Source organism: Pseudomonas sp. UBA6310 (assembly GCF_002438225.1).
Lineage (GTDB): Bacteria > Pseudomonadota > Gammaproteobacteria > Pseudomonadales > Pseudomonadaceae > Pseudomonas_O > Pseudomonas_O kuykendallii.
Genome location: NZ_DJTK01000007.1, coordinates 1 through 56325 on the forward strand (window position 1 = coordinate 1; position 56325 = coordinate 56325).

The window sequence follows — 56325 nt, forward strand, 5'->3', positions numbered from 1 at the left end:
CCGCTGCCGGAGGTCATGGTCAGGAAGGCGTTACGGAAACCGATCAGGCCACGTGCCGGCACGGTGTATTCCAGGCGAATACGACCCTTGCCATCCGGAACCATGTTGGTCAGGTCAGCCTTGCGCAAACCCATCTGCTCCATGATCGGACCCTGGTGCTGCTCTTCGATGTCGATGATGACGTTCTCGTAGGGCTCCTGCTTCTCGCCATTCACTTCCTTGATCACCACTTCCGGGCGGCCGACGGCCAGCTCGAAGCCTTCACGGCGCATGGTTTCGATCAGTACGGAAAGGTGCAGCTCGCCACGGCCGGAGACCTTGAACTTGTCGGCCGAATCGCCTTCCTCGACGCGCAGGGCGACGTTGTGCAGCAGCTCCTTCTCCAGACGCTCCTTGATGTTGCGGCTGGTGACGAACTTGCCTTCCTTGCCGCAGAACGGCGAGTCGTTGACCTGGAAGGTCATGGAAACGGTCGGCTCGTCGACGGACAGCGGCGGCAGGGCTTCGACGGCCTGCAGGTCGCAAAGGGTGTCGGAGATGTACAGCTCGTCCATGCCGCTGACGCAGACGATGTCGCCGGCCTGGGCTTCGGCGACTTCGACACGGTGCAGGCCCGAGTGACCCATGATCTTCAGGATGCGGCCCTGACGTTTCTTGCCGTCGGCGCCGATGGCGACGACCGGAGTGTTGGTCTTGACCTTGCCGCGAGCGATACGGCCGATGCCGATGACGCCGAGGAAGCTGTTGTAGTCCAGCTGCGAGATCTGCATCTGGAACGGGCCGTCGATATCGACCTTCGGCGGCGGAACGTGGTCGACGATGGCCTGGAACAGGGCATCCATGTGGTCGTCCATCTTCTCGTGATCGAGACCGGCGATGCCGTTCAGGGCGCTGGCGTAGACGATCGGGAAGTCGAGCTGCTCGTCGGTGGCGCCGAGGTTGTCGAAGAGGTCGAAGATCTGGTCGATGACCCAGTCCGGACGCGCGCCCGGACGGTCGATCTTGTTCACCACGAGGATCGGACGCAGGCCGGCCTTGAACGCCTTCTGGGTCACGAAACGGGTTTGCGGCATCGGGCCGTCCTGGGCGTCGACCACCAGCAGCACGGAGTCGACCATCGACATCACGCGCTCGACTTCACCACCGAAGTCGGCGTGGCCGGGGGTGTCGACGATGTTGATGTCGTAGCCGTTCCACTTCAGCGCGGTGTTCTTCGCGAGAATGGTGATGCCACGCTCTTTTTCCTGGTCGTTGGAGTCCATCACGCGCTCGCTTTCGAGCTCTTTGCGGTCCAGGGTGCCGGACAGGCGCAGGAGTTTGTCCACCAGGGTGGTTTTGCCATGGTCGACGTGGGCGATGATGGCGATGTTGCGGAGATTCTCGATCACAGTTCTATATCTCGTTTGTGGCACCGGGCTGAAGGTCCGGGCTGGAAGCGTGCTTTCCCCGTCGCCGATCAAGGAAACGGGGACTGAAACGGTAGGGCTCAGGCGTCGGGAGGGCGGTGGCGGATACTGCCGCCGAACAGCCCGGGCTGCTTAAGACGGGCGATAAACACGTACATTCGCATGCCCCTCGCTGAGCAGATGGTGAGCGTGCAAGCGGCTCATCACGCCTTTGTCGCAGTACAGCAGGTACTGGCGATTTTCATCCAGTTCCTTGAACTTGCTGTTGACGGCATAGAACGGCAGGTTGCGCACTTCGATGCCGGACAGTTCTAGCGGCGCCTCTTCCTGGTCGTCGGGGTGACGGATGTCGATCACCACCTGCCCCGGCAGCGCCTGGGCGATCTCCTCGACCTGGACGTCCTGCCCCAGCTCGTCGATCACCCGGTCCACGGTCATCCGCCGCGAACGCTGCAGCGCCCGCTCGAGAATCGCCATGTCGAACTGCTTTTCTTCGTATTCGATACGCGCCCGCTTGGCGCGGGTGGTCGGGTTTACCGAGATCACTCCGCAGTATTCCGGCATGTGCTTGGCGAACTCGGCGGTGCCGATTTCGTAGGCGGTATCGATGATGTCCTGCTTGTGCGCCGCGACCAGAGGGCGCAGCACCAGCATGTCGGTCGCCGAATCGATCACCGAGAGATTCGGCAGGGTCTGGCTGGACACCTGGGAAATCGCCTCGCCGGTCACCAGCGCATCGATTTGCAAATCTTCGGCCAGGCGCGTGGCGGCGCGCAGCATCATGCGCTTCAACACCACGCCCATCTGGCTGTTGTCGACCTTCTCCAGAATCTCGCCGAGCACTTCCTCAAACGGCACGCTGATGAACAGCACTCGGTGCGATTTGCCGAACTTGTCCCACAGGTAATGAGCGACTTCCATCACCCCCAGCTCGTGGGCACGACCGCCAAGATTGAAGAAGCAGAAGTGCGTGAGCAGGCCGCGACGCATCATCTGGTAGGCCGCCACCGTGGAGTCGAATCCGCCGGACATCAGTACCAGCGTCTGCTCCAGCGAGCCCAGCGGGTAACCGCCGATGCCATTGTGCTGGTGATGGATGACGAACAGGCGTTCGTGGCGAATCTCCATGCGCACTTCGACTTCCGGCTGCTTCAGCGAGATGCCGGCGGCGCCGCACTGCTGACGCAGCTGGCTGCCGACGTAGCGCTCGATCTCCATCGAGGTGAAGCTGTGCTTGCCGGCTCGCTTGCAGCGCACGGCGAAGACCTTGCCAGCCAGTTGGTCACCGAAATGCAGCTTGCACTTCTCCAGCACGTCGTCGAAATCGCCCAGCGGGTATTCGTGCACTTCGAGGAAATGGGTGATGCCCGGAACGCAGGTCAGCCGCTCGATGATCTGGCGCAGGACCTTCGGGTCCTCTACACGGGTCAGCAGCTCGAGGTTGTCCCACACGCCTTCCACACTCACGTCGGCATCCAGGTCGCGCAGAACCGTGCGCACATTCTTCGCCAGCTGGCGGATGAACTGCTTGCGCACCGGCCGGCTTTTGATGGTGATTTCCGGGAAGACCTTGACGATGAGTTTCATGGAAACAGCGCGTGCACGAAGCAGCCGAAAAAGAGGGGGGCGGATTATAGCGGAAAATTGCTCAAGGTTTAATCAGTGATTATCAGCCTACTTAGATACGCACCAATACAATGCAAACAAAAAACATCACGCACCAATTAAAGGCGCACACCCTCCTTAGATTGCCTTTGACCCCCTGAAAAATCACGTGTTTCGGGGTCGTTACCATTTCGGGGCGCTGGCATGCTAATTGCTCCCTTGTGAGGCAGGTTGCCCTGGCGGAGTATCCCTGCCCCGGCATCAACTGATACTGGGGGTATGCCAACCGCTCCCAGCCTTTCACCTGGAGGACAACATGTCGAAGTCGCTTCAACTGATCAAAGATAACGATGTGAAGTGGATTGATCTGCGCTTCACCGACACCAAGGGCAAGCAGCAACACGTCACCATGCCGGCACGCGATGCGGACGACGATTTCTTCGAGTACGGCAAGATGTTCGATGGCTCCTCCATCGCCGGCTGGAAAGGCATCGAAGCCTCCGACATGATCCTGATGCCCGATGACAGCACTGCCGTGCTTGATCCGTTCACCGAAGAGCCGACCCTGATCCTGGTCTGCGACATCATCGAGCCAAGCACCATGCAAGGCTACGATCGCGACCCGCGCGCCATCGCCCGCCGCGCCGAGGAATACCTCAAGTCCACCGGTATCGGCGACAAGGTGTTCGTCGGTCCGGAGCCGGAATTCTTCGTATTCGACGAAGTGAAGTTCAAGTCGGACATCTCCGGCTCGATGTTCAAGATCTTCTCCGAGCAGGCTTCCTGGAACACCGACGGTGATTTCGAAAGCGGCAACAAAGGTCACCGTCCGGGCGTCAAGGGCGGCTACTTCCCGGTACCGCCGGTCGACCACGACCACGAAATCCGTACCGCCATGTGCAACGCACTGGAAGAGATGGGCCTGAAGGTCGAAGTTCACCACCACGAAGTGGCGACTGCCGGCCAGAACGAAATCGGCGTGCTGTTCAACACCCTGGTCGCCAAGGCCGACGAAGTGCAGACCCTGAAGTACTGCGTGCACAACGTCGCCGACGCCTACGGCAAGACCGCTACCTTCATGCCGAAGCCGCTGTACGGCGACAACGGTTCGGGTATGCACGTCCACCTGTCGATCTCCAAAGAAGGCAAGAACACCTTCGCTGGCGAAGGCTATGCCGGCCTGTCCGACACCGCCCTGTTCTTCATCGGCGGCATCATCAAGCACGGCAAGGCACTGAACGGCTTCACCAACCCGTCGACCAACTCCTACAAGCGTCTGGTCCCGGGCTTCGAAGCACCGGTTATGCTGGCCTACTCGGCCCGTAACCGTTCCGCCTCGATCCGTATCCCGTACGTCAACAGCCCGAAAGCCCGCCGCATCGAAGCGCGCTTCCCGGATCCGGCTGCCAACCCGTACCTGGCCTTCGCTGCACTGCTGATGGCCGGTCTGGACGGTATCCAGAACAAGATCCACCCCGGCGATGCCGCCGACAAAAACCTGTACGACCTGCCGCCGGAAGAGGCGAGCCAGATCCCGCAGGTCTGCGGCAGCCTGAAGGAAGCCCTGGAAGAGCTGGACAAGGGCCGCGCGTTCCTGACCAAGGGCGGTGTGTTCTCCGACGACTTCATCGATGCCTACATCGAGCTGAAATCGGAAGAAGAAATCAAGGTGCGCACCTTCGTGCACCCGCTGGAATACGACCTGTACTACAGCGTCTAAGCCAGTAGCGTCAGCGAAAGGCCTCCCTCGGGAGGCCTTTTTCATATGCGTTCGAAAAGTCTCTGCACAACGTGCCGGGGCTTTCAGGCTCATCCGCCTTGCAAGCCGGGCGCCGGGGTGCAAGGCTTAAGGCATCCACTCACGGAGCCGCACCGATGCGCCTGTTGATTGCCTGCCTTCTCTGCCTGCTGACCCTGCCGGCAACCGCGCAGATCTACAAATACATCGATGCCAACGGCAAGACGGTGTTCACCAACCAACCGCCGGACGGCACCCAGGCGGAAACCATTCAGCTGCCGCCGACCAACACCGTGGATATCCAGACACCCAATCCGCCCCCCAGCCAGGGCTCCGACCAGCAGCAGGCGGATCAGCCGCCGTATGCGGTACTGCAGCTGAACGTGCCCACCACCGAGGCCATCCGCGCCAACAATGGCAGCTTCAGCGTGGATGTGATCCTGCAGCCCGAACTGAGTGCGGGTCATACGCTGCGCCTGCTGCTGGATGGCAACCCGTATGGCGTTCCCTATTCCTCGCTGCGCCTGCCACTGAGCAACATCGATCGCGGCGAGCACAGCCTGGCCGTCCAGGTCCTCAGTGGCGGCCAGTCGATCCAGCAGAGCGCGCCCATCACCTTCAGCGTGCAACGGGTCAACACCCAGAGCCCGGCGCTGCGTCCACCGCCATCCCCACCGCCACCACCGAGGCCCAGCAACTAGTGCCGAACGTTCGCCTGCTTTTTGTCCTGCTGCTGGTCGCGCTGCCTGCGGCCGCCGAGGTGTACACCTACGTCGATGCCGCCGGGAACCGTGTGTTCACCGACCAGCCACGGGCGGGCGACAACGCCAAGCGCGTCGAGCTGGCGCCGCCCAACGCGATGACCTCGGCGCCAGCGACGATCCACATGCGACCGCCCGCGACTGCGCCGGTGGCCGCGCCGCGCTACGACCTGCTGCGCATTCTGGTTCCCGAACCGGATGCGACCCTTCGCGATGGCGATGGCAAGCTGATCGTCACCGTGACCAGCGAGCCGAACCTGCTGCCCGGGCACAGTTTCCGGCTGTATCTGGATGGCAAGGTGGTCGGCGAACCGACGCGCAGCCCCGTGTTCCCACTCGCCGCGCAGGACCGCGGAACGCATCAGCTGTCGGTGGAAATCGTCGACGCCGCCGGCGTCGTTCTGGAGCGGACGCCGAGCCAGCCCTTCCACGTACAGCGTCCGAGCCTCGCGCAGAAACGCAACGTCAACCCCTGCAAGAAGGACGACTGGGGCGTGCGACCGGAATGCCCGCTGAAGGACAAACCTCCGGAAAAACGCGACATCCCCTTCATCCCGTTCATCTAAAGCAAAGCCGCGCACCAATAAAGAGCACGATAGTGCACTAATTTTTATACTCTCCCCAAATAAGCCCACTATCCGGCTGTTTTTTGCGCCGAAAAACAGCTTGCCGGAGGATTTCGGCCACAAAAGCGCGTCTTTTCAGGGCTTGGTTTGCTTTTTGCATTTTTCCAGCATCCTTTGAGACCTGCGCACTCATGACCAACGATTCTCCCCTGCACCGGCTGTTGCTCGACAATCTCACCACCGCGACCTTGCTGCTCAACGCCGAACTGCGGCTCGAGTACATGAACCCGGCGGCGGAGATGCTGCTGGCCGTCAGCGGGCAGCGCAGCCACGGGCAGTTCATCAGCGAACTGTTCACCGAGTCGCCCGAGGCGCTGCATTCGCTGCGCCAGGCGGTCGAGCAGGCCCATCCCTTCACCAAGCGCGAAGCCACCCTCACCTCGCTCACCGGCCAGATGCAGACGGTCGACTACGCGGTGACGCCGATCATCACCCGCAACGAGACCCTGCTGCTTCTGGAAGTGCACCCGCGCGATCGCCTGCTGCGGATCACCAAGGAAGAGGCGCAGCTGTCCAAGCAGGAAACCACCAAACTGCTGGTGCGCGGCCTCGCCCACGAGATCAAGAACCCGCTGGGCGGCATTCGCGGCGCGGCCCAGTTGCTCGCCCGCGAGCTGCCGGAAGAACACCTCAAGGACTACACCAACGTCATCATCGAGGAGGCCGACCGCCTGCGGAATCTGGTCGACCGCATGCTCGGCTCGAACAAGCTGCCGTCGCTGTCGATGACCAACGTCCACGAAGTGCTGGAGCGCGTCAGCAGCCTGGTCGAGGCGGAAAGCCAGGGGCGCATCACCCTGGTTCGCGACTACGACCCGAGCATTCCCGAGGTGCTGATCGACCGCGAGCAGATGATCCAGGCGGTGCTCAACATCGTGCGCAACGCGATGCAGGCGCTGTCGGCACAGAACGACCTGCACCTGGGACGGATTTCGCTGCGTACCCGCACCCTGCGCCAGTTCACCATCGGCTACATCCGCCATCGCCTGGTGGCGAAGCTGGAAATCATCGACAACGGGCCCGGCATCCCCGCCGACATGCAGGACACCATCTTCTACCCCATGGTCAGTGGCCGCCCGGACGGTACCGGGCTCGGCCTCGCGATCACCCAGAACATCATCAGTCAGCACCAGGGACTGATCGAATGCGAAAGCCATCCCGGCCACACCGTGTTCTCGATCTTCCTGCCGCTGGAACAAGGAGCAGCGTCACATGAGCCGTAGCGAAACCGTCTGGATCGTCGATGACGACCGTTCCATCCGCTGGGTCCTGGAAAAGGCGTTGCAACAGGAGGGGATGAACGTCCAGAGCTTCGACAACGCCGACAGCGTGCTCAATCGGCTGACTCGCCAGCAGCCGGACGTGATCATTTCCGACATCCGCATGCCCGGCTCCAGCGGCCTTGATCTGCTGGCGCAGATACGCGAGCTGTACCCACGCCTGCCGGTGATCATCATGACCGCGCATTCCGACCTGGACAGCGCGGTGGCCTCCTACCAGGGCGGCGCCTTCGAGTACCTGCCCAAGCCGTTCGACGTGGACGAGGCGGTTTCGCTTGTCAAGCGCGCCTTCCTGCATGCCCAGGAACAGCAGGGTCTGGAAGCGCCGGCGAGCATCGCCCGGACGCCGGAGATCATCGGCGAGGCGCCGGCGATGCAGGAGGTGTTCCGCGCCATCGGTCGCCTGTCCCACTCCAACATCACCGTCCTGATCAACGGCGAGTCCGGCACCGGCAAGGAGCTGGTCGCCCACGCCCTGCACCGCCACAGCCCGCGCGCCGCGGCGCCTTTCATCGCGCTGAACATGGCAGCGATTCCCAAGGACCTGATGGAGTCCGAGCTGTTCGGCCACGAGAAAGGCGCGTTCACCGGCGCGGCCAACCAGCGTCGCGGGCGTTTCGAGCAGGCCGACGGCGGCACGCTGTTCCTCGACGAGATCGGCGACATGCCAGCCGACACCCAGACCCGCCTGCTGCGCGTGCTGGCCGACGGCGAGTTCTACCGGGTCGGCGGGCATACGCCGGTCAAGGTCGACGTGCGGATCATCGCCGCGACCCACCAGAACCTGGAAAACCTGGTGCAGGCGGGGAAATTCCGCGAAGACCTTTTCCACCGCCTCAACGTCATCCGCATCCACATCCCGCGGATGTCCGATCGCCGCGAGGACATTCCCGCGCTGGCCCGCCACTTCCTAGCCCGCGCCGCGCTGGAGCTGGCGGTCGAGCCGAAGCTGCTGAAGCCGGAAACCGAGGATTACCTGCAGAACCTGCACTGGCCGGGCAACGTGCGCCAGCTGGAGAACACCTGCCGCTGGATCACGGTGATGGCGTCGGGTCGCGAAGTGCACATCGACGACCTGCCCCCGGAACTGCTCACCCAGCCGCAGGACGCCGCGCCGGTGACCAACTGGGAGCAGGCCCTGCGCCAGTGGGCCGATCAGGCCCTGGCGCGCGGCCAGTCGAGCCTGCTCGACAGCGCCGTGCCGACCTTCGAGCGGATCATGATCGAGACCGCGCTCAAGCACACCGCCGGCCGCCGCCGCGATGCCGCGGTTCTGCTCGGCTGGGGTCGCAACACCCTGACGCGCAAGATCAAGGAACTGGGCATGAAGATCGACGGCGGCGACGACGACGACAGCGAAGAAAGCTGAGCCGCGTCGCGCTGGAACAAAAGCAGACTTCGGTCTGCTTTTTTATTGCCTCGCGGCTCCTGCCAATCCGCCAGCGGTAACAGGCCGACAGGAAGTGCGCCCTGCTCTGCCCCGGCGGCGCAAACCGGTTACCCGGTCCAACCTGCCGATGACCTTGTCATGCACAACCTGAATGCACGGTGCACAGATGTTGAACACGCACCGTGCCGCGCATTCGCCTCGCAACAACGGCGGAGAAGCGTCCAACCGGCTCAATTTGTACAACCATGCAAGCACAAACAATTGATTTTAAAGGACTTAAAAACGAAGACGTGCAGATTTCGAGCATCCGTACGGAACTGGCACAGCAGATGCAATAAGCCAGATACCACCGTTTTTCGGGGGCCTTGGTACAGGCAGGCCGGGGATTCCCCTCTTTTATTCCGCTCGCAGGCTGATCTCCAGCCGCCATCCTCCCTCCTCTGCCGCGCCCTTCAGGGCGCCGTGCAGAGGCAGGGCAGCGACGAGATTGAGCAACAACCCACGCTCCACACGCACAATCCTCCAGTTCACCGGACGCCCGTCGAGCAGCAACTGGCCGCCCGCCTCCTTGCCCCGGGTCTCGATGAGCATCGCCAGTGTGCCTTCGATACGCTCGACGAAGACCTTCGGCTCGCGGTCGAACCACAGCACCAGCGCACCGGGCAAGACTTCGACCCGCTGCAGGAGCGCGGGCTGGGGCGCATTCAGGCGACCGATCATCATCCCCAGCAGCAGACCGAACAGCGCCAGGGCCAGGAGAAAGCGCGGCCACATGCGCGGTCGCGGGTCATCCTCAAGGGTAGAATGGAGCCCGTCTTCAGGCTCGGAGCCGTGCATGTTTCGCGTGATCCTTTTTCAACCGGAAATTCCACCCAACACCGGCAACATTATCAGGCTATGCGCCAACGCTGGCTGCAGCCTGCACCTGATCGAGCCGCTGGGGTTCGAGCTGGACGACAAGCGCCTGCGCCGCGCCGGCCTCGATTACCACGAGTACGCCACCCTGCAGCGTCATGCCGACTTGCCCAGCTGCCTGGAAAGCCTGGGCCAGCCGCGGGTCTTCGCCTTCACCACCAAGGGCTCGCACCCGCACCACGAGGTCGAGTACCGCGAGGGCGATGCCTTTCTCTTCGGCCCCGAGAGCCGCGGCCTGCCGGAAGACATCCGCAATTCCCTGCCGGTGGAACAGCGTCTGCGCCTGCCGATGCGGCCCGACTGCCGCAGCCTGAACCTCTCCAACACGGTGGCCGTCGCGGTCTACGAAGCCTGGCGTCAGCTCGGTTTCCGCGGCGGCGCCTAGCCTCACCGGGCCGCAGCGGTCGCCCACGCTTGCTCATCCGCCACCCTGAACCATCCTCTGCGGCGCTGCGTCGTAACTCAGAGGCCTGCGCGAACCGCGTCGGCCGCCGAGGAGAACCGCATGCGCAAAGCGCGCTTCAAGCCTTACAAGGGTCCGGCCGGTGGCTGGGGTTCGGCGCAGTCGGTGGGCGAGATACTGCTGCGCGAACGCGCGCCCTTCGCCGCCGGCAAGGCGCTGCTCAAGCAGAACAAGCCGATCGACGGCTTCGCCTGCGTCAGCTGCGCCTGGGCCAAGCCGCACCCGAGCCTGCCGCTGGCCTTCTGCGAGAACGGCGCCAAGGCCACCGCCTGGGAAGGCACTGCCTTGCGCTGCGGGCCGGAGTTCTTTGCCCGGCATACGCTGCGCGAACTGCGCAACTGGAGCGACTACGAACTCGAGCAGCAGGGGCGCCTGACCGAGCCGCTGCGCTGGGACGCCGCCAGCGACCGCTATCTGCCGATCAGCTGGGCTCAGGCCTTCGCCGAGATCGGCGCCGAACTCAAGGGCTACACCGATCCCAATGAGGTGGTGTTCTACGCCTCCGGCCGCGCCTCGCTGGAGGCCTCCTACATGTGGGCGCTGTATGCGCGCCTGTATGGCACCAACAACCTGCCGGACAGCTCGAACATGTGCCACGAGAGCACCTCGATCGCGTTGCCGGAGAGCATCGGCGTGCCGGTCGGCACGGTCACGCTGAACGACTTCGCGAAGACCGACGGCCTGCTGTTCTTCGGCCACAACACCGGCAGCAACGCCCCGCGAATGCTCCATGAGCTGGAGGCCGCGCGTAAACGCAATGCACCGATCATCACCTTCAACCCGCTGCGCGAACGCGGGCTGGAGCGCTTCACCAACCCGCAGTCGCCGGTGCAGATGGCCACCGGCGAATCCGTCGTGGTCAGCACCCAGTATCACCAGCTTGAGATCGGCGGCGACATCGCCGCCATCGCCGGAATCTGCAAGGCACTCTTCGAAATGGACGACGCCGCCCGCGAGCGCGGGGCCGCGCGGGTGCTCGACGTTGCATTCATCGAGGAGCACACCGCCGGCTTCGAAGTCTTCGAGCGGCGCATCCGCGGCTACGCCTGGCCGCTGCTGGAGCGCCGCAGCGGCCTGACCCGCGGCGCCATGGAGGCCGCCGCCACCGTCTATGCGGGCTGCGAACGGGTGATCGCGGTATACGGCATGGGCCTGACCCAGCACCGCCACGGCGTGCTGAACGTGCAGATGCTGGTCAACCTGCTGCTGCTGCGCGGCAACATGGGCAAGGAAGGTGCCGGCATCTGCCCGGTGCGCGGCCATTCCAACGTGCAGGGCCAGCGCAGCGTGGGGATCACCGAGAAGGCCGCCCAGGTGCCAGCGGACAAGCTGCGCGAGCGCTTCGGCTTCGAGCCGCCAAGCGAGGACGGGATGAACACCGTGGAGGCCTGCGAAGCGATAGTCGCGGGCAAGGTGAAGGCCTTCGTCGCCCTCGGCGGCAACTTCATCCGCGCGATTCCCGACAGCGGCCGCCTCGAGCCGGCCTGGTCGTCGCTCAAGCTGAGCGTGCAGATCGCCACCAAGCTCAACCGCAGCCACCTGGTCCACGGCGAGAAGGCCTACCTGCTGCCGTGCCTGGGGCGCACCGAGGTCGACGTCCAGGCCAGCGGCGAGCAACGCCACACCACCGAGGACAGCACCGCCTGCATCCGTGCCTGGCGCGGCGTGGCGGCACCGGCCGGCGAGCACCTGCTGTCCGAGCCAGCGATCATCGCGGCGCTGGCCAAGGCCACCCTGGCGCCGAACCCGGCCGTCGACTGGGATGCCTGGGTGGCCGACTACGGGCTGGTGCGCGAGGCGATTGCCGCGACCTACCCGGAGACCTTCCATGACCTCAACGTCAGGATGATGGAGCCCGGCGGCTTTCACCGTCCGCTCGGCGCCAGCCAGCGCCAGTGGAAGACGAGCAACGGCAAGGCCAACTTCATCGAGCCGCACACCCTGTCGGTGGACGACGATGTCGAGCAGCACGCGGAGCGCCGCGACGTGCTGAACCTGATGACGATCCGCAGCAACGACCAGTTCAACACCACCGTCTACGGCTATAACGACCGCTTCCGCGGTATCCACGGCACCCGCGCGGTACTGCTGATGCACCGCAACGACATCGCCCGACTCAACCTGGCCGAAGGCGACAAGGTGCAGGTCAGCACCGCGGTGGACGATGGCGTGCACCGCGAGGTCGGGCCGCTGCGGGTGACGCCGTATGACATTCCCGAAGGCTGCTGCGCCGGCTACTACCCCGAATGCAACGCGCTGATCCCGCTCTGGCACCACGCGGAAAAGGCCAAGGTGCCGGCGGCGAAATCGATTCCCGTCACCTTGCGCCGGGTGATCGCGGTGGACCAGGACGCCAGCGTACCGGTGGAGCCCGCGCCGCTGCCCGGCTAGTCCGGCGGCCTGCTCAGCCGAAGCAGAGCACGGTCATCAGCAGCCCTCCGCCGGTAAGCATGACGAACAGGCACAGGGCCAGGATGAACGGCCGCACGCCCAGCGCGGCCAGCTTCTCCAGACGCGTCTCGTAGCCCAGCGCGGCCATCGCCATCGCCAGGGCGATTTGGCCGATCAGGATCAGCCCGCGGTGCAGTTCGGCGGGCAGCTGGACGTAGCTGTTGAACAGCACCATCGCCAGGAAGCCGAAGGCGAACCACGGAATCACCAGGCGGCCTTTTCCCTCGATGCCCATCGCCGCCGGATGGCCGCGCCGCAGCCACCACTGGCCGACGATCAGCAGGAAGGGAATCAGCAGCAGCACCCGCAGCAACTTTACGATCACCGCATTCGCCAGCGCATCCGGCCCGACGGCGTCGGCAGCGGCCACCACCTGGGCGACCTCGTGCACGGTGGCGCCGATGTAGATGCCGAAGCGCGCCTCGTCCAGCCCCACCAGCGGGTAGAGCAGCGGATAGACCAGCATCGACAGCGAGCCGAAGAGCACCACGGTGGCCACCGCCATCGAGGTCGCCGCCGGCCGCGAGCGGATCGTCGCCTCGGTGGCCAGCACCGCCGCGGCCCCGCAGATCGCACTGCCGGCACAGGTCAGCAGGGTGGTTTCCGCATCCAGCTTCAGCAGCCGGGTGCCGATCAGGTAACCCAGCGTCAGCACGCAGCCGATCACCAGCACGTCGAGCACCAGCACCCAGGGCCCGAGGGCGAAGATCTGCTGCAGGGTCAACGACAGACCGAACAGCACGATGCCGCCGCGCAGCAGCCAGCGCGTGCAGAAGGACAATCCCGGACGCGCGCCGGGCAGCGAACGGATCACGCCGAGGTTGCCCGCCAGCAGGCCGAGCAACAGCGAGAACACCAACGGGCTGAAGCCGCTGTGGGCGAGCAGCGGCACCTGCGAAAGACCATAGCCGAGCGCCGTCAGTACGCTGCAAAGGAGCAGACCCTGCCACATGAAAACCACCTCCAGGCTTGCGAATGTGGTCAGGCTATGGGCGAATAGGTGCTGCTGCGAAACGGTTATAACGATATGACTGATCGGAAAAAGTGAAATGAACCCGAGCGTCACCTTCCGCCAGCTGCAGGTCTTCGTAGCCGTCGCCAAGGGCACCAGCCTCGGCAACGCCGCGGAAAAACTCAGTCTCTCGCAGTCGGCCACCAGCCAGTCGCTCGCCGACCTCGAGCACCAGCTGGGCGTCATCCTCTTCGATCGCCAGGGGCGTCGCCTGCAGCTCAACGATGTCGGCAGGCGCCTGCTGCCCCAGGCCGAGAGCCTGCTGCACGAGCTCGGCCAATTCGTCGAATCGGCGCGCGAGCCGCAGGGATCGCTGCAGGGCACGCTCAACATCGCCGCCAGCGCGACCATCGGCAACTACCTGCTGCCCTCGCTCGCCGGACGCTTCAGCGAGGCGCACCCCGAAGCCAACCTGCAATTGCGCCTGCGCAACACCGGCGAAGTGATCGGCGACATCCTCCGCTTCGAGGCCGACCTCGGCCTGGTGGAAGGCCAGTGCAGCGAGTCGCGGCTGGCCTGGGAAGTCTGGCGCCAGGACGAAATGCTCGTGGTCTGCGCCCCCGCGTATCCCCTGGCCCGCGGCGGACGGCTGAGCGACGAGGACATTCAGAACGAGCCGTGGATTCTGCGCGAGCCCGGCTCAGGCACCCGCAGCATCTTCGAGTCGGCGGTGCTGCACCACACCGAACGGCTACGGGTGCGCATGGAGCTGAGCCAGCACGAGGCGATCAAGCAGGCGGTGCGCGCCGGTTTCGGCCTGAGCTGCATGTCGCGCCTGAGCATCTCCGGCGAGCTGGAGCGCGGCGAACTGGTCGCCCTGCAGAACGACCTGCAACTGACCCGCACCTTTTCCCTGGTGTGGCACCCGGAACGCTATCGCAGCGCGCTCTGGCAGGCCTTCAAGGTGTTCCTTCACGAAGCGCGCTGAGTGCCTTCACGAGCGCCCGGGCCGAGGCCGGCGCCATTTCCGGCGACCGGGCCGCAGGTTAGGATCGCCGCCAGACACCCTTCACAGGAGCCGCCCCATGTCCGTCTTGCCGCACCGCCCGGTCGATGTCCGCGACCTCGACCTGATCTGCCGGCACCGCCATGCGATGTTCCAGGAGGCCGGCCGTGATGCGGGCACCCTGGAGGTGATGACCGAGCATTTTCGTCCCTGGCTGGCCACGCGCCTGGACGACGGACGCTACTTCGGCTTCGTCCTGCTGGACGGCGAAACGCCGATCGCCGGCATCGGCCTGATGGCCATCGACTGGCCGCCGCACCCGTCGCACCCGCGCCACGACCAGCGCGGCTACGTGCTCAACGTCTATGTCGAACACAGCCATCGGCGGCGCGGCCTGGGGCGTCAATTGATGAAACTGGCGGAAGCGGAATTCGCCCGCCGAGACCTGCCGTTCGCCATCCTCCATGCCACCGAAATGGGCAAGCCGATGTACGCCGAACTGGGCTGGAAAGGCACCACGGAGATGGCCAAGGCGCTCTAGGCCGCGCGCACAAAAAAGCCGCCTCTGAAGGCGGCTGATGCGGTTGCTCGAACGCTTGGCGGAAGGCAAAGGCCGACGTTTCGCGGCCCACGCCCCGCGCTCCGTGAACGGGAGCGCGGAGCACCCGCGACGCGTTCAGCGGCCCTGCTTGGCCTTGAACTCGCGACGACGGCGGTGCAGCACCGGCTCGGTATAGCCGTTGGGCTGCTTGGTGCCTTCCAGGACCAGCTCCAACGCGGCCTGGAACGCCACGCTGTTGGCGAAGTCCGGTGCCATCGGCCGGTAGGCCGGATCGCCGGCATTCTGCCGATCCACCACCGGTGCCATGCGCTCCAGGCTGGCGCGCACCTGCTCCTCGCTGACCACGCCGTGGCGAAGCCAGTTGGCCATGTGCTGGCTGGAGATGCGCAGGGTGGCGCGGTCTTCCATCAGGCCGATGTCATGGATGTCCGGCACCTTGGAGCAGCCGACGCCCTGCTCGACCCAGCGCACAACGTAGCCGAGGATGCCCTGGGCGTTGTTGTCCAGCTCGCTCTGGATGTCCGCCGCCGACCAGTCGCGGTTCGGCGCCAGCGGGATCGTGAGGATGTCGTCCACCGAGGCCGCCGCGCGCTGCGCCAGTTCGGCCTGCACGGCGAACACGTCGACCTGGTGGTAGTGCAGCGCGTGCAGCGCGGCGGCGGTCGGCGACGGCACCCAGGCGGTGTTGGCGCCGGATTTCGGATGGCCGATCTTCTGTTCCAGCATGGCCGCCATCAGGTCCGGCATCGCCCACATGCCCTTGCCGATCTGCGCGCGCCCGGCGAGGCCGCAGGCCAGGCCGACGTCGACGTTGTTGTTCTCGTAGGCGCCGATCCACTTCTCGCCCTTCATCGCCGCCTTGCGCACCATCGGCCCGGCTTCCATGGAAGTGTGGATTTCGTCGCCGGTGCGGTCGAGGAAGCCGGTGTTGATGAACACCACGCGCTCGCGGGCGGCCTTGATGCAGGCCTTGAGGTTGACCGTGGTGCGGCGCTCCTCGTCCATGATGCCGACCTTGAGGGTGTTGCGCGGCAGGCCGAGGATGTCCTCGACGCGACCGAACAGTTCGTTGGTGAACGCCACTTCCTCGGGACCGTGCATCTTCGGCTTGACGATGTACACCGAGCCGCGGCGGCTGTTGCTGCGGGTGGTGTTGCCGTTGAGGTTGTGGATCGCCGCGAGGCTGGTGAACAGCGCGTCGAGGATGCCTTCCGGCGCCTCGTTGCCGGCACCGTCGAGGATCGCGTCGTTGGTCATCAGGTGGCCGACGTTGCGCACGAACAGCAGCGAGCGGCCGTGCAGGGTCAGCGCGCTGCCGTCGGCCGCGGTGTAGTTGCGATCGGCGTACATGACGCGGGTGAAGACCTTGCCGCCCTTGTTGATGCCTTCGGCGAGGTCGCCTCTCATCAGGCCCAGCCAGTTGCGGTAGATCAGCACCTTGTCTTCGGCATCGACCGCGGCGACGGAGTCCTCGCAGTCCATGATGGTGGTCAGCGCGGCCTCCATCAGCACGTCCTTGACCCCGGCGGCGTCGGTCTGGCCGACCGGGCTGGAAGGATCGATCTGGATCTCGAAGTGCAGGCCGTTGTGCTTGAGCAGCACGGCCTTGGGCTGCGCGGCGTCGCCCTGGAAGCCGATGAACTGCGACTCGTCCTGCAGGCCGGTTTCATCGCCGCCCTTGAGGTTGACCACCAGCTTGTCGCCGTAGATCACGTAGGCCGTGGCGTCGACGTGGGAGCCGTTGGCCAGCGGAGCGGCCTGGTCGAGAAAGGCACGGGCGAAGGCGATCACCTTGGCGCCGCGCACTTCGTTGTAGCCCGGGCCCTTGCTCGCGCCACCCTCTTCGCTGATCGCGTCGGTGCCGTAGAGCGCGTCGTACAGCGAGCCCCAGCGAGCGTTGGAAGCGTTCAGGGCGAAGCGCGCGTTCATCACCGGCACCACCAGCTGCGGGCCGGCCATGCGGGCGATCTCGTCGTCGACGTTTTCGGTGGCGATGTGGAAATCCTCCGCCGCCGGCAGCAGGTAGCCGATCTCGCCGAGGAAGGCCTTGTAGGCCGCGGCGTCGTGAGCCTGGCCGGCACGCGCCTGGTGCCAGGCATCGATCTGCGCCTGCAGTTCGTCGCGCTTGGCCAGCAGCGCGCGGTTCTTCGGCGCCAGTTCGTCGATGAGTTTTCCGGCGCCGGCCCAGAAGGCGTCGGCATCGATGCCGGTGCCGGGAATCGCCTCGTCATTGACGAAGTCGAAGAGGATCTTGGCGACCTGCAGGCCGCCGGCTTGAACACGTTCCGTCATTATCTTCCTCTCTCTTTGCGGGGCCAGCACTGCCTGGCTGGACGATCTTGTAGTGCAGATCGGCGGATACTACATGATGCCTGCGGAAAAATCAGGGGGCCGCCGGGAGCCGCCGAAACCGCCCTGGCATCGGCCCGCGCCGGCCTATACTCAGGCCTCGCCCACGGAGACCTGACGCATGCCGGTAAGCCCCGCACACCCTGCCGATCTGGATGATCTGACCCGCCTCTTCGGCGGCTATCTGAAGTTCTATGAGGTGCCACAGGCAGAGGAGCCGATCCGCGCGTTCCTCGCCGCGCGCCTGGAGCGGGGCGACTCGCGGCTGCTGATCGCCCGGGATGACGAGGGCCAGGCGCAGGGCTTCGTCCAGCTCTACCCGCTGTTCGCCTCGCTGGCGCTGCGCCCGTCCTGGCTGCTCAGCGACCTCTACGTCGCCGAGAGCGCCCGCCGCCAGGGCGTCGCCCGCGCGCTGATGGATGCCGCCCGGCAACTCGCGCAACTCGGCGGCGCCTGCGGCATCCAACTGGAGACCGCGAAGACCAACCTCGCCGGCCAGGCGCTCTACGAAAGCCTTGGCTACGTGCGCGACGAGGTCTATCTCACCTATTGGCTGGCCCTGCCCGACGCCTGATCCGCGGCCGCCGCCTTCGACCCAAAGGAACCTCCGCATGGACAATCTGGTAATCACCGTCATCGCCCCGGACCAGCCCGGCCTGGTGGAACGCCTCGCCGCCTGCGTCGCCGATCATGGCGGCAACTGGCTGGAAAGCCGCATGTCGCGCATGGCCGGGCAGTTCGCCGGGATTCTTCGCGTGTCGGTGCCGGCGGCCGGCCATCGCGGCCTGAGCGACGCCCTGCAGGCACTGCAGACCCATGGCATCCGCGTCCAGCTGGCCGAGGGCGGCGAGCCGCAACGCAGCGGCAAGCCGATCCTTCTCGACCTGGTCGGCAACGACCGGCCGGGCATCGTCCGCGACATCACCCGGCTGCTGGCCGAACACGAGGTCAACCTCGAAAGCCTGATCACCGAAGTGCTGCCGGCGCCGATGAGCAGCGAGCCGCTGTTCCACGCCGAGGCGATGCTGGCGGTGCCGCTGGAGCTGTCCCTCGACCTCTTGCAGGAGCGCCTGGAGACCCTGGCGGACGACCTGATGGTGGAGCTGAACCTGCGGACCGACGTCTGACGTGCGCTCAGCTCGCCGCGCGGGCGCGGCGCAGGCCGCGCCAGATGTCCACGCTGTAAACCAGCAGGCCCAGCCAGATACAGGCGAAGGAAAGCAGGCGCACCGGGTCGAAGTGCTCGCCGTAGACCACCACTGCGAGGAGCAGCACCAGCGTCGGCGAGAGGTATTGCAGGAACGCCAGCGAGGTGAACGGCAGGTGTCGCGTGGCCGAGTTGAAGCAGATCAGCGGGAACAGCGTGATCAGCCCGGCGAGCGCCAGCCAGAACGCATCTGCCGTGGTCCAGAAGCCCGTCTGCGTGCTCACACCGGACGGGCCGAGGATCAGCCAGAGCAGCGCCAGCGGCAGCAGCATCCAGGTTTCCACCACCAGCCCGGGCAACGCCGCCACCGGCGCCTGCTTGCGAATCAGCCCATAGAAACCGAAGGTCAGCGCCAGCACCAGCGATACCCACGGCAGGCTGCCCAGCTGCCAGACCTGCTGCGCCACGCCGAGCGCCGCCAGGCCCAGCGCCACCCATTGCAGCGGGCGCAGGCGCTCGCCGAGCAGGAGCAGGCCGAGCAGCACGTTGACCAGCGGGTTGATGTAGTAGCCCAGGCTGGCTTCGATCATCCGCCCGTTGTTCACCGCCCAGACGTAGACCAGCCAGTTGCAGGCGATCAGCGAGCCGCTGACGGCCAGCACCCCCAGGCGCCGGGGATTCTCGCGCAGCTCGCGCCACCAGCCGGGATGCTTCCAGACCGTCAGCAGCAGCGCGCCGAACAGCGCCGACCAGAGCACCCGGTGGACGATGATCTCGATCGCCGGAATCGCCTGCAGCATCTTGAAGTACAGCGGAAACAGACCCCAGGCGGTGTAGGCGGCGATACCCAGCAGATAACCGCGGCGCGGGTTGGCGGTGGACATGCAGGAGTCCTGAAGGCGGGAGGGCCGATGATTCTAGAGGGCCGACCGGGGTTTGTCTGGTCGATCAGCTTTGCTGCGGTGCGCATGGCGCACCCTACGGCACCACGCGTAGGGTGCGCCGCGCGCACCGGGGGAATCTCGGCCGCAGGGTGGCTTCGGGCCACGCGACAGGGATGCCCGGTCGACCCGCTTTCGCCGCCTGCCGCGGTGCGCATGGCGCACCCTACGGCACCGCGCCCGCGTAGGGTGCGCCGCGCGCACCGGGGAATCCCGGCTGCAGGGTGGCTTCGGCCACGCGACAGGGATGCCCGGTCGACCCGCTTTCGCCGCAGCCCGCCTCGGTGCGCATGGCGCACCCTACGGCACCGCGCCCGCGTAGGGTGCGCCGCGCGCACCGGGGAATCCCGGCTGCAGGGTGGCTTCGGCCACGCGACAGGGATGCCCGGTCGACCCGCTTTCGCCGCAGTCTGCCTCGGTGCGCATGGCGCACCCTACGGCACCGCGCCCGCGTAGGGTGCGCCGCGCGCACCGGGGGATTTCAGAACAGCTTCAGCGGTTCCTCGTCCAGCGCCGAGACCTGCTCGCGCAGTACCAGCACCTGGTCGCCCCAGTAGCGCTCGCTGCCGAACCAGGAAAAGCTCATGGGGAACGCCGGGTCGTCCCAGCGCCGCGCCAGCCAGGCGCTGTAGTGCATCAGCCGGAGCGAACGCAGGCCTTCGATCAGCGGCAATTCGCGCGCGTCGAAGTCGTGGAATTCCTGGTAGCCGTCGATCAGTTCGGCGATCTGCCCGAGGCGCTCGTGACGGTCGCCGGCGAGCATCATCCACAAATCCTGCACCGCCGGCCCCATGCGGCAGTCGTCGAGATCGACCATGTGATAGGTCTCGTCGCGGCACAGCAGGTTGCCCGGATGGCAGTCGCCGTGCAGGCGGATCGGCGTGAAGTGCACCCGCGCGAACAGCTCGTCGAGGCGCTTGAGCAGGTCGCGCGCTACCGACTCGTAGGCCGGCAGCAGGCTGCGCGGAACGAAGCCGCCTTCGAGGAGGAAATTCAGCGAGTCGTGGCCGAAGTTCTGCACGCCGAGACTTTCACGGTGCTCGAACGGGCGCATCGCCGACACCCCGTGCAAACGCCCGAGCAGTTGGCCGAGGCGATACAGCTGGTCCAGGTTGCCCGGCTCCGGCGCGCGCCCGCCACGGCGCGGGAACAGCGCGAAGCGAAAGCCGGCGTGCTCGAACAGGGTCTCGCCGTCGCGCACCAGCGGCGCCACGACCGGCACTTCGCGCTCGGCCAGTTCGAGGGTGAAGGCATGCTCCTCGCGGATCGCCGCCTCGCTCCAGCGCTCGGGCCGGTAGAACTTGGCGATGATCGGCGTCTCGTCCTCGATGCCCACCTGGTAGACGCGGTTCTCGTAGCTGTTGAGCGCCAGCACGCGGGCATCGCTGAGGTAGCCGATGCTTTCGACGGCATCCAGCACGAGGTCGGGACTGAGGGAGACGAACGGGTGGGTCATGGCGATCTCCTGCGGCGGGCCGGCATGGTAGCGCAGGCCTGCCACGCGCAGGGCAACCGATTGCGCCTGCCATTGAGCATAGATCGCGGGGTATGGGTGCAGGCCGCTCAGGCGGCGCCGATCACCCCGCCGTCGTCGCGGCGGATCGCCAGCACCGAGGAGCGCGGCTTGGCGCCGGGCTGCCCGGACGGGAAGGTCGAGCCACCGCTCTCGCCGGGATGCTGGATGCCGATGAACAGCGTGCGGTAGTCCGGGGCGAAGGCCACGCCGGTCACCTCGCAGCCCACTGGGCCGGTCATGAAGCGGCGGATCTCGCCGCTGCGGGGGTCGGCGCAGAGCATCTGGTTGTTGCCCATGCCGGCGAAGTCGCCGCGGTTGCTGGTGTCGCCGTCGGTCTGGATCCACAACCGGCCACCGCCGTCGAAGGCCAGGCCATCCGGGCTGTTGAACATGTTCTGCGCGGTGATGTTCGGCGAGCCGCCCTTGGCGGTGCCGGGATGCGCGGCCGGGTTGCCGGCGACGGCGAACAGGTCCCACTCGAAGCTCGACGCCGCGGCATCGTCGCCGTGCTCGCGCCAGCGCAGGATCTGCCCGTAGACGTTGTTCGCCCGCGGGTTCGGCCCACCTACCGGCTGGCCGTCGCCACCGCGTTTCACGTTGTTGGTCAGGGTGCAATAGACCTGGCCGTCCTCCGGGCTGACGACGATCCACTCCGGGCGGTCCATCCGCGTGGCGCCGACCACGCTGGCCGCCAGCCGGGTGTGAATGAGGATTTCCGCCTGGCCGGGGAAGCCGGCGGTCGCGTCCAGCCCGCCGCGTCCGTGCACCAGCTCCAGCCACTGGCCGCGCCCCTTGGGATGCTGCGGGTCGCCGTCGCCGTCATCGAAGCGCGCGACGTACAGGGTGCCGTGGTCGAGCAGGTCGGGGCTTGGCTGCGCCGGGTCGAAATGGGCGAAGCTGACGAACTTGTAGATGAACTCGCCGCGCTCGTCGTCGCCCATGTAGACCACCACGCGGCCGTCGGCGGCCTGGGTCAGCGCCGCGTTCTCATGCTTGAAGCGGCCCAGCGCGGTGCGTTTGACCGGCTGCGAGCGCGGATCGAAGGGGTCGATCTCCACCACCCAGCCGTGGCGGTTGTACTCGTTGGGCGTCTGGCTCACGTCGAAGCGCGCATCGTAGGGGTGCCAGTGCACGTCCTTGCTGTCGGCCAGCACGCCGTAGCGCTTCAGCGCGCCTTCCGCCCTGTAGGCCGGATCGCTGCTGCCGAAGCAGTCGGTGAAGTTCTCCTCACAGGTCAGGTAGGTGCCCCACGGCGTCCTGCCCGAGGAGCAGTTCTGGAAGGTGCCGAGCACTTCACGCCCGCTCGGATCGGCGGCGGTGCGCAGCCATTCATGGCCGGCCGCCGGGCCGCCGAGGCGGATTGGCGTGTTGCCGTGGATGCGTCGGTTGTAGGCGGAGCCGCGGACGAAGCGCCAGCCGTCGGCGTCGCGGCGGATTTCCACCACCGAGACGCCCTCGCAGGCGAGCGCCTTGTGCACCTCGGCCGCCGACCGCGGCGCGCTGCCGTGGGCATAGAGGTAGCGGTAGTTGGTGTACTCGTTGTTGATCGCCAGCAGCGCGCGGTCGGCCTCGCCGGGGAAGGCGAACAGGCACATGCCGTCGTTGTTGTCGCCGAACTGCAGTTCCTGGTCCGCAGCGCTGCCGTTGCCGGACGGATCGAACGCCGGTGCATCCGCGTGCAGCGGCTCGCCCCAGCTGATCAGCACTTCGTAGCGGTAGCCGGGCGGCAGCAGCACGGCGTCGGCGCCGGACGCGGCGATCCCGTCGAAGCCGATCAGCGCGCGGTTGCCGGTCTGCACACTGGCGGCCAGCGCACCGAGGGGGCTGCCGCCGAAGAACAGTGCGGCGCCGCAAAGGGTTCCGGCGCCGAGAAAGCGCCGGCGCGAGAGGCCGGCGAGGCGTTCGAGGTCAGTGGGCTGGTCGTCTGGATACATGGTCGGCTCCTTCACTGGGATGCGGCCGACGTTAATTCGCGCGGATGACAGTCCTGTTTCAGTCGCCGGGCCGTGGCGTGCGCGCCAGGCAATAGACATCGACGCGACCCGCGCCGGCCTTGATCAGCAGCCGTGCAAGGGCATCGGCGGTACTGCCGGTGGTCAGCACGTCATCCACCAGCGCCAGGTGGCGCCCGCGCACCACGGCGTCGGCCGACAGCGCAAAGGCCCGGCGCAGGTTGCGCCGCCGCTCGACGGCGGTCAGCCCCTGCTGCGCCGGCGTATCGAGCACCCGCAGCAGCGCGCCCTCCTCGACCGGCAGCCCGAGGTCGCGGCCCAGCCAGTGGGCGAGCATCGCCGCCTGATTGAAGCCGCGCTCGCGCAGCCGCCGCGTGGCCAGCGGCACCGGCAGCAGGGCGTCCGGCCGCGGCAGGCCCTCGGCGAAGGATTGTTGCAGATGGTGTGACAGCAGGCCGCCGAGCAGACGTCCCATGGGCCAGCGTGACTGATGCTTGAAGCGGGTGATCAAGCTGTCGACCGGAAAGGCGTAGCGCCAGGGCGCTTCGACCCGGCTGAACGCCGGCGGTCGCTTGAGGCAGGCGCCGCAGACCAGCCCTTCGGTGGGCAACGGCAACGCGCAGACTGCGCAATGCCCCTGCAGCCAGGGCAACTCGAGCTCGCAGGCATTGCACAGGGGCAGTCCGTCGCGCTCGGCCGGCTCATCGCAGAGCAGGCATGACTGACCACTATTTAACCACTTGTAAACCCGCCGCAAGGCCCTTGGTTGACAGCGCATCCAGCTTCCCTAATATGCGTGACATCCGTGTCGCGTCTGACTGTAGCAGGCGCCAGCCCCCGATAAGGAACACCCATGAGCGCCACCTCTCCCTTCGCTCCGCGTAACGACTGGTCCCTCGCCGAAGTCCGCGCGCTCTTCGAGCTGCCGTTCAACGACCTGCTGTTCCAGGCGCAGACCGTGCACCGCGCGCATTTCGACGCCAACCGCGTGCAGGTCTCGACGCTGCTTTCGATCAAGACCGGCGCCTGCCCGGAAGACTGCAAGTACTGCCCGCAGTCCGGCCACTACAACACCGGGCTGGACAAGGAAAAGCTGATGGAAGTGCAGAAGGTGCTCGACGCCGCGGCCGAGGCCAAGGCGATCGGCTCGACGCGCTTCTGCATGGGTGCCGCCTGGAAGCATCCGTCGGCCAAGGACATGCCCTATGTGCTGAAGATGGTCGAAGGGGTCAAGGCGCTCGGCATGGAAACCTGCATGACGCTCGGCAAGCTGAGCCGCGAGCAGACCGTCGCGCTGGCCGAGGCCGGCCTCGACTACTACAACCACAACCTGGACACCTCGCCGGAGTTCTACGGCAACATCATCACCACGCGCACCTACGCCGAGCGCCTGGAAACCCTCGCCCACGTGCGCGAGGCGGGGATGAAGATCTGCTCCGGCGGCATCCTCGGCATGGGCGAGTCGGTGGACGACCGCGCCGGCCTGCTGATCCAGCTGGCCAACCTGCCCGAGCAGCCGGAATCGGTGCCGATCAACATGCTGGTCAAGGTCAAGGGCACGCCGCTGGCTGAAGAGAAGGATGTCGACCCGTTCGACTTCATCCGCACCCTCGCGGTGGCGCGGATCATGATGCCGAAATCCCATGTGCGCCTGTCCGCCGGCCGCGAGCAGATGAACGACCAGATGCAGGCGCTGGCCTTCTTCGCCGGGGCCAACTCGATCTTCTACGGCGAGAAGCTGCTGACCACCGCCAACCCGCAGGCCGGCAAGGACATGCAACTGTTCGCCCGCCTCGGCATCAAGCCCGAAGAGCGCCAGGAACACGCCGACGAAGTGCACCAGGCCGCTATCGAGCAGGCCCTGGTCGAACAGCGCGACTCCAAGCTGTTCTACAACGCCGTCTCGGCCTGAATGCCACTGGCCCCCTCTCCGCTTCATGGGAGAGGGTCGGGGAGAGGGCAATCCCGCACCGCGGCCTGACCCTGTCCTCCGCTCCAGCAATCGGATCACCATGACCTTCGATCTCTCCGCCCGCCTCGCCGAGCGCCGCGCCGCCCATCTCTATCGCCAACGGCCCCTGCTGGAGAGCCCGCAAGGCCCGCTGGCGCAGGTCGATGGCCGCGAGCTGCTGGCGTTCTGCTCCAACGACTACCTCGGTCTGGCCAATCACCCCGAAGTGATCCGCGCGATGCAGGACGGCGCCGCGCGCTGGGGCGTCGGCGGCGGCGCCTCGCACCTGGTGATCGGCCACAGCGGCCCGCATCACGAACTGGAACTGGCCCTCGCCGAATTCACCGGCCGCCCGCGTGCGTTGCTGTTTTCCACCGGCTACATGGCCAACCTGGCCGCCGTCACCGCGCTGGTCGGCCAGGGCGACACGGTGCTGGAAGACCGCATCAACCACGCCTCCCTGCTCGACGCCGGCCTGCTCAGCGGCGCGCGCTTCTCGCGCTACCTGCACAACGACGCCGAGAGCCTGGGCAAGCGCCTGGAGAAGGCCAGCGGCAACACCCTGGTGGTCACCGACGGCGTGTTCAGCATGGACGGCGACCTCGCCGACCTGCCGGCGCTCTGCGCCACCGCCCGCAGCAAGGGCGCCTGGGTGATGGTCGACGACGCCCACGGCTTCGGCCCGCTGGGCGCCGGCGGCGGTGGCATTGTCGAGCATTTCGGCCTGGGCAGCGATGACGTGCAGGTACTGGTCGGCACCCTCGGCAAGGCGTTCGGCACCGCCGGCGCGTTCGTCGCCGGCAGCGAGGAACTGATCGAAACCCTGATCCAGTTCGCCCGCCCCTACATCTACACCACCAGCCAGCCGCCGGCCGTGGCCTGCGCGACGCTGAAGAGCCTCGAACTGCTGCGCGGCGAGCGCTGGCGGCGCGAGCACCTGGAACGGCTGATCGCGCAATTTCGCGACGGCGCCGCGCGCATCGGCCTGCAGCTGATGGACAGCCCGACGCCGATCCAGCCGATCCTGATCGGCGACAGCGCGCGCGCCCTGCGCCTGTCCAGTCTGCTGCGCGAGCGCGGCCTGCTGGTCGGCGCGATCCGTCCGCCGACGGTGCCCGCCGGCAGCGCGCGGCTGCGCGTGACCCTCAGCGCCGCCCACAGCGAGGCGCAGGTCGACCGTCTGCTCGACGCCCTCGCCAACGCCTGGCACCAACTGAATACGGAGACCGGCGCCGATGCGTGACCGCCTGATCCTGCTGCCCGGCTGGAGCTTCGGCGCCGCCGCGCTGCAACCGCTGCAGGAAGCCCTCGAACAACGCGCGCCCAACTTGCGCGTGGAGATCGCCGAGCTGCCCGAGAACGCCGCGCCCGGCGCCTGGCTTGACGAGCTCGACGCACGCCTGCCGGCCGAAGCCTGGCTGGCCGGCTGGTCGCTCGGCGGCATGCTCGCCACCCAGCTCGCCGCCCGCCGCGGCGAGGCCTGTCCGGGGCTGATCACCTTCGCCAGCAACGCCTGCTTCGCCAACCGCGAGGACTGGCCCACGGCGATGCCCGCGGAGATTTTCGCCACCTTCCGCCAGGCGTTCGGCCTGGACGCCGAGCAGACCCTGAAGCGCTTCAGCCTGCTCGCCAGCCGCGGCGCCTTCGACCCGCGCACGCTCGCCCGACAACTCCAGGTGACCCAGCCGCGCACGCCCATCGAGGCGCTGGATGCCGGCCTCAGCCTGCTCGCCGAGCTGGACGGACGTGCCGCCCTGCGCGCCTATTCCGGCCCGCAGTTGCACCTGTTCGCCCGCCACGACGCACTGGTGCCGGTGGCCGCCGCCGACGCCCTGCTGGCCTGGCTGCCGGACCTGGAAGTGGAACTGTTCGACGCCAGCCACGGCCTGCCGCTGGAATGCCCGGACCAGGTCGCGCGGGCGCTGCTGGGCTTCATCGGCGACGCCGTAGATGACTGAGCCCGCCGCCTCGACGCGCCCCGACAAGCGCAGTGTCGCCGCCTCGTTCTCCCGCGCCGCGGCCAGCTACGACGGCGTCGCCGGCCTGCAGCGCACGGTGGGCGACGCCCTGCTCGCGCGCCTGCCGGCTGACCTGGCGCCCGCGCGCTGGCTCGACCTGGGCTGCGGCACCGGGCATTTCTCCCGCGTGCTGGCGGCCCGCTTCCCACGCACCGAAGGGCTGGCGCTGGACATCGCCGAGGGCATGCTCCGTCACGCCCGGCCGCTGGGCGGCGCGGCCCACTTCGTCGCCGGCGACGCCGAACACCTGCCGCTGCGCGACGCCAGCGTCGACCTGCTGTTCAGCAGCCTGGCGCTGCAATGGTGCGGCAACTTCGCCGGCGTGCTCGACGAAGCCCAACGGGTACTGCGCAGCGGTGGCTGCCTGGCCTTCAGCAGCCTCTGCGTCGGCACCCTGCAGGAACTGCGCGACAGCTGGCAGGCCGTCGACGGCCTGGTCCACGTCAACGCCTTCCGCCGCTTCGAGGATTACCAGCAATTGTGCGCCGCCAGCGGCCTGCGCCTGGTCGGCCTGGAGCGATGCGCCGAGGTCCTGCATTTCCCCGACCTGCGCCAGCTGACCCACGAACTCAAGGCGCTCGGCGCGCACAACCTCAACCCTGGCCGTCCCGGCGGGCTGACCGGTCGCGCGCGGGTGCGGGCGCTGGTCGAGGCCTACGAGCGCCAGCGCCAGCCGCTCGGCCTGCCGGCGACCTACCAGGTGGTCTACGGTATCTTGCGCAAGGCTTGAACGAACCTGCGCCCCGCCATCGAGTGAAAACCAACGCATGAACCACGCCTACTTCGTCACCGGCACCGACACCGAAATCGGCAAGACCACCATCGCCGCCGGCCTGCTCCACGCCGCCCGCCGCGCCGGCCTCTCGACGGCGGCGGCCAAGCCGGTCGCCTCCGGCTGCCAGTTGACCGACGCCGGCCTGCGCAACGACGACGCCCTCACCCTGCTCGCCGAATGCAGCGTCGCGCTGCGCTACGAGGAAGTGAACCCGCTGGCCTTCGCGCCGCCGATCGCGCCGCATCTCGCCGCCCGCGAGGCCGGCGTGCGGCTGGACGTGCCGGCGCTGGTCGATGCGGTACGGCCGATCCTCGCCCGCCAAGCCGACTTCACCCTGGTCGAAGGTGCCGGCGGATGGCGCGTTCCCCTGGCCGGCACGGCCAGCCTGTCCGACCTGCCGATCGTTCTCGGCCTGCCGGTGATTCTCGTGGTGGGCGTGCGTCTGGGCTGCATCAACCACGCGCTGCTCAGCGCCGAAGCCATCCAGCGCGACGGCCTGCGATTGGCCGGCTGGGTCGCCAATCTGGTTGACGCGCAGACCTCGCGTCTGGAGGAAAACCTCGCCACGCTGAACGAGCGCCTGCCGGCACCCTGCCTCGGCCGCGTGCCGCGCCTGGATCGCGCCGATGCTGCAAGCGTCGCCGCGCATCTGGACCTGGCAGCGCTCGGGTTCTAAGCACGGCGGTTTACATAGCCCATTGCCAGTACGCTAGCTACGACGACTCTGTTTCAATAACCACTCAAACGTTTTCCCCGAGCCTTCGCCATGCAAATTTCAGGAAGTGCCTTCAGCAGCGGTTTCAGCGGCATCCAGGCCGGCCAGCAGCGCGTCGACCGCGCCGCCGGCGAGATCGCCAGCCAGTCGGCTGCGCGCGGCGACGGCATCGAGGAAACCTCGTCGCAGGTGCGTGAGAACGACGACCTGGCGCGCAGCCTGGTCGATTTGCAGGCCGGCAAGCAGGACGTGCAGGTCAACGCAAAAGTCGTCAAAACCGCCGACGACGCGCTCGGCACCCTGATCGACATCCGCGCCTGATACCTCGCCAGCGCCCGCTGGCAACAGACCTTCCCGGTTTCCTTCGAGCACCCTCGCTCGGGCGCACGCCTGCGCGTTTGCCGGGCAACACCTAGACTAAAGTCACTGTCCAAAGCGCCGAATGGTGTCCCCGCGTCTTTGGCCCAGGGTTGACAAGCCCAGAACGCGAACGTATGTTTCAAACGCCTGTTTGATGCCTGGCGGCCCTGTCGGCCGCCAGCGATTTGATGCGATGCCAAGACCGGCGCACCGGTCGCCCCAGAGAGCCCGTGAGTGGCTCTTACACTACGAACCCACCGCAGAGGTTTACCGTTATGCCTGACTACAAGGCCCCCTTGCGCGATATCCGTTTCGTACGCGACGAACTGCTCGGTTACGAAGCGCATTACCAGAGCCTGCCCGGCTGCGAAGACGCCACTCCGGACATGGTCAACGCCATCCTCGAAGAAGGCGCGAAGTTCTGCGAGCAAGTCATCGCTCCGCTGAACCGCGTCGGTGACCAGGAAGGTTGCACCTGGAGCCCGGAAGGCGTGAAGACGCCAACCGGCTTCAAGGAAGCCTACAAGCAGTTCGTCGAAGGCGGCTGGCCGAGCCTGGCGCATGACGTCGAGCACGGCGGCCAGGGCCTGCCGGAATCCCTCGGCCTGGCGGTCAGCGAAATGGTCGGCTCGGCCAACTGGTCGTGGGGCATGTACCCCGGCCTGTCGCATGGCGCGATGAACACCATCTCCGCCCACGGCACCGCCGAACAGCAGCAGACCTACCTGACCAAGCTGGTCTCCGGTGAATGGACCGGCACCATGTGCCTGACCGAGCCGCATTGCGGCACCGACCTGGGCATGCTGCGCACCAAGGCCGAACCGCAGGCCGACGGCTCCTACAAGGTTTCCGGTACCAAGATCTTCATCTCCGCCGGCGAACACGACATGGCCGAGAACATCGTCCATATCGTGCTGGCGCGCCTGCCCGACGCACCGGCCGGCACCAAAGGCATCTCGCTGTTCATAGTGCCGAAGTTCCTGCCCAACGCCGAAGGCGGTGTCGGCGAGCGCAACGGCGTTTCCTGCGGCTCGCTGGAACACAAGATGGGCATCCACGGCAACGCCACCTGCGTGATGAACTTCGACGGTGCCACCGGCTTCCTGATCGGCCCGGCGAACAAGGGTCTGAACTGCATGTTCACCTTCATGAACACCGCTCGCCTGGGCACCGCGCTGCAAGGCCTGGCGCATGCGGAAGTCGGTTTCCAGGGCGGTATCAAGTACGCCCGCGAACGTCTGCAGATGCGTTCGCTGACCGGCCCGAAAGCGCCCGACAAGGCTGCCGACCCGATCATCGTGCACCCGGACGTGCGCCGCATGCTGCTGACCATGAAGGCCTTCGCCGAGGGCAACCGCGCGATGGTGTACTTCACCGCCAAGCAGGTCGACATCACCCAGCACAGCCAGGACGAGGAAGCGCGCAAGGCGGCCGACGGCCTGCTGGCGTTCCTGACGCCGATCGCCAAGGCCTTCATGACGGAAGTCGGTTTCGAGTCCGCTTCCCATGGCATGCAAATCTATGGCGGCCACGGCTTCATCGCCGAGTGGGGCATGGAGCAGAACCTGCGCGACTGCCGCATCTCGATGATGTACGAAGGCACCACCGGCATTCAGGCCCTGGACCTGCTGGGTCGCAAGGTGCTGATGACCCAGGGCGAAGCGCTGAAAGGCTTCACCAAGATCGTCCACAAGTTCTGCCAGGCCAACGAAGGCAATGACGCGGTGAAGGAATTCGTCGCACCGCTGGCCAAGCTGAACAAGGAATGGGGCGAGCTGACCATGAAGGTCGGCATGGCCGCGATGAAGAACCGCGAAGAAGTCGGCGCCGCTTCGGTGGACTACCTGATGTATTCGGGCTACGTCTGCCTGGCCTACTTCTGGGCCGACATGGCCCGCCTGGCAGCCGAGAAGCTCGCCGCCGGCACCGGCGACGAAGCCTTCTACAAGGCCAAGCTGCAGACCGCGCGCTTCTACTACGCACGCATCCTGCCGCGCACCCGCACCCATGTGGAAACCATGCTGTCCGGCGCCGACAACCTGATGGACATGGCCGAAGAGGACTTCGCTCTGGGCTACTAAGCCGAGGGCCGGTTCTCACGATGCCGCTCACCGCGAGGTGAGCGGCATTTTTGTTGCTGCCGACCGACGCCTCGTCGGTCGACGAAAAGCCGTGGCATCGCGATCTCCCGCCGCCGGGGCGAAAATGCCACTATAGGTGCCCCTGATCGATCCAACGCCATCGACCGGTATCCCGCGTGCGGAATCTCGCCTCCTTTCGTCCGAGTCATTTCTTCGTACCGCTGCTGCTGGTCGGCGGCGGTGCGGTGGCCGGCTCCCTGGCGCAGATGACCGAGTTCTTCACCTCGCTGTTCAACGTGCTGCCCACCCTGCTGCTGCTGCTCGGCGGGGCGTTCTGCCTGGTCTACGGGCGTGTCCGCCAGCTGTTCCTGCTGCTGGTGGTGTACCTGCTGTATTTCTTCCTCGACAACGAGGTCGACCATTTCCGCCTTACCGGCGCGGCCAGCGCCGACGCCGCGCTGGTGTTCCACCTCGGCAGCCTGCTGCTGCCACTGCTCTATGGGTTGTATGGCGGATGGCAGGAGCGCGCCCACCTGCTGCAGGACCTGATCGCCCGCACCGCCGTGCTGCTGGCCACGCTGGGCGTCGTCGTGGCCCTCGCCCGCCGCTTTCCCGAGGGCCTGCTGAGCGTGACCACCCAGGTCTACTGGCCGTTGCTGCACGGCCAGTGGATGAGCCTGGTGCAGCTCGCCTACTTCGCGTTCGCCGGCGCCCTGCTGCTGCTCGCCATCCAGTACCTGCGCCAGCCGCGCCCCTCGCACGCCGCGCAACTGATCGGTCTGGCCGGGCTGCTGTGGATGCTGCCCAAGGTGTTCATCCTGCCGCACGCGCTGGGAGTGATGAGCAGCCTGGTGATGCTCGCGCAGACCGCCGCGCTGGCCCACGAGGCGTACCAGATGGCCTATCGCGACGAACTCACCGGGCTGCCCGGCCGACGTGCGCTGAACGAGCGCCTGCAGCGCCTGCCCCGCAGCTACGTGATCGCCATGGGCGATGTCGATCACTTCAAGAAATTCAACGACACCCACGGCCACGACGTCGGCGACCAGGTGCTGCGCATGGTCGCCGCGCAGCTGCGCAAGGTGGGCGGCGGTGGCAAGGCCTACCGCTACGGCGGCGAGGAATTCACCCTGCTGTTCACCGGCAAGGACGCCGACGATTGCCTGCCGCACCTGGAAGCGGTGCGCCAGGCCATCGAGTCCTACAGCCTGCAACTGCGCGACCGGCAGCAGCGCCCGGCCGACAATCTGCAAGGCCGCAACCTGCGCAGCAACACCCAGGTCGAGGCCGTGTCGGTGACGATGAGCCTCGGCGTAGCGGCGCGCAGCGACGAGCTGCGCAGCGCCGACGCGGTGCTGAAAGCCGCCGACCAGGCGCTCTACAGCGCCAAGAGCGCCGGGCGCAACCGGGTCTTCGTGCAGGGCCAGAACCGCCGCGGCGCGGTGCGCCTGAAGCCGCAGCGCGGCGCCTGAAAGCGGCGTGATCAAGGGATCGAAAGCTGTCCGCCCGGTCACAACATGAACCTACGTCTCTGAAAAGGTCTTCGGTTAGACTCGTGGAATCAAGCACCGGTCACCGAGGCCGGCCGATCTCGAGGTATGCACCATGGCTGACTACAAAGCGCCCCTGCGCGATATGCGTTTCGTCCTCAACGAAGTCTTCGACGTGGCCCGTCTGTGGGCCGAGATGCCGGCGCTGGCCGAAGTCGTGGACGCCGACACCGCCGAAGCCATCCTCGAGGAGGCCGGCAAGGTCAACGCACGCAGCATCGCGCCGCTGAATCGCAGCGGCGACGAGGAAGGCTGCCAGTGGAAGGACGGCGTGGTCAGCACCCCGGCCGGCTTCGTCGAGGCCTACCGCACCTATGCCGAGGGTGGCTGGGTCGGCGTCGGCGGCAACCCGGCCTACGGCGGCATGGGCATGCCCAAGGTGATCGGCGCGCAGGTCGAAGAGATGGTCAACTCGGCCAACCTGTCGTTCGGCCTGTACCCGATGCTCACCGCCGGCGCCTGCCTGGCGATCAACGCCCACGCCAGCGACGAGCTGAAGGACGCCTACCTGCCGAACATGTACGCCGGCCTCTGGGCCGGCTCCATGTGCCTGACCGAGCCGCACGCCGGCACCGACCTAGGCATCATCCGCACCAAGGCCGAGCCGCAGGCCGACGGCAGCTACAAGATCTCCGGCACCAAGATCTTCATCACCGGCGGCGAACACGACCTCACCGAGAACATCATCCACCTGGTGCTGGCCAAACTGCCCGACGCACCGGCCGGGCCGAAGGGCATCTCGCTGTTCCTGGTGCCGAAGTTCATGATCGGCGCCGACGGTTCGCTGGGCGAGCGCAACGCGGTCAGCTGCGGCTCGATCGAACACAAGATGGGCATCAAGGCCTCAGCCACCTGCGTGATGAACTTCGACGGCGCCACCGGCTGGCTGGTCGGCGACGTCAACAAGGGCCTCGCGGCGATGTTCACCATGATGAACTATGAGCGCCTGGGCGTTGGCATCCAAGGCCTCGCGTCGGGCGAACGCTCCTACCAGAGCGCCGTCGAGTACGCCCGGGAGCGTATCCAGAGCCGCGCGCCGACCGGTCCGCAGGACAAGACCAAGGCCGCCGACCCGATCATCGTGCACCCCGACGTGCGACGCATGCTGCTGACCATGAAGGCCAGCAACGAGGGTGGCCGCGCCTTCTCCACCTACGTCGCGATGCAGCTGGACACCGCCAAGTTCAGCGAGGACCCGGCCCAGCGCAAACGCGCCGAGGACCTGGTCGCCCTGCTCACTCCGGTAGCCAAGGCGTTCCTCACCGACCTCGGCCTGGAAACAACGGTGCACGGCCAGCAGGTGTTCGGCGGCCACGGCTTCATTCGCGAATGGGGCCAGGAGCAACTGGTGCGCGACGTGCGCATCACGCAGATCTACGAAGGCACCAACGGCATCCAGGCGCTGGACCTGGTCGGGCGCAAGATCGTCGGCAGCGGCGGCGCGTTCTACAAGCATTTCTCCGACGAGATCAAGGCGTTCACCACGTCCGCCGGCAGCGAACTCGCCGAATTCACCGTACCGCTGGACGCGGCGGTGAAGAACCTCGACGAGCTCAGCGCCTGGCTGCTCGACCGCTCGCAGAGCAACCCCAACGAAATCGGCGCTGCATCGGTGGAATACCTGCACGTGTTCGGCTACACCGCCTACGCCTACATGTGGGCGCTGATGGCGCGCGCCGCGCTGGGCAAGGAAACCCAGGATGCGTTCTACGCCAGCAAGCTCGGCACCGCGCGCTTCTATTTCGCCCGCCTGCTGCCGCGTATCCATTCGCTTACGGCGTCGGTCAAGGCCGGTAGCGAGTCGCTGTACCTGCTGGACGCCGCGCAGTTCTGACCGCTCGCGATGCACTGAAAAGCCCCGCCAGCGCGGGGCTTTTTTATGGGTGAAGAAAAAGGAAGGCGCTACTGGCGAATGGCCTACCGTGTAAGCCAAAGCTTACAAAGCGTGATGGCTTTCCGCCTCTACCCAGCCATGTGACGCCTGCGTATTCTCCTGCTCCAAGGACGTCGCGCAGGAAGCGCCAAGGTCGAACACGGATACGTCGGAACCCGCTACGGATTGGCGGCGGATCAAGGAAGTCGAAATCAATCAACCCCGCTTCGGCGGGGTTTTTTATTGCCCGGAAAAAGCCGCAAAAGCCGAAATCGGATTGCCAGAGGACGCGTGGATGGCAACACTCGGCACCCACTCCCGCGGAATCGACCCATGCGCGCTGCCGATTACCTTCGCCTGATCAGCCTCGCCGCCATCTGGGGGGCCAGCTTCCTCTTCGTGCGGATGCTGGTGCCGCAGATCGGCACCCTACCCACGGCCTTCGGGCGCGTATCGATGGCCTGCCTGGGCCTGGCGCTGATCGTCCTCGTGCTGCGCATCCGATGGGACTTCCGTGGCCTGCTCGGCCGCGTACTGTTGCTCGGGGTGATCAGCGCCGGGCTGCCCTTCGCCATGTACGCGGTCGCCGCGCAGCACCTGCCGGCCGGTTACCTGGCGATCTTCAACGCCACCACGCCCTTGATGGGCGTCCTCATCGGCGCGCTGTTCTTCGGTGAATCGCTCACCGCGAGCAAGGGCGCCGGCGTGCTGCTCGGCCTGGCCGGTGTCGCCGTGCTCAGCCGCACCGGGCCGGTGGCGTTCGACCTCAACCTGGCCTGGGGCGCCGCGGCCTGCCTGGTGGCGACCTCCTGCTACGGGCTATCCGGCTTCCTCACGCGACGTTGGGTGAGCGAGCGCGGCGGACTGGACAGCCGCCTGCTGGCCCTGGCCAGCCAGGTCGGCGCCACCCTCAGCCTGTTGCCGCTGATGCTCTGGGCGTTGCCCGGCCAGTCGCAGGCGCACTGGGGCGATCCACTCACCTGGGCGGCGCTGGTGGGGCTGGGCGTGGTCTGCACGGCGTTCGCCTTCATCCTGTATTTCCGCCTGATCGCCGACATCGGCCCGGTCAAGTCGATGACCGTGGCCTTTCTGGTCCCGGCGTTCGGCGTGTTCTGGGGCGTGCTGCTGCTCGACGAAGAGCTGTCCTGGGCCTACCTGTATGGCGGCGTGCTGATCGCCCTGGCCCTTTGGCTGGTGCTGCGTCCGCCGCGCGACGAGGCGAAGTAGCCTCAGTTCAGCCCGTCGCGCGGCGGGTTGATCCCTTCCAGCAGCGAGCGCAACAGCTCCAGCGTCGCCTGCTGGCGCTGCGCGTCGCGGAACACCAGGCCGACCTGCAGCAGCACGCGCGGCTCGCTGAGCGGCTTCCACAACAGGCGGTCGGTGGCGTTGACCTGGCGCGCGCGGCCGGGCAGCACGGTGGCCAGGTTGGATTGCGCCAGGCTGTCGAGAATCCCGCCCATCTGGTTCAGCTCGGCCTGCACGCGCGGGCGTCGACCGAGCGCAGCGAGTTGCTCCTGCCAGATCTGCCGCACGCGGAATTCCTCGCCCAACAGCAGCATCGGCAGCTCCGCGGCCTGGGTCAGGGAGACCTTCTTGAATTCCTTCAGCGGGTGCTCGGCCGGAATCACCAGCTGCAGCTCGTCCTCGTACAGCGGCAGCGAATGCAGCCCCGGCTGGCGCGGCGGCAGGAAGCCGATGCCGACATCCAGGGTGCCGGTGAGCAGGCGCCGCTCGATGTCGATACCAGACAACTCGTAGATCTGCACCACCAGCTGCGGCTGCGCCTCGCGCAGACGCTCCAGCAGCATCGGCACCAGGCTGGCGTTGACCGTTTGCAGCACGCCGATGGCGAGGCTGCGCGGCGCCTGGCCGCGGAAACTGCGCAACGCTTCGCGCGCACGCTCCATGCCGTCGAGAAGCGCGACCGCATGGTTGTACAGGGTGTGGGCGGCAAGGGTCGGCAGCAGTCGCTTGCCGCTGCGCTGGAACAGGCTGACGTCGAGACCCTGCTCGAGCCCGCGGATCTGCTGGGACAGCGCCGGCTGCGAAAGGCTCAGGCGCTCGGCGGCGCGACCGACATGGCCTTCCTCGTAGAGCGCGACGAAGTAACGGAGCTGACGAAAATCCATAAGCAGAGCTTATCAATGAATCTGAAAAATCGAAATATCCGCATCCCCCTGCCGCTCTTAATCTAGCCCCACAGAGCGAGGGCTCGGTGCGGAGAACGGCGATGAAAGCCATCAAGGTCAACGGTTTATTCATAGGCAAAGCAAAAGAGATCGGTGTCGGGCTGATCAGCGCGACCGACAAGCAGCCGATCAACCATCGGCTCTGGCTGTGGCCGCAAGGCCTGGGCAGCGACGAACAGGGCGACATCCGCTTCCACGGCGGCCCCGAGCGCGTCCTGCACCATTATCCCGCCGAGCACTATGCCCACTGGAAACGCGTGCTTCCGCAGATCGACTGGAAGGCGCCGGACTTCGGCGAAAACCTGTCCACCTACGGCCTGCTGGAAAACCGCGTGTGCATCGGCGACGTGTTCCGCTGGGGCGACGCGCTGCTGCAGGTCAGCCAGCCGCGCTCCCCGTGCTACCGCCTGAGCCACCGCAGCGGGATCGCCGAAATGCCGCAATGGGCGCAGGAGAGCGGCCGCTTCGGCTGGTACTACCGCGTACTCAAGGCCGGTTTCGTCAGCCCGGAAAACAGCCTGCAACTGGTTCAGCGCAACTACCCGGGGCTGACCGTGGCCCAGGCGATCCGCAGCTTCTACCAGGCACCGCTGGAGCGCGCCGGCCTGCAGCAGCTGGTCTCCTGCCACGACCTCAGCGTGCGCTGGCGCGACACCGCCGCGCGGCGCCTGGCCACCGGCCGCATCGAAGACTGGAGCGCCCGCCTGTATGGCCAGGCGCCGGAGGGGCTGCGCGCATGAGCGACTATCGGATCACCCTGCTCGACGGCGACATGCAGTTGGCCGAGCTGACCGTCCGCAGCGCGCAGTACCGCCAGGTACGCCGCCTGCTGGCGGAGCGTTTTCCGCCGGAGCAGGGCTTCGTGCTGGTCGTCGAGGGAGGTCGCGAACTGCGCCGCGTGCTCGGTCTGAACCACCACGGTCGCCGGCAGATCCGTGTCGAGTACCTGCAACAGGGCGGCGGCGAACATGCGTGACATACAGGCCCGCCTGCGCCTGATGCATACGATCGAGCGTCCGGAGCAGGTTTTCGTCCGCGGCCAGGGTTCCTGGCTGTGGGACAGCGGCGGCCGCGCGTACCTGGACTTCCACCAGGGCGGCGCCGCCAACAGCCTCGGCCATAGCCCCAGCGCGCTGGTCGAAGCACTGCAGCGTCAGGCCGAGAACCTGCTCAACCCCGGCCCGAGCTTCTACAGCCGCAGCCTGCTCAAGCTCGCCGCGCGGCTGTGCCAGGCCACCGGCAGCGAACAGGCGTACTTCCTCAACAGCGGCGCCGAGGCCAACGAAGCCGCGGTGCAACTGGCGCGCAAATGGGGCCGCCTGCATCGCGGCGGCGCGCGCAAGGTGATCAGCGCCAGCCAGAGCGGCCACGGCCTGACCTTCGGCGCGCTGTCCGAACAGGGCGAGGCGCGCAACGGCTTCGGCTCGGTGCCGTTCAACGACCTCGCCGCGCTGCAGGCCGCGGTCGACGACGATACCGTGGCGATCCTGCTCGAACCGGTGCAGGGCGATGCCGGCGTGATCCCGGCGACCCTGGAATACCTGCAGGGCGCGGAGCGGCTGTGCCGCGAGCGCGGCCTGCTGCTGATCCTCGACGAAGTGCAGACCGGCATCGGCCGCTGCGGCTCGCTGCTCGCCGAGGAGCTGTACGGCGTGCGCGCCGACATCGTCACCCTCGGCAAGGGCCTCGGCGGCGGCGTTCCGCTGGCCGCCTTGCTGGCGCGCGGCAACGCCGGGTGTTTTGAGCCCGGTGATCTGGGCGGCACGCTGCATGGCAACCCGCTGATGACCAGTGCCGGGCTCGCGGTGCTGCAGGCGACCCTGGAGCCGGGCTTCCTCGAACACATCCGCGAGGTCGGCGAGCGCATGCGCGAGGGCCTGGCACGGCTGTCACGGCGCAGCGGCCACGGCCCGCTGCGCGGACACGGCCTGCTGATCGGCCTGCCGCTGCTCGGTTTGGACGCCCCGGCGGTGGTCCGCGCGGCGCTGGCCGAAGGCCTGCTGATCAGCGCGCCGCATGCGCACTGCCTGCGCTTCTCGCCGGCGCTGACGGTCAGCGGGGCCAATGTCGAAGAAATGCTCAAACGACTCGCCGCCGCCCTGGCGCGAGCGAAGACCGCTACGGCGGAGGTGGCCTGATGCGCGTCTCGATCCTGCAACATGCGTCCTTCGAAGGCCTCGGCCGCATCGGCCCATGGCTGGAATCGCGCGCCCTCTGGGCTCGCGTGCATGCACTGTACGAAAACGCGGCCCTGCCCGAGATCGATGATTTCGACCTGCTGATCGTTCTCGGCGGCCCGATGGATGTCGACGACGAAGCCGACTACCCCTGGCTGAGCGCCGAGAAACGGCTGATCCGCGAAACGCTGAAGACGCAGAAGCGCCTGCTGGGCATCGGCTTCGGTGGTCAGCTGATCGCCGACGCGCTCGGCGCGCGGGTACGCGACGTCGGCCAGGCCGAGGTCGGCTGGTGGCCGGTGGAGAAATATGCCCAGGCACAAAGCTCGCCGCTCGGCCGCATGCTGCCGCAGCGGCTGATGGCGCTGCACTGGCACGAACGCAACTTCGAGCTGCCTTCAGGGGCGATTCCCCTGTACGGCTCGGCGGCGTGCGAATGCCAGGGGTTCATCTGGAAGGAGCGTGTGATCGCCCTGCAATACCACCTGGAGAGCACGCCGGACAGCATCGAGGCGCTGCTCGGCGCCTGCGCCGAAGACCTTCAGGGCCGCGGCGCGGTGCAGGATGCCGCGGCCATCCGCCAGGGCCTGAGCCTGTGCAGCACGTTGAAGATCAGCCTGTTCCGCCTGCTCGACTACCTTTCCGGGCCGCACGCCGCGATGCGCTAGTGCCCACACGAACCTCGTTCCGCGGATTTCGCGTCACCCCGCACCGGCCAGCCTGGGTGCGGGGTTTTCTTTTTCAGGGCTCGACTGCCGCAGGGTGCGCCGCGCGCACCAGTGGGCATGCAGTGCGGTTGGTGCGCATGGCGCACCCTACGGGCGAGGGATGGGTCCATTCCGGAGCTCCGCCGTAGGGTGCGCCGCGCGCACCAGCGGGGCATGGGTGCGGTTGGTGCGCATGGCGCACCCTACGGGCGAAGGGCGGGTCCATTCCGGAGATCCGTCGCAGGGTGCGCCGCGCGCACCAGTGGGCATGCTGTGCGGTTGGTGTGCATGGCGCACCCTACGGGCGATGGGCGGGTCCACTCCGGGGTTCCGCCGCAGAGTGCGCCGCGCGCACCAGCGGGGCATGCGGTGCGGTTGGTGCGCATGGCGCACCCTACGGGCGAGGGGCGGGTCCACTCCGGGGTTCCGCCGTAGGGTGCGCCGCGCGCACCAGTGGGAGCATGCGGTGCGGTTGGTGCGCATGGCGCACCCTACGGGCGAAGGGCGGGTCCATTCCGGAGATCCGTCGCAGGGTGCGCCGCGCGCACCAGTGGGCATGCGGTGCGGTTGGTGCGCATGGCGCACCCTACGGGCGAAGGGCGGGTCCATTCCGGAGCTCCGCCGTAGGGTGCGCCGCGCGCACCAGCGGGGCATGCGGTGCAGTTGGTGCGCATGGCGCACCCTACGGGCGAGGGATGGGTCCATTCCGGGGTTCCGCCGCAGGGTGCGTCTCAAGCTGGCGGATCAGCCGCGCCGGGTTGCCGCCGACCAGCGTGAACGCCGGCACATCGCGGGTTACCACCGCGCCCGAGGCGATGATGGCGCCGTCGCCGATGCTGACACCGGGATTGATCACCGCGCGCCCGCCGATCCAGACGCCGTTGCCGATGGTCACCGGCCGCGCGCTTTCAAGGGTGGAGACGCGTTCGCCCATGTCCAGCGGATGGGTGCTGGTGTAGATGTGCACACCCGGTCCGATCAGGCAGTCGTCGCCGATGCGCACCGGCGCGGCGTCGAGGATCAGCAGGTCGAAATTGGCGTAGAAGCTCCGCCCGACATGGATGTTGAAGCCGTAGTCGAAGCGGAAGGTCGATTCGATGTAGGGCTCGCCCTGCGCTGAGCCGAGGATCCTGCCGAGCAGCTCGTGGCGCTCGGCGGAGTTTTCCGCGCTGGCGTTGAACGCGTGCATCAACACCCGCGCCGCGGCACGTGCGGCGACCAGCTCTGGGTCCCAGGGTTGGTAAAGCTCGCCAGCGAGCATTTTCTCGCGATTGCTGTTCATCGGTCCGCCTCGCTGCCTGTCGTCGATGCTCCCTTCGACTCCCGCGAGAGCGAGGATGCGCAGCGCTCCGATGAAATGCTCGGCGGACCTCAGATCAGCGCGAAGTGCACCGCCGCCTGCCAGCCCAGCGCGGCGAGCGCCAGTACGCTGGCACCCGTCAACGCCAGGCGTTGCTGGCCGAAACGCCGGTCATGGCCCGCCTGCAGGGCAAGCAACCGCTGCGAAAGGTCCAGCTCGAGCGCCTGCCGCGACTGGTCGAAGGACTCGCGCAATGACGCGGCCTGTTGCAGGGTCGCCGCTTCATGGGCACCGAGCTGTTCCTGCAGCGCCTGGGCGTGCGCCTGCTGACGCTGCTCCAGCGCCGCCTGCACGCGCGTCGCCTCGGCGGCCTGGCCGGCGAGCGTCCTGTCCTGCTCCTGCAGGCGGCGGTCGATATCGTCGCGCAGGCGCTGGCCGTCTTCGGCGAAGCGGGCGAACTCGTCCTTGTTGCGCTCGGCCTGCGCCTGCAAGGCATCGCTCAGCTGTCGCGCGTTTTCCGTCTGCCGTTGTTCGAGGTTGGCGAAGCCGACGCCCAGCTGGCTGACGCACTGCGCGCTGGCGACGCCCAGGTCGCGGGTCACCTCGTCGCGCAGCGCCCGATTGGCGGCGTCGATGCGCTGCTCGGCTTCCCTGACCTGCTTCACGCAGCCCACCAGTTGCTGCGCCTGCTCCTGGGTCAGCCCCTTGGCCTCCAGCAACCCCTGGTTGGCGGCGTTGATCGCTTGCTGCTGCTCGCCCAGTTGAACCTGCTGGTCGAGAATCCGCTGGTTCTGCGCTACCAGCTCGTCGGCCTGCTGCTTCAGCAGGTTCTGCTGTTGCAGGAGAAGTTTCTGCTGATCGCTGAGCACCTTGGAGATGGCCGTGTTGACCACCAGCAGTTGCGAGGATTTCTGCGTCAGTTGGCCGATCGAGGCGTTGAGGTCGAGCTGGGCTTCCTGAATCTTGTCGCTGCGGCCGTGGAACCAGTTGCCGACGAAGTTCCCGTCCTTCTTTTCCCCGCGCAGCCTGTTCAGGCGGTCGGCCTCGGACAGGACCTTTTCCTGATCGGCGCTCAGACCCTGGAGCAGCTCCTTGATGTTGCTCTCGCGGATGATCCGCTCGGGCACCTCGAGGCTGGAGAACGCCTGGACGATCTGCAGTTCCTGGGAGCCTTTCGTCGAGGTGCGGGTCTGGCTGGGCATGGTCTGGCGTCCTGCTACGGCATTGAGTGCGGAAAGAGAGTGGGGCTCAGAGGGTCTTGAGGAAGTCGTCAATGTCGGCCTGGCTCTCGTCGATGCGGCCGATCATCTGCCAGCTCCTTTCGACCTGGCCGCGGGTGCTCTCCAGCGCCTGCTCCAGACTGGCCAGGGTGGCGGCCGAGGCCAACCCGGCGGCGCCCAGGGCCGCGCCGGTCTGGCGGTTCAGCTCGATGGATTGCGTATAGAGCGCGACATTGCCCAGCGCGGCCTCGGACAGGCTCACCAGCTCGCCGGCGACGGCCTCGTGGCGGCCGGCGTTGGCGATCAGCTCGTCGAGCAGCTTCTCCTCGCGCGCATGACGGTCGAACCAGCAGTCGATCTGGTAGGCGAGGAAGGCCGAGAGCAGGCCGCTGAGGGTGCCGATCAGCACTGGCGTGAGCAGGTCGGCGAACGGTTTGAGGAAGGGCACGCTGGCCATGAACACCGCCACCGTCTCGCCGAGCAGGATGCCCACCGAACTGATGACCAGGGTGCCGAGCAGCTTGAGGCCTTCCTGCATCGCCTGCTCGCGGGTCATGTGCGCGGGCGGGAAGAGCATCATCTTCGCCGCCTTGAACAGGCCGAGCAGGCCCTCGCGGATCACCGTGACGAAGCGCTTGGCGGTGGACAGGAAGTTGTTCAGCAGGAAGGTCAGCAGGTTGCTGACGAAACCGCTGACGCCGCCCTCGATCATCTGCGAGAGCGCGGCGGGGACCTTCTTCACCACCTGCTCGGCGATGCGCAGCAGGCGCTGGCCGATCTCCTCCAGCAGGCTCTTGCCCACCTCGACGCCCTGCCGGATGAGCAGCTTGACCTCGTTGAACAGGCCGTTGACCAGTTCGGTCAGCAGCACGCCCAGCGCCTGGCGCGCGCCCATCAGCGCGGCCTGCTTGCCCCCGGTGGTGAACAGCTCGGTGGCCTGTTTCTTCAGCAACGCGTGGTTGGCGGTGCGGTCGACATGCTCGCGCGCGGTGGCGTACTTCTCATCCACCCGATCCTGTTCGGCACCGAACTTCTCGGCGTTGGTCTGGCCGTCCTTGCGTTCTGTGGCCGCCCATTCGGCGAGGTCCTCGTCGCCCTTGGAGCCGTTCAGCGGCTGGTTGGTGAGGGCCAGGTTATCGTCGGCGTTAACCATCTCGCGGATGCGGCTGACGTCGACACGGCCGTCCTCGCTCACCTGGCCCAGCGCCAGGTGCATCTTCGGGTCGTTGTGCACCTCGGAGATCGACACCACGTGATCCAGCTCGGCGCGGGCCTGGCTGCCGTTCTTCAGGTCCACCGTGCCGTCGGCGTGCACCGCCTCGCCGGTGTATTCGTCCTGACCGCGCTCGATCCGCTCGGTGCGCTTGTCATCCCAGGTCTTGCCGCCGGCGGTATCCGCCTTGGCCTGGGTGTCGACCTCGTATTCGGCACGCACCGACCTGTCGTATTCCTTGCGCGACTGGCCGTGCAGCGCCTTGTCCGAGTCGGTCGCCACGTAGTCGTCGTCTTCACGCGAGAAGTTGTGCAGCGTGGTGACGTTGCCGCCGTTGCGGTCGACGTCCTTGAACATCGCGGTGGACAGCCCGAAAGGCCCGATCACCTGCGACAGCACGTGTTGCTGGCAGTCATCGAAGAGCTTCTGCAGGCGTTGCTCGCGGGTCATGGTGGTGGGTTGCATGGCGTTTCCCTGCCTCGCTCAGACGGTCTTGCGGTGAATGAAGTCGCCGAACCAGGCGGCGAACGAAGGCGCCACCAGCACGCGCTGCGGCACGTCATGGAGCACCTCGATGACCTGCCCGACGCGGCCCTGCGCGGCCGGCACCATGTCCAGGCACAGGTAGTCGCCGCCGCCGTTGGAGGCGAACGGCACCCAGCCGCGTCGCCACCAGCCTTCGCGGATGCCGGCGTCCGGGCGGGCGACGCGGCCGTCGAAATCGCCGTCGTCGAGCAGCTCGGTCCAGGATGACCAGCTCATCGCGATGTGGCGGATCGGCAGGAACAGGTTGCCGTCGAACAACGCGCCCGCCTGGCCGCGCTGGCCGTCGTGGACCTTCAGGCAGTCGCTGAAGTCAGCAGGCAGGGCCACGCCCAGCACGCGCTCCAGTTCGCGCACGGCGGACTCGGAGGCCGGCGGGTTTAGGTCGGCCAGGCGCGCGGGATCATGGCCCGCCAGCCAGGTTTCGAGGCGTTTCCAGAGAACCCGCGTATCCATCGCTTCCGACATGGTTGCCGCTCGTGATCCGATGAGAGTCATTATTCAGGCGCCAGCTTTCCGGCGACTCTACGGGAACTCGATCCGTTCGCCAACCGCCCGGGCTCGCGCGCCTTTATGAATTCTTTACGCCGCGCCAGGCCTGCGCATCTCGTTCCTTTACGCCGCCGCTGCCGAGAATGGCGCCAGGCGGACGGTCCGCCGACAAGGAGCGAAATCCATGAGCATTCTCGACGGCGTGTCCCTGGCCCTGGCCACGGGGCTGTTCATCTACCTGCTGGTGGCGCTGCTGCGCGCCGAGCGGAGCTAGGCGCCATGCAGACCTCCGACTACTGGCAACTCATCGCCTTCTTCGTCCTGGTGCTGGCACCGGCACCCTGGCTCGGGCGCTACCTGTACCGGGCGATGGAGGGCGAGCGCACCCTGCTCAGCCCGCTGCTCGGCCCGCTGGAACGCGGCTGCTACCGGCTCTGCGGGCTCGAGCCCGGAGCGGCCCAGGACTGGAAGGGCTACGCGGCATCGCTGCTGGTCTTCAGCCTGGCGAGCCTCCTGCTGCTGTTCGCCATCCTGCTGTTCCAGGGAGTGCTGCCGCTCAATCCGCAGAAGCTGCCCGGCGTCGAGTGGAGCCTGGCGCTGAACACCGCGATCAGCTTCGTCAGCAACACTAACTGGCAGGCCTACAGCGGCGAGTCGACGCTCAGCTACTTCAGCCAGATGCTCGGTCTCGGCGTGCAGAACTTCATCAGCCCCGCGGTGGGCTTGGCCGTGCTGGCGGTGTTCTGCCGCGGTATCGCCCGGCGCTCGACACGGGAGATCGGCAACTTCTGGGTCGACCTGACCCGTGCCACGCTCTACGGCCTGCTGCCGCTCTGCCTGCTGCTGGCGCTGCTGCTGGTCTGGCAGGGCGTGCCGCAGACCTTCCAGCCCTACGTCGACGCGCTGACCCTGCAAGGCCAGCCGCAGAGCATTCCCCTCGGCCTGGCGGCCAGCCAGATCGCCATCAAGCAGTTGGGCACCAATGGCGGCGGCTTCTTCGGCGTCAACTCGGCGCACCCGTTCGAGAACCCGACGGCCTGGAGCAACCTGTTCGAGGTGGTTTCGATCTTGCTGATCCCGGCGGCGCTGCTGTTCACCTTCGGCCACTACGTCAGGGACCTGCGCCAGAGCCGTGCGCTGCTGGCGAGCATGCTGATCGTCTTCGTCATCGGCCTGGGCCTGACGCTGTACGCGGAGTACCAGCCGAACCCGCTGCTGGCGGGCCTGCCGATCGAGCAGGCCGGCTCGCTGGAAGGCAAGGAAAGCCGCTTCGGCATCACCGCCTCGAGCCTCTGGGCGGTGACCACCACGGCCGCCTCGAACGGCTCGGTGAATACCATGCACGACAGCTTCAGCGCGCTCGGCTCGCTGATGCCGCTGTTCAACATGATGCTCGGCGAGGTGATCTTCGGCGGCGTCGGTGCCGGCCTCTACGGCATGCTGCTGTTCGTCCTGATCGCCGTGTTCCTCGCCGGGCTGATGATCGGCCGTACCCCGGAATACCTCGGCAAGAAACTGGAGGCCCGCGAAGTCCGTTTGCTGGTGGCGACCCTGCTGGTGATGCCGGTCGGCGTGCTGGTGTTCGGCGCACTCGCCGCCAGCCTGCCCGGCCCGCTGGCATCGGTGAGCACTCCCGGTCCGCACGGCTTCAGCCAGATCCTCTACGCCTACACCTCGGCCAGCGCCAACAACGGCTCGGCCTTCGCCGGCTTCGGCGCCAACACCGTCTACCACAACCTGATGCTCGGCCTGGCCATGCTTCTTGGGCGCTTCGGCTACCTCCTGCCGGTGCTGGCGATCGCCGGCAGCCTGGCGCAGAAGAAGCGCGCGCCACTGGGCAGCGACAGCTTCCCGACCCACGGCCCGCTGTTCGTCACCCTGCTGACCCTGACCATCCTGCTGGTCGGCGGCCTGACCTTCCTCCCGGCACTGGCCCTCGGCCCGCTCGCCGAACACCTCAGCCTGCTGGGCCAATAAGGAGCCGACATGACTGGCAACTCGCAGAATCCGGCGCTGGCCGGCGCCCCCCAACAGGCCCGCACGCGCTTCGCCGCCCTCTGGCGACCGGCGCTGGTGCAGGCGTTCGTCAAGCTCGATCCGCGGCAGTTGCTGCGCTCGCCGGTGATGCTGGTGGTCGAGCTGACTGCCGTGGTCACCAGCCTGCTGTGCCTGGTCCCGGCGCAGGGCGTGAGCACCGGCCTGGCGCTGCAGATCGCGCTCTGGCTGTGGTTCACTGTGCTCTTCGCCAACTTCGCCGAGGCGCTCGCCGAAGGTCGCGGCAAGGCCCGCGCCGACAGCCTCAAGGCCGGTGGCGAAGGCCTGCGCGCGCGCCGCCGGAATGCCGACGGCAGCTTCGCCGACGTCGCCGCCAGCAGCCTGCGGCGTGGCGACCTGGTGCGCGTCGAGGCCGGCGAACTGATTCCCGGCGACGGCGAGATCGTCGAAGGCATCGGTGCGGTGAACGAGGCGGCGATCACCGGCGAATCGGCGCCGGTGATCCGCGAGTCCGGCGGCGACCGCTCGGCGGTGACCGGCAACACGCGGCTGGTATCGGACTGGCTGCTGGTGCGCATCAGCGCCAACCCCGGCGAGTCGACCCTGGACCGGATGATCGCCCTGGTGGAAGGCGCCAGGCGGCAGAAGACGCCCAACGAAGTGGCGCTGGACATCCTGCTGATCGGCCTGACGCTGATCTTCCTGCTGGTGGTCGCCACCCTGCAGCCGTTCGCCCGCTTCGCCGGCGGCGACCTGCCACTGGTGTACCTGGTGGCGCTGCTGGTGACGCTGATCCCGACCACCATCGGTGGCCTGCTCTCGGCCATCGGCATCGCCGGCATGGACCGCCTGGTGCGCCTCAACGTGATCGCCAAATCCGGTCGCGCGGTCGAGGCGGCCGGCGACGTGCACGTGCTGCTGCTCGACAAGACCGGCACCATCACCTTCGGCAACCGCCGCTGCAGCGCGCTGTTCGCCGCGCCCGGCGTCAGCGCCATGGCCCTGGCCGAAGGCGCGCTGCTGGCCTCGCTGGCCGACGACACGCCGGAAGGCAAATCCATCGTCGACTACCTGCGCGCGCTGCATCCGCTGCAGGAGCCGCCGCGCAGCGCGGTGACCCCGGTGCCGTTCAGCGCAGAGACGCGGCTCTCCGGGATCGACTGGAACGGCCGGGTGTTGCGCAAGGGCGCGGTGGACTCGGTGCTGGACTTCCTCGGCCGCGACCGCGCTGGCCTCGCGCCCGCGCTGGCCCGCGAGATCGACAGCATCGCGCAGAGTGGCGGCACGCCGCTGCTGGTCTGCGCCGACGGCGAGCTGTTGGGCGCCGTGCACCTCAAGGACGTGGTCAAGCCGGGAATCCGCCAGCGCTTCGCCGAGCTGCGCACGCTGGGCATCCGCACCGTGATGGTGACCGGCGACAACCCGCTGACCGCCGCCGCCATCGCCGCCGAAGCCGGGGTCGACGACGTCATCGCCGAGGCCACGCCGGAAAAGAAACTGCAGCGCATCCGCCAGGAGCAGGCCGAGGGCAAGATGGTCGCGATGTGCGGCGACGGCGCCAATGACGCGCCGGCGCTGGCCCAGGCCGACGTCGGCATGGCGATGAACGACGGCACCCAGGCCGCGCGCGAGGCAGCCAACCTGGTCGACCTGGACTCGGACCCGACCAAGCTGCTCGACGTGGTGCGGGTCGGCAAGGAACTGCTGGTCACCCGCGGCGCGCTGACCACCTTCTCGGTGGCCAACGACGTGGCCAAGTACTTCGCCATCCTGCCGGCGTTGTTCAGCGGCCTCTATCCGCAGCTCGGTCTGCTCAACCTGATGCAGCTGCACAGCCCACAGAGCGCGATCCTCTCGGCCATCGTGTTCAACGCACTGATCATCGTCGCGCTGATCCCCCTGGCCCTGCGCGGGGTGCGCGTGCAGGCCGCCGACGCGGCCAGCCTGCTGCGGCGCAACCTGCTGATCTACGGGCTCGGCGGGCTGGTCGCGCCGTTCCTCGGGATCAAGGCGCTCGACCTGCTGCTGGTCGCCGCGGGGCTGGCATGACGCGAACGCAGGTTGGCCTGAGCGTAGCGAGGCGCCGGTGATGGGTGTCGCGGCGCTCGATCCCTCCTACGACGCTGGTGTAAGGCTTTTACCCCCTCTGCCTCTGGGAGAGGGAGTCGTCAATGAATCCGGAGAACCCCATGCTCACGCACATCCGCCCCGCCGTTACCCTGCTGGCGCTGCTGACCCTGATCACCGGCGTCGCCTATCCGCTGGCCGTCACCGCCGTCGCGCAGCTGGCGTTTCCCGAGCAGGCCAACGGCAGCCTGATCCGCGACGCCGCCGGCGACGTGCGCGGCAGCCGTCTGCTGGCGCAGCCCTTCGACGGCGCCGAATGGTTCCAGCCACGCCCTTCGGCCGGCGCCTTCGCCACCGTTGCCAGCGCCGCCAGCAACCTCTCGGCGAGCAACCCGGCGCTGCGCCAGCGCATCGCCGCCGACGCCGCGCGGCTGCACGGCGAAGCGCCCGGCGCCGTACCGATGGCCCTGGTCACCACCTCGGGCAGCGGCCTGGACCCGCACCTGCCGCCGGACGCGGTGCGTTTCCAGATACCCCGCGTGGCCGCCGCCCGCGGGCTCGCCGTGGCCGACCTGGAACGCCTGCTGGAGCGCCACATCGAGCGCCCGCTGGTCGGTCCCGAGGTGGTCAATGTGCTGGCCCTGAACCGGGCACTGAACGACAATCGCTGACCCGTTCCGAGAGCCCGCCATGAGCGATACCGACCGCGCCGACGCCCTGCTCGCCGACCTTCCCGGCGGCGGACGCGGCCGGCTGAAGGTCTTCCTCGGTGCCGCGCCCGGCGTCGGCAAGACCTTCGCCATGCTGCAGGCGGCGCAGGCGCAACGGCGCCAGGGCGTCGCGCTGCGCGCCGGGATCGTCGAGAGCCACGGCCGCGCGGAGACCGAGGCGTTGCTCGCCGGCCTGCCGCAGCAGCCGCTGCGGCGCCTCGACTACCGCGGCCTGAAACTGGCGGAACTCGACCTCGACGGCCTCCTGGCGGCGCGGCCGAAGCTGGTGCTGGTGGACGAGCTGGCGCACAGCAACGCGCCGGGCAGCCGCCACGCCAAGCGCTGGCAGGACGTGCTGGAGCTGCTCGACGCCGGCATCGACGTCTACACCACGGTCAACGTGCAGCACCTGGAGAGCCTCAACGACCAGGTCCGCGACATCACCGGGGTACAGGTGCGCGAAACGGTGCCGGACTGGCTGCTGCAGGACGCCGACGAAATCCTCCTGATCGATCTGCCGCCGCGCGAGCTGCTCGAGCGCCTGCGCGACGGCAAGGTCTACGTGCCGGAACAGGCACGCGCGGCGATCGATGCGTTCTTCTCGCAGACCAACCTCACCGCCCTGCGCGAGCTGGCGATGCACACCGCCGCCGCGCGGGTCGACGCCGACCTCGACCGCCGCTACCGCCAGCAGGGCCAGGAAGCCCCGGCGCTGCGCGGCCGGCTGCTGGTGGGGATCGCCGGCGACGAGCAGGCGCAGCGCCTGGTGCGCCATGCCAGCCGGGTCGCCGAGCGCCGCCACCTGCCCTGGAGCGCGCTGCACATCGACACCGGCAAGCCCGCCAGCGAGACCGCGCGCGCGGCGCTGCAGGCGGCGCAGCAACTGGCCGAACGGCTCGGCGGCGAAGTCGTGCTGTTGCGCGCCGACGACGTGCCGCGCGCGCTGCTCGACCACGCCCGCGAGCGCCGTGCCAGCCTGCTGCTGGTCGGCCATCGCGGGCAGCGCCGGCGCTGGCGGCGCGGTCTCGCCGAACGCCTGTTGCAGGGCGCCGGCACGCTGGAGGTCAGCGTGCTCGGCAGCGAATCCGCACCGCCGCGGGCGCCCCGCACGCGGCCGGGCTGGCGAGGTCGCGACTACCTGCTGGCGATGGGTGCCGCGCTGGCCGCCACGGCGCTGTCGCTGGGCGTCTCGCGGGTGCTGGAGCTGCCGAACATCTCCCTGGTGTTCCTCGCCGCGGTGCTGCTGGTGGCGGTACGCAGCAGCCTGTGGCCGGCATTGGCCTGCGCCGGGTTGTCGTTCCTCGCCTACGACTTCCTGTTCATCCAGCCGACCCTATCGCTGAGCATCCGCCGCGAAGAGGACGTGCTGACCCTGCTGTTCTTCCTGCTCATGGCCGGCCTCACCGGCGACCTCGCCAGCCGCCAGCGCCGCCAGTTGCAGGCGCTGCGCCGGACCCAGGCGGAGACCGGCGAACTGCTGGAGCTGTCGCGCCGGCTGACCGCCGCCACCGATCGCCAGGCCGTGCTGAGCGCCGCCGCCCAGCAGTTCGCCCAGCACCCGGACGTCGCCATTTGCCTGCTCGGGCGCGACGCCGACGGGAAGTGGCAGGCGCCAGCGGGGGAACATCCGCCGCTCGCCGAACAGGAACGCGCCGCCGCCGACTGGGCCTGGAGGCACGAGCAACCGGCCGGGCTGGGCACCGGCACGCTGCCCAGCGGGCGCTGGTGGTGGCTGCCGCTGAGCGGCGACGGCCAACCGCTCGCGCTGCTCGGCATCGCCCCCCACGACGGCCAGCCGCTGAGCGCCGAACAGCGCCGCCTGTACGCCGCCCTCGGCCAGCCGCTGGCGCAGGCGCTGGCGCGCGCGCAACTGGCGAGCGACCTGGAAGCCGCGCGCCTGCATGGCGAAACCGAGCAACTGCGCAGCGCGCTGCTGGCTTCGGTTTCCCACGACCTGCGCACCCCGCTGACGGCCATGCGCGGCTCCATCGACAGCCTGCTGGCGCTGGGCGAACGGATTTCCCCGGCGGATCGCCGCGAACTGCTCGAAGGCACCCGCGACGAGGCCGAGCGGCTCGACCGCTACATCCAGAACCTGCTGGACATGACCCGCCTCGGCCATGGCGGGCTGAAGCTGATACGCGACTGGGTGGCGCCCGCCGACATCCTCGCCAGCGCGCTGCAGCGCCTACGCCCGGTGCTCGCGCCCTTGCGGGTGGAACTCGAGGTGGCCGAGGACCTGCCGCTGCTGTTCGTCCACGCCGCATTGATCGAGCAGGCGCTGGTCAACGTGCTGGAGAACGCCGCGCGCTTCTCGCCGGCGGGCGCGCGGCTGCGCATCGGCCTGGACGCCGACGAAGGCGAGCTGCGCTTCGCCGTGGCCGACCAGGGACCGGGCATTCCCGTGCAGGAGCGCGACAAGGTGTTCGACATGTTCTATACCGCCAGCCGCGGCGATCGCGGCGGCCAGGGCACCGGGCTGGGCTTGTCGATCTGCCTGGGCATGGTCGGCGCGCACGGTGGTAGGGTGAGCATCGGCGACGGCCTCGAAGGGCGCGGCGCCTGCTTCACCCTGCACCTGCCGGTGCACCCGCAACCGCCGCTGGAGGACGAGTGACGCCGATGTCGAGCAGCATCCTGATCGTCGAGGACGAAGCGCAGATCCGCCGATTCCTGCGCATCGCCCTGAGCGCGCAGGGCTACCGGGTGCTCGAGGCGACGAACGGCACCGACGGGCTGGCCCAGGCCGCGCTGGCGCGCCCGGACCTGATGGTGCTCGACCTCGGCCTGCCGGACATGGACGGCCATGAGGTGCTTCGCGACCTGCGCCAGTGGTCGCGGATGCCGGTGCTGGTGCTCTCGGTGCGCGCCAGCGAGGGCGAGAAGGTGCTCGCCCTGGATGGCGGCGCCAACGACTACGTGACCAAGCCGTTCGGTATCCAGGAATTCCTCGCCCGCGTGCGCGTGCTGCTGCGCCTGGCCGACGGCCCGCGCGGCGAGCCGAGCCTGGACAATGGCCCGCTGCATATCGATTTCGCCGACCGCCGGGTGACCCTGGACGGCGCCGAGGTGGCGCTGACCCGCAAGGAATTCGCCGTGCTGGCGCTGCTCGCCCGGCACCTCGGGCGGATGGTGACGCAGCAGCAACTGCTCAAGGACATCTGGGGCCCGACCCACGTCGAGGACAGCCACTACCTGCGCGTGGTGGTCGGCCACCTGCGACAGAAACTCGGCGACGCGCCGACCCGGCCGCGCTTCATCGTCACCGAACCCGGCGTCGGCTATCGCCTGATCGAACTACCGGCGGCCGCGCCGCCCGAGGAGACCCCATGAGCCCGCGCCTCACCGCCCTGCTGGGCATCGAGCACCCGATCATCCAGGCGCCGATGGCCGGCGTTTCCACGCCCCGCCTGGCGGCGGCGGTGTCCGAGGCCGGTGGGCTGGGCTCGCTGGGCGTGGGCGCCAACACCGCGCAGCAGACACGAACGCTGATCGGCGAAACCCGCGCGCTGACCGCACGGCCGTTCAACGTCAACCTGTTCTGCCATCAGCCCGCGCAGCCCGACGCCGCGCGCGAGGCGGCCTGGCTGGACTACCTGCGGCCGCTGTTCGCCGAGTTCGACGCCGCGCCGCCGGCCACGCTGGGCGAGATCTACACCAGCTTCCTGGTCGATGCGCCGATGCTCGAGGTGCTGCTGGACGAGCGTCCGGCGGTGGTGAGCTTCCACTTCGGCCTGCCCCCGGCGGCGATCATCGGCGCGCTGAAGGACGCCGGCATCCGCCTGCTGGCCTGCGTCACCACGCCGGCGGAAGCGACGCTGGCCGAGGCCGCGGGGGTCGATGCGCTGGTCGCCCAGGGTGTCGAGGCCGGCGGCCATCGCGGGGTTTTCGACCCGCAGCGCGGCGACGACGGGATCGGCACCCTGGCGCTGGTGCGCCTGCTGGCGCGGCAGAGCCGCCTGCCGCTGATCGCCGCCGGCGGCATCATGGACGGCGCCGGCATCGCCGCCGCGCTGGCGCTGGGCGCCGACGCGGTGCAGATGGGCACCGCGTTCATCCTCTGCCCGGAATCCGCGGCCAACCCGGCCTACCGCGCCGCGTTGCAGGGCGAGCGCGCCGCCCGCACGCGGATCACCGCGACGCTGTCCGGACGCCCGGCGCGCGGCCTGCCCAATCGCCTGTATCGGGACGCCGATGCCAGGCCCACGCTGCCCGACTACCCGATCGCCTACGACGCCGCCAAGGCGCTGCATGCCGCGGCCAGCGCCCGCGGCAATCACGATTTCGCCGCGCAGTGGGCCGGCCAGGGCGCGCCGCTGGCGCGGACACTGCCGGCCGCCGAGCTGATGCGGGTGCTGGTGGAGGAGCTGGAGGCGGCGCGCCTCAGCGCTTGCGCAACCAGCTGAGGAAGCCGGCCTTGTGCACCGCCACCGGTTTCTGCAGCAACAGCGACTGGCTGGCCTGCTGGCGGAAATGGTGCAGCCGCGTCATCGCCTCGGCGACCTCGCCTCCTGCCTCCAGGCAGGTCTGGATGTGCGCCTTGTCGATCCGGTAGAGCACGCAGGCGGTCAGCGCGGCGAAGCGCGCCTGCGAGGGCTGGCCGGAGATCAGGCTCTCCTCGCCCATGATCTCGCCCGGCCCCATGCGCCCTGCCTCGATCAGCCTCGCGCCATCGGAGACCGACACCTCGATCACCCCCGAACCGATTATCAGCAGGTCCTCGGTGAGGGCGCCGAGGGCGATCACCTCTTCGCCGGCGGCATGGTCCTGGCGCATCAGGTGGCCGCTCAGCTCGTCCTTCTGCGGCCCGCTCAGGGTGCGGAAGATCTTCACGTCGTCGAGCAGCGCACGGGCGCGGGAGATTTCCCGTGGCGCCTGCGCCGGGGCATCCTCGCGCAGCACCGCGGAGGCCTCCAGGTGACGGTAGGCGAGGTCGTAGAGCTGGTTGCGCACCGCGGCCTTCTTCGCCATCGCATCGACGAAGCCGGTGAGTTCGTACTCGACGCTGTCGATGCCGGAGCTCTTGATGCCGACGCTGGGCCTGGGCGTCGACAGCAGCTCGCTGCAGCCCTGCAGCGCGCGCTCGAGGGCGTCGAGCGCCTTGCGCGGGCGCACCAGGCGCGGCAGCTCCAGGCGGATCGACACGCCATGCACGTCGCGCGGGCGGCTCAGGTTGAGGATCTTGGCCTTGGCCGCCACCGAGTTGGGCACCACCGCCGTGCTGCCCTGGGCGGTGAGCAGGTGGGTGGAACGCCAGTCGATCTCCACCACCTTGCCTTCGATGCCGTCGATGGAAATCCAGTCGTCCAGCTGATAGGGCTTGGTGGTGTTCAGCACGATCCCGGAAAACACGTCGCCCAGGGTGCTCTGCAACGCCAGGCCGACGATGATCGCCACCGCGCCGGACGTGGCCAGCAGGCCGCGCACCGGCAGCTCCATGACGTAGGCCGCGGCGGCGACGATGGCGACCAGGAAGATGATCGCGCCAAGCACATCCTGCACCAGGCGCCCGGTGTGCCCGCCGCGCGGCATCAGCAGCGGGCCGATGACCACCGTGAGGGTGCGCGCGCAGAACAGCCACCAGACGATTTCCAGCACGATGGCGAGCAGGTGCAGCGGAACGTCGTCGGCCCAGGGCGCGGCCTGCAGCGGGCTAAGGCCGGCCTCGAAGATCAGCAGGCTGTAGAGCAGAAAGATGCCCAGTCGCGCGGCGATCTTCCACGGCTTGTGGCGCTCGTCGACCAGTTGCCAGGCGAGCAGGTCGATGGCCAGCAGGAGCACGGCGCTGATCAGGGGATGGGCGGAGAGGATCGGCAGCATCGCGGCTTCGCTGAGCGGGAAGAGGGATCATTTATAACCGCAATCCGGCGGAAAAGATCGCCCCGCCGCGGGCGCCGCTCAGAGGGTGCGCGGGGCGACCGCCAGGCGGCGCTGGCGACGCTTGTCCAGTGACATCCAGGCCGGCGTCTCGTACAGCCACTTGATGCCCATGGCCTCGAGGATCTTCGCGGCGATCACCGGCAGCACCAGGCCGATCACGCAGCCGGCGAGGATATGCACGGCGACGCTGTCGATGCCGAAGAACTTGCTGAGAATCACGCGGATGCCGCTGCCGGCGAGGATGTGCATCAGGTAGATCGGCATCGACAGCGCACCGAGGGTCAGCACCCAGCCGAGCGGTTTGCGCGCCAGCACCATGCAGGCGCTGACGACGAACAGGATGGCGGTCATCGCCACCACCAGCGAGATCACTCCGCGGTCTTCGTAGCGCAGGCCGAGCACGCCGTGGAAGACGTATTCCACCACCACGAAGGCCACCCCGCTGAGCGCCGCGACGAGGCCGGCGCGGCTCTCGATGTGCCCGCGAATGCTGTTGAACCAGACGCCGAAGGCGAAGAACACGAAGTTCTGCGCGATGAAGTTGAAGACGAAGAAGTTCGGCCCGCGGTTCTGGAAGATGTAGATCACCGCGCCCGCCACCAGCAGCGGCAGGAACATCGCGCTGCGCCGGTAGAGCAGCACGCTCAGGGTGAAGATCAGGAACAGCGCATAGAGGAACCAGAACTGCGCGCGCGGGGCCCACAGCAGCGAGAACACCTTGGCCAGGCTGACATCGCCGTTGGTGTAGTTGGACAGCAGCGCCTCGATGCAACCCTGCAGGATCGACCACAGCACGAAGGGGTAGAACACCGTGTCGATCTTGCTGAGGAACACCCCGTTGGCACCGCGGTTGCTCATCGAGTGCCAGAAGAACAACCCGGAAAGGAAGAAGAACAGCGGCATGTGGAAGCTGTAGATGACGCTATCCACCAGCTTGTGCAGAAAGATGTGGTCTTCGATGATCCCGGCCGCCAGCAACCCGCGCACGACGTGGCCATACACGACCAGAACGATGCCGATGGCTTTGCCGTAGTCCACCCAGAGGTTGCGATTGTTCATGAACATCCTTTTCTCGAAAGCCCGTGGAGGTCTCATAACCAGGGCGAAGCGGGATAGGCGCATCGCCGGACGACGGGCGACGCACTCACTCTGCGATCACTCCTGGCCACGGGAGGCCGACTGCCCGGCATTCGTCTCTGCCGAACGGCATCCTTTCAGGAGGTTTCTTCTCGCAACCCGGCTATAGGGCCCAACTTGGAGCGCAAAAAGGTCCGCCGGTTCCGGACGCGGCGACGATCCGGACGAACGTAGCTGTCCGGATACACCGCGCCGAAACCGCCAGTGGGCAGGGGTCTCAGGATTTCTTCGGGCCGATCGCCTCGCAGCCGCCGCTGCCGAGATACTTCTGCAGCACCGGCCATTGCGGCCGGTCCTTGCCGTCCAGCGGCT

Annotated in this window: 50 protein-coding genes (1 of these 50 only partly in view); 32 read left to right on the forward strand and 18 right to left on the reverse strand. The window is 67.6% G+C overall.

Annotated features, from left to right (window positions below; translation table 11 throughout):
• Both B3E91_RS01080 and thiI read right to left on the reverse strand, forming a co-directional pair.
• Positions 1-1388: GTP-binding protein TypA/BipA (locus B3E91_RS01080; RefSeq protein WP_287027983.1), on the reverse strand; the 1388-nt coding region annotated here is incomplete at its 3' end.
• 150 nt (positions 1389-1538) lie between these two features.
• Complete coding sequence (gene thiI / locus B3E91_RS01085) at positions 1539-2993, reverse strand: tRNA uracil 4-sulfurtransferase ThiI (protein WP_287027985.1); 1455 nt, start codon at positions 2991-2993, stop codon at positions 1539-1541.
• A gap of 334 nt (positions 2994-3327) precedes the next feature.
• On the opposite strand from thiI, the gene glnA reads away from it, so the two are divergent.
• The 3 genes from glnA to B3E91_RS01100 all read left to right on the forward strand — a co-directional run bounded on the left by glnA (position 3328) and on the right by B3E91_RS01100 (position 6076).
• The gene (gene glnA / locus B3E91_RS01090; RefSeq protein ID WP_090225052.1) at positions 3328-4731 is read left to right on the forward strand and encodes a glutamate--ammonia ligase; all 1404 of its coding nucleotides are present in this window, start codon (positions 3328-3330) and stop codon (positions 4729-4731) included.
• A 155-nt stretch (positions 4732-4886) separates the two neighbouring features.
• The gene (locus tag B3E91_RS01095) at positions 4887-5450 is read left to right on the forward strand and encodes a DUF4124 domain-containing protein (protein WP_282344060.1); all 564 of its coding nucleotides are present in this window, start codon (positions 4887-4889) and stop codon (positions 5448-5450) included.
• Positions 5450-6076: a DUF4124 domain-containing protein gene (locus B3E91_RS01100; RefSeq protein WP_286784562.1), complete on the forward strand. Its 627-nt coding sequence runs from the start codon at positions 5450-5452 to the stop codon at positions 6074-6076. The genes B3E91_RS01095 and B3E91_RS01100 overlap by 1 nt, the downstream gene beginning before the upstream one ends.
• 37 nt (positions 6077-6113) lie before the next feature.
• Here the strand turns inward: B3E91_RS01100 and B3E91_RS01105 are convergent, their stop codons facing one another.
• Positions 6114-6269, reverse strand: coding sequence for a hypothetical protein (locus B3E91_RS01105; protein WP_273233743.1), 156 nt, complete (start codon positions 6267-6269; stop codon positions 6114-6116).
• On the opposite strand from B3E91_RS01105, the gene glnL reads away from it, so the two are divergent.
• Entirely contained in the window at positions 6268-7359 is a 1092-nt protein-coding gene (gene glnL, locus B3E91_RS01110; protein WP_090225047.1) for a nitrogen regulation protein NR(II), read from the forward strand. The two genes, B3E91_RS01105 and glnL, sit on opposite strands and share 2 nt — an antisense overlap.
• Positions 7349-8785 (forward strand): nitrogen regulation protein NR(I), encoded by a 1437-nt coding sequence (gene ntrC, locus B3E91_RS01115; RefSeq protein WP_090225045.1) that lies wholly within the window; start codon positions 7349-7351, stop codon positions 8783-8785. Before glnL ends, ntrC begins: the two co-directional genes overlap by 11 nt.
• A 417-nt stretch (positions 8786-9202) precedes the next feature.
• Here the strand turns inward: ntrC and B3E91_RS01120 are convergent, their stop codons facing one another.
• On the reverse strand, positions 9203-9643 hold the full coding sequence (locus tag B3E91_RS01120) for a hypothetical protein (protein ID WP_090225043.1): 441 nt from the start codon (positions 9641-9643) through the stop codon (positions 9203-9205).
• Here B3E91_RS01120 and trmL point away from each other — a divergent pair.
• Both trmL and B3E91_RS01130 read left to right on the forward strand, forming a co-directional pair.
• A complete protein-coding gene (gene trmL, locus B3E91_RS01125; protein WP_090225041.1) occupies positions 9642-10106 on the forward strand; it encodes a tRNA (uridine(34)/cytosine(34)/5-carboxymethylaminomethyluridine(34)-2'-O)-methyltransferase TrmL in 465 nt (154 codons plus the stop codon). The two genes, B3E91_RS01120 and trmL, sit on opposite strands and share 2 nt — an antisense overlap.
• 120 nt (positions 10107-10226) lie before the next feature.
• A complete protein-coding gene (locus B3E91_RS01130; RefSeq protein ID WP_287027988.1) occupies positions 10227-12575 on the forward strand; it encodes an FdhF/YdeP family oxidoreductase in 2349 nt (782 codons plus the stop codon).
• A 13-nt stretch (positions 12576-12588) separates the two neighbouring features.
• On the opposite strand, the gene B3E91_RS01135 is transcribed toward B3E91_RS01130, so the two are convergent.
• Positions 12589-13587: a YeiH family protein gene (locus tag B3E91_RS01135; protein ID WP_287027989.1), complete on the reverse strand. Its 999-nt coding sequence runs from the start codon at positions 13585-13587 to the stop codon at positions 12589-12591.
• 97 nt (positions 13588-13684) lie between these two features.
• On the opposite strand from B3E91_RS01135, the gene B3E91_RS01140 reads away from it, so the two are divergent.
• A complete protein-coding gene (locus tag B3E91_RS01140; RefSeq protein ID WP_287027990.1) occupies positions 13685-14575 on the forward strand; it encodes a LysR substrate-binding domain-containing protein in 891 nt (296 codons plus the stop codon).
• Positions 14576-14672: 97 nt separating this feature from the next.
• Positions 14673-15134, forward strand: a complete 462-nt coding sequence (locus tag B3E91_RS01145) for a GNAT family N-acetyltransferase (protein ID WP_287027992.1) — start codon at positions 14673-14675, stop codon at positions 15132-15134.
• A gap of 135 nt (positions 15135-15269) precedes the next feature.
• On the opposite strand, the gene B3E91_RS01150 is transcribed toward B3E91_RS01145, so the two are convergent.
• Complete coding sequence (locus B3E91_RS01150; RefSeq protein WP_287027994.1) at positions 15270-17447, reverse strand: malate synthase G; 2178 nt, start codon at positions 17445-17447, stop codon at positions 15270-15272.
• A 178-nt stretch (positions 17448-17625) separates the two neighbouring features.
• On the opposite strand from B3E91_RS01150, the gene B3E91_RS01155 reads away from it, so the two are divergent.
• Positions 17626-18078, forward strand: coding sequence for a GNAT family N-acetyltransferase (locus tag B3E91_RS01155; protein ID WP_273233737.1), 453 nt, complete (start codon positions 17626-17628; stop codon positions 18076-18078).
• A 37-nt stretch (positions 18079-18115) separates the two neighbouring features.
• Complete coding sequence (locus B3E91_RS01160) at positions 18116-18631, forward strand: glycine cleavage system protein R (protein WP_287027995.1); 516 nt, start codon at positions 18116-18118, stop codon at positions 18629-18631.
• Between the two features lie 7 nt (positions 18632-18638).
• Here the strand turns inward: B3E91_RS01160 and rarD are convergent, their stop codons facing one another.
• The 4 genes from rarD to B3E91_RS01180 all read right to left on the reverse strand — a co-directional run bounded on the left by rarD (position 18639) and on the right by B3E91_RS01180 (position 23838).
• Entirely contained in the window at positions 18639-19535 is an 897-nt protein-coding gene (gene rarD, locus B3E91_RS01165; protein WP_287027997.1) for an EamA family transporter RarD, read from the reverse strand.
• A 538-nt stretch (positions 19536-20073) separates the two neighbouring features.
• A complete protein-coding gene (locus B3E91_RS01170; RefSeq protein WP_287028000.1) occupies positions 20074-21048 on the reverse strand; it encodes a serine/threonine protein kinase in 975 nt (324 codons plus the stop codon).
• A 107-nt stretch (positions 21049-21155) separates the two neighbouring features.
• Positions 21156-23042: a PhoX family protein gene (locus tag B3E91_RS01175; protein WP_287028002.1), complete on the reverse strand. Its 1887-nt coding sequence runs from the start codon at positions 23040-23042 to the stop codon at positions 21156-21158.
• 58 nt (positions 23043-23100) lie between these two features.
• Positions 23101-23838: a ComF family protein gene (locus B3E91_RS01180; RefSeq protein ID WP_287028004.1), complete on the reverse strand. Its 738-nt coding sequence runs from the start codon at positions 23836-23838 to the stop codon at positions 23101-23103.
• A gap of 75 nt (positions 23839-23913) precedes the next feature.
• On the opposite strand from B3E91_RS01180, the gene bioB reads away from it, so the two are divergent.
• The 10 genes from bioB to B3E91_RS01230 all read left to right on the forward strand — a co-directional run bounded on the left by bioB (position 23914) and on the right by B3E91_RS01230 (position 35610).
• Entirely contained in the window at positions 23914-24972 is a 1059-nt protein-coding gene (gene bioB / locus B3E91_RS01185; protein WP_287028006.1) for a biotin synthase BioB, read from the forward strand.
• A 100-nt stretch (positions 24973-25072) separates the two neighbouring features.
• Positions 25073-26254 (forward strand): 8-amino-7-oxononanoate synthase, encoded by a 1182-nt coding sequence (bioF, locus tag B3E91_RS01190; protein WP_287028009.1) that lies wholly within the window; start codon positions 25073-25075, stop codon positions 26252-26254.
• On the forward strand, positions 26247-26969 hold the full coding sequence (locus B3E91_RS01195) for an alpha/beta fold hydrolase (RefSeq protein WP_287028011.1): 723 nt from the start codon (positions 26247-26249) through the stop codon (positions 26967-26969). Before bioF ends, B3E91_RS01195 begins: the two co-directional genes overlap by 8 nt.
• The gene (gene bioC, locus B3E91_RS01200; RefSeq protein WP_287028013.1) at positions 26962-27759 is read left to right on the forward strand and encodes a malonyl-ACP O-methyltransferase BioC; all 798 of its coding nucleotides are present in this window, start codon (positions 26962-26964) and stop codon (positions 27757-27759) included. The genes B3E91_RS01195 and bioC overlap by 8 nt, the downstream gene beginning before the upstream one ends.
• Positions 27760-27796: 37 nt before the next feature.
• Positions 27797-28480 carry a dethiobiotin synthase gene (gene bioD / locus B3E91_RS01205; protein ID WP_287028015.1) on the forward strand — a complete coding sequence of 228 codons (684 nt, stop codon included), beginning with the start codon at positions 27797-27799 and terminating at the stop codon, positions 28478-28480.
• Between the two features lie 90 nt (positions 28481-28570).
• Positions 28571-28840 (forward strand): hypothetical protein, encoded by a 270-nt coding sequence (locus B3E91_RS01210; RefSeq protein ID WP_090225016.1) that lies wholly within the window; start codon positions 28571-28573, stop codon positions 28838-28840.
• Between the two features lie 314 nt (positions 28841-29154).
• Positions 29155-30960, forward strand: a complete 1806-nt coding sequence (locus tag B3E91_RS01215; RefSeq protein WP_273233726.1) for a phenylacyl-CoA dehydrogenase — start codon at positions 29155-29157, stop codon at positions 30958-30960.
• A 176-nt stretch (positions 30961-31136) separates the two neighbouring features.
• Positions 31137-32432 (forward strand): GGDEF domain-containing protein, encoded by a 1296-nt coding sequence (locus tag B3E91_RS01220; RefSeq protein ID WP_287028020.1) that lies wholly within the window; start codon positions 31137-31139, stop codon positions 32430-32432.
• Positions 32433-32565: 133 nt separating this feature from the next.
• On the forward strand, positions 32566-34344 hold the full coding sequence (locus B3E91_RS01225) for an acyl-CoA dehydrogenase C-terminal domain-containing protein (protein WP_287028022.1): 1779 nt from the start codon (positions 32566-32568) through the stop codon (positions 34342-34344).
• 372 nt (positions 34345-34716) lie between these two features.
• The gene (locus B3E91_RS01230) at positions 34717-35610 is read left to right on the forward strand and encodes a DMT family transporter (RefSeq protein WP_287028024.1); all 894 of its coding nucleotides are present in this window, start codon (positions 34717-34719) and stop codon (positions 35608-35610) included.
• A 2-nt stretch (positions 35611-35612) separates the two neighbouring features.
• Here B3E91_RS01230 and B3E91_RS01235 read toward each other — a convergent pair whose 3' ends face one another.
• On the reverse strand, positions 35613-36512 hold the full coding sequence (locus B3E91_RS01235) for a LysR family transcriptional regulator (protein WP_090225009.1): 900 nt from the start codon (positions 36510-36512) through the stop codon (positions 35613-35615).
• Positions 36513-36613: 101 nt separating this feature from the next.
• Between B3E91_RS01235 and B3E91_RS01240 the strand changes: the two genes are divergently transcribed.
• From B3E91_RS01240 to B3E91_RS01255, 4 genes are read left to right on the forward strand one after another with little or no spacing between them, the layout of a single operon-like run.
• Positions 36614-37312: an MOSC domain-containing protein gene (locus tag B3E91_RS01240; protein ID WP_273233723.1), complete on the forward strand. Its 699-nt coding sequence runs from the start codon at positions 36614-36616 to the stop codon at positions 37310-37312.
• The gene (locus B3E91_RS01245; protein ID WP_273233722.1) at positions 37309-37548 is read left to right on the forward strand and encodes a hypothetical protein; all 240 of its coding nucleotides are present in this window, start codon (positions 37309-37311) and stop codon (positions 37546-37548) included. The genes B3E91_RS01240 and B3E91_RS01245 overlap by 4 nt, the downstream gene beginning before the upstream one ends.
• Positions 37541-38710 carry an aspartate aminotransferase family protein gene (locus tag B3E91_RS01250; RefSeq protein ID WP_287028027.1) on the forward strand — a complete coding sequence of 390 codons (1170 nt, stop codon included), beginning with the start codon at positions 37541-37543 and terminating at the stop codon, positions 38708-38710. Before B3E91_RS01245 ends, B3E91_RS01250 begins: the two co-directional genes overlap by 8 nt.
• Positions 38710-39417, forward strand: a complete 708-nt coding sequence (locus tag B3E91_RS01255; RefSeq protein WP_090225002.1) for a type 1 glutamine amidotransferase — start codon at positions 38710-38712, stop codon at positions 39415-39417. The genes B3E91_RS01250 and B3E91_RS01255 overlap by 1 nt, the downstream gene beginning before the upstream one ends.
• A 721-nt stretch (positions 39418-40138) precedes the next feature.
• Here the strand turns inward: B3E91_RS01255 and B3E91_RS01260 are convergent.
• The 4 genes from B3E91_RS01260 to B3E91_RS01275 form a co-directional block, all read right to left on the reverse strand.
• Positions 40139-40738, reverse strand: a complete 600-nt coding sequence (locus B3E91_RS01260; RefSeq protein ID WP_287028029.1) for a sugar O-acetyltransferase — start codon at positions 40736-40738, stop codon at positions 40139-40141.
• An 89-nt stretch (positions 40739-40827) separates the two neighbouring features.
• Complete coding sequence (locus tag B3E91_RS01265) at positions 40828-41958, reverse strand: hypothetical protein (RefSeq protein ID WP_287028031.1); 1131 nt, start codon at positions 41956-41958, stop codon at positions 40828-40830.
• A 46-nt stretch (positions 41959-42004) separates the two neighbouring features.
• Positions 42005-43654 (reverse strand): hypothetical protein, encoded by a 1650-nt coding sequence (locus B3E91_RS01270; RefSeq protein ID WP_287028032.1) that lies wholly within the window; start codon positions 43652-43654, stop codon positions 42005-42007.
• 18 nt (positions 43655-43672) lie between these two features.
• On the reverse strand, positions 43673-44200 hold the full coding sequence (locus tag B3E91_RS01275) for an SMI1/KNR4 family protein (protein ID WP_287028033.1): 528 nt from the start codon (positions 44198-44200) through the stop codon (positions 43673-43675).
• Between the two features lie 208 nt (positions 44201-44408).
• Between B3E91_RS01275 and B3E91_RS01280 the strand changes: the two genes are divergently transcribed.
• From B3E91_RS01280 to B3E91_RS01310, 7 genes are all read left to right on the forward strand, one after another.
• Complete coding sequence (locus B3E91_RS01280; RefSeq protein ID WP_273233715.1) at positions 44409-44498, forward strand: K(+)-transporting ATPase subunit F; 90 nt, start codon at positions 44409-44411, stop codon at positions 44496-44498.
• Positions 44499-44503: 5 nt separating this feature from the next.
• Positions 44504-46201, forward strand: a complete 1698-nt coding sequence (kdpA, locus tag B3E91_RS01285) for a potassium-transporting ATPase subunit KdpA (RefSeq protein ID WP_287028034.1) — start codon at positions 44504-44506, stop codon at positions 46199-46201.
• Between the two features lie 9 nt (positions 46202-46210).
• Positions 46211-48268, forward strand: coding sequence for a potassium-transporting ATPase subunit KdpB (gene kdpB / locus B3E91_RS01290; protein ID WP_287028035.1), 2058 nt, complete (start codon positions 46211-46213; stop codon positions 48266-48268).
• Between the two features lie 140 nt (positions 48269-48408).
• Positions 48409-48957 carry a potassium-transporting ATPase subunit KdpC gene (kdpC, locus tag B3E91_RS01295; RefSeq protein ID WP_287028036.1) on the forward strand — a complete coding sequence of 183 codons (549 nt, stop codon included), beginning with the start codon at positions 48409-48411 and terminating at the stop codon, positions 48955-48957.
• Between the two features lie 19 nt (positions 48958-48976).
• Positions 48977-51613, forward strand: a complete 2637-nt coding sequence (locus B3E91_RS01300) for a sensor histidine kinase (protein WP_287028037.1) — start codon at positions 48977-48979, stop codon at positions 51611-51613.
• Positions 51614-51618: 5 nt separating this feature from the next.
• Positions 51619-52329 carry a response regulator gene (locus B3E91_RS01305; protein ID WP_376747769.1) on the forward strand — a complete coding sequence of 237 codons (711 nt, stop codon included), beginning with the start codon at positions 51619-51621 and terminating at the stop codon, positions 52327-52329.
• Positions 52326-53402 (forward strand): NAD(P)H-dependent flavin oxidoreductase, encoded by a 1077-nt coding sequence (locus tag B3E91_RS01310; protein ID WP_287028039.1) that lies wholly within the window; start codon positions 52326-52328, stop codon positions 53400-53402. The genes B3E91_RS01305 and B3E91_RS01310 overlap by 4 nt, the downstream gene beginning before the upstream one ends.
• Here the strand turns inward: B3E91_RS01310 and B3E91_RS01315 are convergent.
• The 3 genes from B3E91_RS01315 to B3E91_RS01325 all read right to left on the reverse strand — a co-directional run.
• The gene (locus B3E91_RS01315) at positions 53380-54816 is read right to left on the reverse strand and encodes a mechanosensitive ion channel family protein (RefSeq protein WP_287028040.1); all 1437 of its coding nucleotides are present in this window, start codon (positions 54814-54816) and stop codon (positions 53380-53382) included. The two genes, B3E91_RS01310 and B3E91_RS01315, sit on opposite strands and share 23 nt — an antisense overlap.
• Before the next feature lie 78 nt (positions 54817-54894).
• Positions 54895-55935: an acyltransferase family protein gene (locus B3E91_RS01320; RefSeq protein ID WP_287028041.1), complete on the reverse strand. Its 1041-nt coding sequence runs from the start codon at positions 55933-55935 to the stop codon at positions 54895-54897.
• Between the two features lie 295 nt (positions 55936-56230).
• Positions 56231-56325, reverse strand: the final stretch of a protein-coding gene (locus B3E91_RS01325; RefSeq protein ID WP_287028042.1) for a glycoside hydrolase family 5 protein. It continues 958 nt past the right edge of the window; the window shows 95 of its 1053 coding nt (coding positions 959-1053); its start codon lies beyond the right edge, outside the window — the gene reads right to left on this strand; the stop codon is at positions 56231-56233.

What these genes read in the sequence shown, in the direction of transcription:
- thiI (WP_287027985.1), bottom strand. Translation starts at nt 2,993, where the DNA reads ATGAAACTCATCGTCAAGGTCTTCCCGGAAATCACCATCAAAAGCCGG.
- glnA (WP_090225052.1), top strand. Translation starts at nt 3,328, where the DNA reads ATGTCGAAGTCGCTTCAACTGATCAAAGATAACGATGTGAAGTGGATT.
- B3E91_RS01095 (WP_282344060.1), top strand. Translation starts at nt 4,887, where the DNA reads ATGCGCCTGTTGATTGCCTGCCTTCTCTGCCTGCTGACCCTGCCGGCA.
- glnL (WP_090225047.1), top strand. Translation starts at nt 6,268, where the DNA reads ATGACCAACGATTCTCCCCTGCACCGGCTGTTGCTCGACAATCTCACC.
- B3E91_RS01105 (WP_273233743.1), bottom strand. Translation starts at nt 6,269, where the DNA reads ATGAGTGCGCAGGTCTCAAAGGATGCTGGAAAAATGCAAAAAGCAAAC.
- ntrC (WP_090225045.1), top strand. Translation starts at nt 7,349, where the DNA reads ATGAGCCGTAGCGAAACCGTCTGGATCGTCGATGACGACCGTTCCATC.
- trmL (WP_090225041.1), top strand. Translation starts at nt 9,642, where the DNA reads ATGTTTCGCGTGATCCTTTTTCAACCGGAAATTCCACCCAACACCGGC.
- B3E91_RS01120 (WP_090225043.1), bottom strand. Translation starts at nt 9,643, where the DNA reads ATGCACGGCTCCGAGCCTGAAGACGGGCTCCATTCTACCCTTGAGGAT.
- B3E91_RS01130 (WP_287027988.1), top strand. Translation starts at nt 10,227, where the DNA reads ATGCGCAAAGCGCGCTTCAAGCCTTACAAGGGTCCGGCCGGTGGCTGG.
- B3E91_RS01135 (WP_287027989.1), bottom strand. Translation starts at nt 13,587, where the DNA reads ATGTGGCAGGGTCTGCTCCTTTGCAGCGTACTGACGGCGCTCGGCTAT.
- B3E91_RS01140 (WP_287027990.1), top strand. Translation starts at nt 13,685, where the DNA reads ATGAACCCGAGCGTCACCTTCCGCCAGCTGCAGGTCTTCGTAGCCGTC.
- B3E91_RS01145 (WP_287027992.1), top strand. Translation starts at nt 14,673, where the DNA reads ATGTCCGTCTTGCCGCACCGCCCGGTCGATGTCCGCGACCTCGACCTG.
- B3E91_RS01150 (WP_287027994.1), bottom strand. Translation starts at nt 17,447, where the DNA reads ATGACGGAACGTGTTCAAGCCGGCGGCCTGCAGGTCGCCAAGATCCTC.
- B3E91_RS01155 (WP_273233737.1), top strand. Translation starts at nt 17,626, where the DNA reads ATGCCGGTAAGCCCCGCACACCCTGCCGATCTGGATGATCTGACCCGC.
- B3E91_RS01160 (WP_287027995.1), top strand. Translation starts at nt 18,116, where the DNA reads ATGGACAATCTGGTAATCACCGTCATCGCCCCGGACCAGCCCGGCCTG.
- rarD (WP_287027997.1), bottom strand. Translation starts at nt 19,535, where the DNA reads ATGTCCACCGCCAACCCGCGCCGCGGTTATCTGCTGGGTATCGCCGCC.
- B3E91_RS01170 (WP_287028000.1), bottom strand. Translation starts at nt 21,048, where the DNA reads ATGACCCACCCGTTCGTCTCCCTCAGTCCCGACCTCGTGCTGGATGCC.
- B3E91_RS01175 (WP_287028002.1), bottom strand. Translation starts at nt 23,042, where the DNA reads ATGTATCCAGACGACCAGCCCACTGACCTCGAACGCCTCGCCGGCCTC.
- B3E91_RS01180 (WP_287028004.1), bottom strand. Translation starts at nt 23,838, where the DNA reads ATGCGCTGTCAACCAAGGGCCTTGCGGCGGGTTTACAAGTGGTTAAAT.
- bioB (WP_287028006.1), top strand. Translation starts at nt 23,914, where the DNA reads ATGAGCGCCACCTCTCCCTTCGCTCCGCGTAACGACTGGTCCCTCGCC.
- bioF (WP_287028009.1), top strand. Translation starts at nt 25,073, where the DNA reads ATGACCTTCGATCTCTCCGCCCGCCTCGCCGAGCGCCGCGCCGCCCAT.
- B3E91_RS01195 (WP_287028011.1), top strand. Translation starts at nt 26,247, where the DNA reads ATGCGTGACCGCCTGATCCTGCTGCCCGGCTGGAGCTTCGGCGCCGCC.
- bioC (WP_287028013.1), top strand. Translation starts at nt 26,962, where the DNA reads ATGACTGAGCCCGCCGCCTCGACGCGCCCCGACAAGCGCAGTGTCGCC.
- bioD (WP_287028015.1), top strand. Translation starts at nt 27,797, where the DNA reads ATGAACCACGCCTACTTCGTCACCGGCACCGACACCGAAATCGGCAAG.
- B3E91_RS01210 (WP_090225016.1), top strand. Translation starts at nt 28,571, where the DNA reads ATGCAAATTTCAGGAAGTGCCTTCAGCAGCGGTTTCAGCGGCATCCAG.
- B3E91_RS01215 (WP_273233726.1), top strand. Translation starts at nt 29,155, where the DNA reads ATGCCTGACTACAAGGCCCCCTTGCGCGATATCCGTTTCGTACGCGAC.
- B3E91_RS01225 (WP_287028022.1), top strand. Translation starts at nt 32,566, where the DNA reads ATGGCTGACTACAAAGCGCCCCTGCGCGATATGCGTTTCGTCCTCAAC.
- B3E91_RS01230 (WP_287028024.1), top strand. Translation starts at nt 34,717, where the DNA reads ATGCGCGCTGCCGATTACCTTCGCCTGATCAGCCTCGCCGCCATCTGG.
- B3E91_RS01235 (WP_090225009.1), bottom strand. Translation starts at nt 36,512, where the DNA reads ATGGATTTTCGTCAGCTCCGTTACTTCGTCGCGCTCTACGAGGAAGGC.
- B3E91_RS01240 (WP_273233723.1), top strand. Translation starts at nt 36,614, where the DNA reads ATGAAAGCCATCAAGGTCAACGGTTTATTCATAGGCAAAGCAAAAGAG.
- B3E91_RS01245 (WP_273233722.1), top strand. Translation starts at nt 37,309, where the DNA reads ATGAGCGACTATCGGATCACCCTGCTCGACGGCGACATGCAGTTGGCC.
- B3E91_RS01250 (WP_287028027.1), top strand. Translation starts at nt 37,541, where the DNA reads ATGCGTGACATACAGGCCCGCCTGCGCCTGATGCATACGATCGAGCGT.
- B3E91_RS01255 (WP_090225002.1), top strand. Translation starts at nt 38,710, where the DNA reads ATGCGCGTCTCGATCCTGCAACATGCGTCCTTCGAAGGCCTCGGCCGC.
- B3E91_RS01260 (WP_287028029.1), bottom strand. Translation starts at nt 40,738, where the DNA reads ATGAACAGCAATCGCGAGAAAATGCTCGCTGGCGAGCTTTACCAACCC.
- B3E91_RS01265 (WP_287028031.1), bottom strand. Translation starts at nt 41,958, where the DNA reads ATGCCCAGCCAGACCCGCACCTCGACGAAAGGCTCCCAGGAACTGCAG.
- B3E91_RS01270 (WP_287028032.1), bottom strand. Translation starts at nt 43,654, where the DNA reads ATGCAACCCACCACCATGACCCGCGAGCAACGCCTGCAGAAGCTCTTC.
- B3E91_RS01275 (WP_287028033.1), bottom strand. Translation starts at nt 44,200, where the DNA reads ATGTCGGAAGCGATGGATACGCGGGTTCTCTGGAAACGCCTCGAAACC.
- B3E91_RS01280 (WP_273233715.1), top strand. Translation starts at nt 44,409, where the DNA reads ATGAGCATTCTCGACGGCGTGTCCCTGGCCCTGGCCACGGGGCTGTTC.
- kdpA (WP_287028034.1), top strand. Translation starts at nt 44,504, where the DNA reads ATGCAGACCTCCGACTACTGGCAACTCATCGCCTTCTTCGTCCTGGTG.
- kdpB (WP_287028035.1), top strand. Translation starts at nt 46,211, where the DNA reads ATGACTGGCAACTCGCAGAATCCGGCGCTGGCCGGCGCCCCCCAACAG.
- kdpC (WP_287028036.1), top strand. Translation starts at nt 48,409, where the DNA reads ATGCTCACGCACATCCGCCCCGCCGTTACCCTGCTGGCGCTGCTGACC.
- B3E91_RS01300 (WP_287028037.1), top strand. Translation starts at nt 48,977, where the DNA reads ATGAGCGATACCGACCGCGCCGACGCCCTGCTCGCCGACCTTCCCGGC.
- B3E91_RS01305 (WP_376747769.1), top strand. Translation starts at nt 51,619, where the DNA reads ATGTCGAGCAGCATCCTGATCGTCGAGGACGAAGCGCAGATCCGCCGA.
- B3E91_RS01310 (WP_287028039.1), top strand. Translation starts at nt 52,326, where the DNA reads ATGAGCCCGCGCCTCACCGCCCTGCTGGGCATCGAGCACCCGATCATC.
- B3E91_RS01315 (WP_287028040.1), bottom strand. Translation starts at nt 54,816, where the DNA reads ATGCTGCCGATCCTCTCCGCCCATCCCCTGATCAGCGCCGTGCTCCTG.
- B3E91_RS01320 (WP_287028041.1), bottom strand. Translation starts at nt 55,935, where the DNA reads ATGAACAATCGCAACCTCTGGGTGGACTACGGCAAAGCCATCGGCATC.